We start from the raw sequence: 55614 nt of genomic DNA on the forward strand, positions 1-55614 counted from the left end.
TCCCGGCGATGGCCGCCGCCCCTGGCCCGATCGGTGCCAGGATGACTGATACGGTCCGGAAAACCGACTGGTATCAGGGAGTGGGACGACCATGGGTAAGAAGGTCACTGTCGTCGGGGCCGGCTTCTACGGCTCCACCACCGCACAGCGCCTGGCCGAGTACGACGTCTTCGACACCGTCGTGATCACCGACATCGTGGAGGGCAAGCCCGCGGGTCTCGCCCTGGACCTCAACCAGTCGCGCGCGGTGGAGGGCTTCGAGACCAAGGTCGTCGGCGTCACCACCGGCCCGAGCGGTGAGGGCTACGAGGCGATCGAGGGCTCCGACGTCGTCGTCATCACCGCCGGTCTGCCCCGCAAGCCGGGCATGAGCCGGATGGACCTGCTGGAGACCAACGCCAAGATCGTGCGTCAGGTGTCCGAGAACGTCGCCAAGTACGCCCCGAACGCCGTCGTCATCGTCGTCTCCAACCCGCTGGACGAGATGACCGCGCTGGCCCAGCTCGCCACCCAGTTCCCCAAGAACCGGGTGCTCGGCCAGGCCGGCATGCTCGACACCGCCCGGTTCACCAACTTCGTCGCGGAGGCCCTCGGCGTACCGGTGAAGTCGGTGAAGACCCTGACCCTCGGGTCGCACGGCGACACGATGGTTCCGGTCCCGTCGAAGAGCACCGTCAACGGCAAGCCGCTGCGCGAGGCCATGCCGGCCGAGCAGATCGAGGAGCTCGTCGTCAAGACCCGCAACGGTGGCGCCGAGGTCGTCGCGCTGCTGAAGACCGGCTCGGCGTACTACGCCCCGTCCGCCGCCGCCGCCCGCATGGCCAAGGCCGTCGCCGAGGACTCCGGCGAGGTCATGCCGGTCTGCGCCTGGGTGGACGGTGAGTACGGCATCTCCGGCGTGTACCTGGGCGTCGAGGCCGCGATCGGCGCCGAGGGCGTCAAGCGGGTCGTCGAGACCGACCTGGACGCCGACGAGCTGGCGAGCCTCAAGGAGGCCGCCGAGGCCGTCCGCGCCAAGCAGGCCGACGTCGCCAGCATGTGATCCACCAGCACCACCCGAAGGGGGGCACGCCGGCACATCGGCGTGCCCCCCTTCGGCATCCCCACCCCGGCCCCTGGGCCGAGGTGGGCGTGGGTGGGGTTAGAGGGGGGTGAAGGGGTTGTTGAGGTGGGGGGTGGCCAGGGTCGTCGGCAGACCCCCGGCCAGGTCGCGCAGCAGCGTCGTGCGGGACCGCCGGGCCGCCTCCGGGTCCACCTCGTGGGCGTACGCGAGGGTGGGCTCCACCAGCTGCACCGCGTGCACCAGCAGGTCACCGGTGAACAGCAGCCGCTCGTCGCCGGCGTCGACCAGCACCGACTGGTGGCCGGGTGTGTGCCCCGGGGTGCTCAGCAGGCGTACCCCGGGGGTGAGCGGTGTGTCGCCGTCGACCACCCGGAGCTGGCCGGCGGCGCGCAACGGCGCGACCAGGCCGGCCGGCAGCCCCGGGTTGATCGTCTCCATCGTGTCCAGCTCGGCCCGCTGCACCAGGTAGTCGGCGTTCGGAAACCACGGTCGGCCCGGCGCGCCGGTCACCGCCCAGCCGATGTGGTCGCTGTGCAGGTGGGTGAGGACGACGGTACGGACGTCGGCGGGCGCGATGCCGGCGGCGGCCAGTTCCTCCGGGAGCCGCCCCGGCACCGGCGCCCAGCTCGCGGCGGGGGAGTCGACCGGACCGATGCCGGCGTCGACCAGCGTGACCGGCCCGTCCCCGACGCGCAGCGCGAAGCTGCGGAAGGACAACCACCACCGCCCGTCCGCGGTGGTCGACGCCGGGTCGCACCGGTCCGCCGCACGCCAGTGCTCAGGCGTGGCGTCGGGGAACGCCTCCTCGCGCGGCTGGAAGAACGGCCCCTCCCCGTCGCTCAGCGCGGTGACCGTGATAGACCCGAGGATGCGGCTCAGTGGCATCCGGCGATGATGCCAGTGATCTCCCGCGCCGGCCGTCCGGCGACCCTCCCGGCCGAGGCCGGCTCGGAAGTGCCGGCCAGTTTCCAGTACGCTCGTACTGCTTGAGCACGTGTCCCCCGAGAGGAGCGCCGGCCGATGGCGAAGATCAAGGTAAACAACCCGGTCGTGGAGCTCGACGGCGACGAGATGACCCGGATCATCTGGAAGCAGATCCGGGAGCAGCTGATCCTGCCCTACCTCGACGTCGACCTCCACTACTACGACCTGTCGATCCAGCACCGCGACGAAACCGACGACCAGGTCACCGTCGACGCCGCCAACGCCATCAAGGAGCACGGCGTCGGCGTCAAGTGCGCCACCATCACCCCGGACGAGGCTCGGGTCGAGGAGTTCGGCCTGAAGAAGATGTGGCGGTCGCCGAACGGCACCATCCGCAACATTCTCGGCGGTGTCGTCTTCCGTGAGCCGATCATCATGTCCAACGTGCCGCGGCTGGTGCCGGGCTGGACCAAGCCGATCATCATCGGCCGGCACGCCCACGGCGACCAGTACAAGGCCACCGACTTCGTCGTGCCCGGTCCGGGCAAGGTGACGGTCACGTACACGCCCACCGACGGCGGCGCCCCGGTGGAGATGGAGGTCGCCAACTTCACCGGCGGCGGCATCGCCATGGGCATGTACAACTTCGACGAGTCGATCCGGGACTTCGCCCGGGCCTCGTTCCGGTACGGCCTGGACCGCAACTACCCGGTCTACCTGTCCACCAAGAACACGATCCTCAAGGCGTACGACGGTCGGTTCAAGGACATCTTCGCCGAGGTGTTCGAGAACGAGTTCAAGGCCGAGTTCGACGCCGCCGGCATCACCTACGAGCACCGGCTCATCGACGACATGGTCGCCGCCGCGCTCAAGTGGGAGGGTGGCTACGTCTGGGCCTGCAAGAACTACGACGGTGACGTGCAGTCCGACACCGTCGCGCAGGGCTTCGGCTCGCTCGGTCTGATGACCTCGGTCCTGCTCTCCCCGGACGGCCGCACCGTCGAGGCCGAGGCCGCCCACGGCACGGTCACCCGGCACTACCGGCAGTACCAGAAGGGCGAGAAGACCTCGACCAACCCGATCGCCTCGATCTACGCCTGGACCCGGGGCCTGGCCCACCGGGGCAAGCTGGACGGCACCCCGGCGGTCACCGAGTTCGCCAACACCCTGGAGCAGGTCATCGTCGACACCGTCGAGGGCGGCCAGATGACCAAGGACCTCGCGCTGCTCATCTCGCGGGACGCCCCGTGGCTGACCACCGACGAGTTCATGAACGCGCTCGACGAGAACCTGGCGCGCAGGCTCGCCGCCTGAGCCCACCCCGCACGCTCGGGAGCCCGCCGGTGTGGTGCCGGCGGGCTTCCGTGCGTCCGGGCCGCGGTGGAGGGCGTGTCGGAGGCGCGACACGCCGACTCCCGTCACTGGCCTCGGCGCGCCTCGTTGACCTGGGTGGACGAGATGCCAGTCGCGTCCAGGAAGGTTGACCGAAGTCGCCTCGCGACCCGCGTGCCGATCAGCCAGCCTTCCCGGCTGTCGTGCACAGCCAGCCGTCCCTTCCCTGCGGGGGGCCCTGTCCCGGGCCCCCCGCGCCCTGTTTCCAGGACGCCCCGCCCGAAGCGGACGCCGCGCCGGAGGCGGTGTTAAGAAGGGGCCCCTCCTCTACCGCAGGCGTTAAGCGGGGGCCTTTCCTTTCACACGGCGCGGAGGAGTTCGGCGGCGCGTTCGGGGGCGATGTCGTTGATGAAGACGCCCATCCCGGACTCGGAGCCGGCCAGGTACTTCAGCTTGTCCTTCGCCCGTCGGATGCTGAACAGCTGAAGGTGCAGGTGGCCCAGCTCGCGGTCGACGCGTATCGGGGCCTGGTGCCAGGCCGAGATGTACGGCATCGGCATGTCGAAGAGCCCGTCGAAGCGGCGCAGCACGTCCAGGTAGAGCGGCCCGAAGGCGGCCCGCTCGGCGTCGTCCAGGGCGGGGATGTCCGGCACCGGCCGGTGCGGCGCGACGTGCACCTCGAACGGCCACCGGGCGGCCGCGGGAACGTACGCCGTCCAGTGCTCGTTGGCGGCGACCACGCGGTCGCCGGCGGCGCGCTCGGCGGCGAGCACGTCGGCGTACAGGTTGCGCCCCCCGGTGCGCTCGGCGTGCCGGCGGGCGGCGACCAGCAGCGATCGGGTGCGCGGCGTGACGAAGGGGTACGCGTAGACCTGCCCGTGCGGGTGGTGCAGGGTCACGCCGATCTCCACGCCCCGGTTCTCGAAGCAGAAGACCTGTTCCACGCCCGGCAGCTCGGACAGTACGAGCGTCCGGTCGGCGAGCGCGTCCAGCACGGTACGCACGCGGCGCGGCGGCAGGCTGGCGAAGGACGCGTTGTGGTCGTCGGTGAAGCACACCACCTCGCAGCGGCCCTGGCCGGGGCGGACCGGCGTGAAGGGGGTGATCTCCGCCGGCTCGTCGGCGACCCGACCGCTGAGCGAGGGGAAGCGGTTCTCGAAGACGACCACGTCGTAGTCGGGCGCCGGGATCTCGCTGAGGCGGTCGGCGGTCGACGGGCACAGCGGGCACTGGTCGGCCGGGGGGAGGAAGGTCCGGGTCTGCCGGTGCACGGCGACCGCCACCCACTCGTCGGTCAGCGGGTCGTACCGCAGTTGGGACGCCGGCGGGGGCGGCGGCAGGTCGCGGCGGTCCGGCTGGTCGCGGACGGCGTCGTCGCGCTCGTCGAAGTAGACCAGTTCGCGGCCGTCGGCCAGCTCGATCGCGGTGCGCTTCACTCTGCCACCCCTTCGTTCGTCGGCGTGGCCCGTCCCGCGCCCGTTCCCGTCACGATCACCAGCTCATCCACCTGCTCGTCGAGTACCCGCCGGGCGGCGGCGGGCAACCGGTCGTCGGTGACCAGGACGTGGGCGGCGGCGAGCTCGACGATGGAGGAGATGCCGACGGTCCCCCACTTCGTGTGGTCCGCCAGCACGACCAGGCGGTCGGCGGCGGCCACCAGGGCCCGGTCGGTCTCCGCCTCCATCAGGTTCGGCGTGGTGAAGCCGGCCCGCTCGGTGATCCCGTGCACGCCGAGGAACAGCAGGTCCAGGTGCAGCGACCGGATCGCACCGACAGCGAGCGGGCCGACCAACGCGTCCGAGGGCGTACGCACGCCGCCGGTCAGGATCACCGTCTGGTCCGGCTGCCCGGACGCGTGCAGGATCTCGGCGACCGGCAGGGAGTTGGTCACCACGGTCAGGCCCGGCACGTCGACCAGCCGACGGGCCAGCTCGGCGGTGGTGGTGCCGGCGGAGAGGGCGATGGCGGCGCCCGGCCGGACCAGTTCGGCGGCGCGGTGGGCGATGGCCGCCTTCTCGGCGAGCTGGCGGACCGACTTCGCGCGGAAGCCCGGCTCGTCGGTCGAGCTCGGCCCGGTCACCGTCGCGCCACCGTGCACCTTCGCCAGCAGGCCCCGTTCGTGCAGCACGTCCAGGTCGCGGCGGATGGTCATGTCGGAGACGCCGAACTCGACGGCCAGCTCGGTCACCCGGACACCGCCGGTGGCGCGTACCCGGTCCAGGATGGCGGTCTGCCGCTGCTGGGCGAGCAACCGAGCACCTCCGTTCCGCCGCGCACTGCCACGCGGTCAAACGTGTTCCAACAAGAACGAACACTAGCGCGCGCGAGGCGACCACGGAAGGGAACGGGGCGGTCTGGCCCGTCGAAAGCGGAGCGGTGCGACTCAGACGGCCGGCAACCGGGGCTCGACCCAGCCGGTCTCGGTCAGCTGGCGCACCACCGCCTGCACGGCCTCGTCGATCGGCATGTCGGTCGTGTCGAGCACCAGGTCGGCGTCGGTCGGCTCCTCGTACGGGTCGTCGATGCCCGTCATCCCGGTCAGCAGGCCGGCGCGGGCCCGCGCGTACAGGCCCTTGCGGTCCCGCTGCTCGCAGACCTCCAGCGGGGTGGCGACGTGGACCAGCACGAAACCCGCCCCGGCGTTGAGCGCCATCTCCCGGGCGGTCGCCCGGGCCTGCGCGTACGGGGCGATGGGGCAGCAGATGCCCACCCCCCGGTGCCGGGCGATCTCGGCGGCCACCCAGCCGATCCGCCGGACGTTGAGGTCCCGGTCGGCCTTGCTGAAGCTGAGCCCGGCCGAGAGTTCCCGCCGCACCACGTCACCGTCGAGCAGGGTCACCGTGCGCTCGCCCTGCTCCCGCAGGACGTCGGCCAGCCCCCGGGCGACCGTCGACTTGCCCGAGCCCGACAGACCGGTCAGGAAGATCACCAATCCCCGGTACCGCCGGGGCGGCCGGGCCCGGACGAGCTCCTTCGCCACGGCCGGCGGCGTGTGCCACTCGGGCAGCGGGAAGCCCCGGTCCAGCAGGTCGTCGATCTCCCCCTGGGTCAGCGCCAGCCGCCGGTTACGCGGTGGGATGTCCTCCCGCCAGCGCCACTGCCCGTCCCGGTTGTCGTACGCCAGCTCGCGGGGCACGAGCACCCGCAGGCCCGCACCGGAGAGCGTGTCGCCGGTGGAGAGCAGGTGGGTCACGCCGTACGCCGCCGCCACGCGCGCTCGCAGCAGGGCGTCGCTGATCTCCTCCCGGCGGCGGGACAGCGGCACGCCCACCAGGGTGGCCGGAGGCATCCGGTCCCGCGCGGCGAAGACGCTGCGCACCAGCGCCTCCGGCGGCAACCCCCCACCAACGTCCTCGCCCACCGGGATCAGCACCAGCAGGTGCGCCCCGAGGGTCCGGGCGGCGTGCGCGATCTGCGCCAGCTGGGGTCGGTGCAACGGCCGGTCGGCGATCACCCCGAGGACGCGGCCGGGCGGCAGCAGCCCGCGTACCTCCTCGGGGGTGCGGCGCAGCCGCTGGAACGGACCGTGACCGCCGTCACCCAGCCGCCGGACCGGCCCTCCGACACCCGCCACCCCGTCGCGGACCGGCCACGCGTCGGTGACCTCCAGCGCCGCCACCGGCGCGCCCTCGGCATCGGCGAGCACCAGCGTGCGCCGGGCCGGATCGCGCGGATCCAGCCCCTGGGCCAGCGCCGCAGGCACCTGGAGGGTCACCGCCACCGGCCACGACGTGCCATCGGCCAGCTGGCCGCGCCGGCTGACCGAGACCAGGTCGGCGCGCGTCATGAAGCCGGCGAGCGGGGCGTACGCCCCGGTCAGCAGCAACTCCAGATCGGCCAGTTCACCCGGGCGCGGCGTGTACGCCGGCGCGTCCCGAAGCACCTCGTCGGGCAGCACCCACCCGTTGCTCATCTGACCCCCAAGACCGCTGACCGGCACACAGTTTTGCAGTCCATCGGGTGATCGGTCGAGTGCCACTCCACACGGGCGGTGCGAGGCCTGGTGACGGGGCCTTCCGAGATCAGCCGACGGGTGTCAGCGGGGCCGCGCCGAAGGACACCGCGAACCGTTTGCACCAGATCGACACGCTGGTCAGGTCGGCCAGGTCGACGTCGGCCGGGATGTCGTACGCCTGGTCGCCCCGGTTGCCCTTGAGCCGGCCCAGCTCCACCCACCGGCCGTCGTCGAAGACCCGCCAGCCGGCGGTGCCGGAGCGGACGGGTTGGTCGGTCAGCCAGACCCGGAGGTCCGGACCGTTGGAGGTGTCCAGGCCCACCAGTTCGAGCCGGTGCCGCCCGTCCGGCGTGCGGACGATCCGGGCGGTGCCGGAGGTGGCGTACTCGTGGGTGACGAAGGCGCCCTCGCCGACCAGCAACGGCCCCGGCGCCGTCCTGCCCCCGGACGGACCGCCGCCGGTCGGCTTCCGGACCGTTCCGCCGGTCGTCGGGCCGGCCGGCGGCGGCGCGACGGTGACGACGACGGACAGGTCCTCGTCCACCTCGCTGTCGGTGACGAGCTTCCACGGCTGGAACCACCAGAGCCCCAGGGCGGAGACGACGACGAGCACGGCGAGCGCGCCCCGGACCAGCGGCCCGCGCAGCAGTCGGGTGACCATGGGGCCAGTCTTCCGCCCGGACGGCCCGCGTGGGATTACCGGAGTCTTACCACCCCTAGTGGTGGGATCAGGGGCGCGCCTGATGCCCCGGTGTGCGTCGGCTCCCTACGCTGGCGGCGTGACACTCATCGCGACCGAGTCGCTGACCAAGACGTACGGGGGTGGGGTCACCGCGCTGGCCGACCTGACCGTCGCGGTCGAGCCCGGGATCATCGGTCTGGTCGGCGCGAACGGCGCCGGCAAGTCCACGCTGATCAAGATCCTGCTCGGCCTTCTTCCTCCGACCAGCGGCCGGGTCCGCGTCCTCGACCTCGACCCGACCACCGACTCCGACGCGGTGCGCGCCCGCGTCGGCTACATGCCCGAGCACGACGCCCTTCCGCCCGACCTCTCCGCCGCCGAGCTGGTCACCCACCTCGGCCGGATGAGCGGCCTGCCGCGCACCGTCGCCCGCGAGCGGGCCTCCGAGGCGCTGCGGCACGTCGGTCTCTACGAGGAGCGGTACCGCCCGGTCGGCGGCTACTCCACCGGCATGAAGCAGCGCGTCAAGCTCGCCCAGGCGCTCGTGCACGACCCGGACCTGCTGCTGCTCGACGAACCGACCAACGGCCTGGACCCGGCCGGCCGGGACGCCATGCTCGCCCTGGTGCACCGCATCGGCAACGAGTTCGGCATCTCCGTCATGGTCTGCTCCCATTTGCTCGGCGAGGTCGAGCGGATCTGCGACACGCTGGTCGCCATCGACGGCGGGCGGCTGCTGCGCGCCGACCGCATCTCCGCCATGACCTCGGCCACCGACGTCCTGGCCGTCGAGGTCAGCGAGGGCACCGACGAACTGGCCGCGCGGCTCGCCGCGCTGCGCCTCCCGGTCCGCCGGGACGGACGCCTGCTGCTCGTCGAGCTGACCGACGACACCACCTACGACACGATCCTCGGCGCGGTGGCCGAGCTGGACCTGCCGCTGCACCGGCTCGACCAGCGTCGGCACCGGGTCGCCGAGCTGTTCGCCACGAGGGAGCCCAGCCATGCCTGAGCCGACCGGCGTCATCCACGACATCGGCTACCAGCGCTACACCGGCCCCCGGCTGGGCCGCCGGGACGTCTTCGGCGCGCTCTACGTGCACGGCCTGCGGACCGTGTTCGGGCTCGGCCGTACCGCCAAGGCCAAGATCTTCCCCTGGCTGGTGGTCGGCATCGTCACCCTGGTCGCGGCCGGCGTCACCGCCGTACGCAGCCAGATCGGCCAGGTCGTCATGACGTACGCCCAGTTCGCCGACGCGATGAGCTGGCTGGTCATCTTCTTCGTCGCGGTGGCCGCGCCGGAGCTGGTCAGCCGCGACCTGCGCAGTGGCGTGCTGCCGCTGTACTTCTCCCGCCCGCTGCCACGCTCCGACTACCCGCTGGCCAAGCTGCTGGCCATGATGACGGCGCTCTGGCTGCTGCTCGGCGGTCCGCAGCTGGTGATGTTCCTCGGCGCCGCGTTCACCACCAAGGAGGGCATGCGCGGGGTCTGGAACGAGCTGCTCGACCTGCTGCCCGGCCTGCTGTACGCCGGCCTCTGGGCGGTGGTCTTCGCCTCGATCGGCCTGCTGGTGGCCTCGTTCACCGGCAAGCGTGCCTTCGCCGCCGGTGGCATCGTCGCCGTGTTCCTGATGACCGCGCCGGTCGTCGGCACGCTGTCGATCATGCCCTCCCAGGCGGTCAACGAACTGGCCTTCCTGGCCTCCCCGTCCACCCTGGTGAGCGGTGTCGGCACCTGGGCGCTCGGTGACCTGCTGGAGCCGGAGAGCCAGGGCGGAGGCCTGCCGATCGGCGACTTCGGCCCGGTCTACGCCCTCGCCGCCGTCGTGCTGGTCAGCGCGTGCGTCGCCCTGCTGCTCCTGCGATACCGGAAGGTGGCCGCCCGATGACCGCGACCAGCACCGACCCGACGGCGGCGGTCTCGGCCGCCACCACCAGCACGCTCGACCTCGCGGGCGTCTCCCGCTGGTACGGCAACGTGGTCGCCGTCAACGACGTCAGCATGCGGCTGGGCCCGGGCGTCACCGGGCTGCTCGGGCCCAACGGCGCCGGCAAGACGACGCTGCTGCACATGATGGCCGGTTTCCTCGCCCCGTCCCGGGGGGCGGTGACCCTGGACGGCCGGCCCACCTGGCGCAACCCCGACGTCTACCGCCGGCTCGGCCTGGTCAGCGAGCGGGAGGCCGTGCATACCTTCCTGACCGCGTACGAGTTCGTGCTGGCCAGCGCGAAGCTGCACCGGCTGCCGAACCCGGAGGACGCGGCCCGCCGGGCGATCGCACTGGTCGAGATGGAGGGCGCGCAGGAGCGCCGGATCGGCACGTACTCCAAGGGCATGCGGCAGCGCGCCCGGGTCGCCGCCGCGCTCGTGCACGACCCGCAGGTGCTGCTGCTCGACGAACCGTTCAACGGCATGGACCCGCGCCAGCGGCTGCACATGATGGACCTGCTGCACCGCCTCGGCGCGGCCGGCCGCACCATCCTGTTCAGCTCGCACATCCTGGAGGAGGTCGAACAGGTCTCCGGCACCGTCCAGGTGATGGTGGCCGGCCGGCTCGCCGCGTCCGGCGACTTCCGCACCATCCGCCGGCTGATGACCAACCGGCCGCACGTCTTCGCCGTCCGCTCGACCGACGACCGGGCCCTCGCGGTGGCCCTGATGGCCGAGACGTCGGTGAGCGGCGTCGAGCTGGGCCGCACCGGCCTGACCGTACGGGCCGGCGACTACGGCGCGTTCACGCGCGCCCTGCCGAAGCTCGCCCTGGCCCGGGGGATCCGGGTGCAGCAGCTGGTGCCCGAGGACGAGTCCCTGGAGAGCGTCTTCTCCTACCTGGTGGAGGCCTGACATGTCGACCGTTTCCTGGATCACCGCGCGGGGGCTGTTCGGGCGTCGTCGCTTCCTGCTGCTCCTCCCGCTGCCGGTGCTGCTGGTGCTGCTCGCCGTGCTCTCCCGGGCGCTGGGCGTCGACCCGGGGGAGTGGGGCCCGCCGGTGCTGGTCGGCCTGGGCCTGGCCGTGGTGTTGCCGGTGGTCGCCCTGATCGTCGGCACCGGCGTGCTCGGTGCCGAGATCGACGACGGCACCGTGGTGCACATCCTGACCAAGCCGCTGCCGCGCTGGCAGATCGTCCTGCCGAAGCTGGCGGTGGCGGCCGGCGTCACCGCGGCCACCGTGGCCGTGCCGCTGTACGTCGCGGGCGTGCTCGCCGACTCGGTACGCCTCGGGCTGGCCCTCGCCGCCGCCTCGACGATCGGCGCGCTGGCGTACTCGGCGCTGTTCCTGGCGCTCAGCCTGATCACCCGGCGGCCGGTGCTGCTCGGTCTGGTCTACGTGCTGATCTGGGAGGGGCTCCTGGGCAACTTCGTCAGTGGCACCAAGGTGCTGTCCATCCAGCAGTACGTGATCGCCCTGGCCGACCGGTTGGCCCCGACCGGGTTGCTCGCCACCACCGTCTCGGTCCCGGTGGCGTCCGTGATGACGGTCCTGATCGCGATCGGGTTCACCGTCCTGGCGATCGACCGCCTCCGGTCGTTCAGCGTGGCCGGCGAAACGAGCTGAGGTGTAAGGAAGGGCCCCCCGTTAACGCCTCCGGTAGAGGAAGGGCCCCCGGTTAACACCCGTCGCGAAGGCGCGGGCGTCGGCCGGGGGCCCTTCCCGTGTGGGTCTGTCGGCGGGGCGGTGGTTCCACAACGGACAGCCGGAAGATCCACCGTTCTGGTACCTTGCGGCGGCGGCAGCGACAGCGCAGGACCACGGGGGGACAACCATGCGCGGAACTCGGCTCGGCCTCTTCAGCTCGGTCATCGCGGCGACGGTCGTCCTGGCCGGCTGCACCGACGGTGGCGGTTCGACGGGTGACCCGGTGGCGTCCGGAGCGGCCAGCACGGCGGCCACGACACCGGCCGCCTCTCCCAGCGCCACCGCGACCGGCGCTGCGGGCCTGGACGCCGCCACCGCGTCCGCCTGCACCGCCGCCGACGGTGAGATCCGGACCGCCCTGAAGAAGGTCGCCGAGGCGGAGAAGATCGGGCCGCCGGCCGGGCACTTCGCCGTCAGCGCCGAGTACTCCGCCGGCGCCGCGACCCTCTACGCGCAGGCGTTCACCACGAGCCCCGCGGTCAACGACGCCGTGAAGCAGGTCGGCGACGCCATGTCGGACCTTGCCGACAGGTGGACGAAGGCACCCAGCAAGGCGCCGAGCCGGACGGCCCTGACCACCGCCGTGAAGCGCCTCGAGACCGCCTGCTCGCCCACCTGACCCGCGCCCCCGCCGTCGGCGAGGGATGAACAATTACGGGGAAAGAGTGGCCATCCGCGACGCGGAAGCCACTCTTTCCCAGCAACCGCGCGCCGGGCACGCACGTCGGGGGCGCGCGCCGGGCACGCACGTCGGGGGCGCGCGCCGGGCACGCACGTCGGCCTGTGGGCTCAGAAGGCGCAGGCGATCACCAGTTCCGGGGTGCGGTCGGGCAGGAGGTCGAGCTTCCCGATCCGGCCCGCCGCCCGCAGGTCGTCGCTGATCGTCGTGAGCTGGTCGAGCAGGGCGGCCGGACCGAGCGCCTCGGCCAGCGGCACCTCCGCCTTCATGGACAGCTTCCGCTCCGACTTGGCCCGCCGGACCTGGCTGAGCGCGTCACCGGCCAGCCGCAGCAACGCCGGATCACCCGGAGCCTGGATCGTCCGGCCCACCTCGTACGTGGTGGGCCACGTCGCGCGGTGCACCGACCCGTACCGCCACCAGGACCACACCTCCTCCGTCGCGTACGGCAGCACCGGCGCGAAGAGCCGCAACTGCACCGACAGCGCGGTGGCCAACGCCGCGCGGGCCGAGTCCGCACCCGGCCCGGTGCCGTAGGCGCGTTCCTTCACCAGCTCGATGTAGTCGTCGCAGAACCGCCAGAAGAACGACTCGGCGGCCTGCAGGGCAGCGGTGTGGTCGTACGCGTCCAAGGCGGCCGTGGCCGTCCCGACCACGCCGGACAGTTCGGCGAGCATCGCGGTGTCCAGCGGCTCGGTCGCCGGTGCGCGCAGCGCGTCCGCGGCACCCAGCCCGAGGGCGAACTTCGACGCGTTGAGCAGCTTCGTGGCGAGCCGGCGGCCCACCTTGATCTGCGCCGGGTCGAACGCGAGGTCCATGCCGGGCTTGCCGTTGGCCGCCCAGTACCGCACCGCGTCGGACCCGTGCTGCTCCAGCAGCGCCATCGGGGTGACCACGTTCCCCTTGGACTTGGACATCTTCTTCCGGTCCGGATCGAGGATCCAGCCGGAGAGCACGGCGTCCCGCCACGGCAGCACACCGTGCTCCAGGTGAGCGCGGACGACCGTGGAGAAGAGCCAGGTCCGGATGATCTCCTGGCCCTGGGGGCGCAGGTCCATCGGGAAGACGCGGGCGAACAGGTCGGGGTCGGTTTCCCAGCCGCCGACGATCTGCGGGGTCAACGACGAGGTGGCCCACGTGTCCAGCACGTCCGGGTCGCCGACGAAACCACCCGGCGCACCGCGCTGCGACTCGGCGTAGCCCGGCGGTGCGTCGGTGGACGGGTCGATCGGCAGCGTCGCCTCATCCGGTGTGAGAGGGTGGGCGTAGTCCGGCTCGCCAGCGTTGTCGAGCCGGTACCACACCGGCACCGGCACCCCGAAGAAGCGCTGCCGGCTGACCAGCCAGTCCCCGGTCAGCCCGCCCACCCAGTGGTCGTACCGGTGCTTCATGTGCTCCGGCACCCAGCGCAACCCGGCGCCCCGGGCCAGCAGGTCGTCCCGCAGCGCCGCGTCCCGACCCCCGTTGCGCAGGTACCACTGCCGGGTCGACACGATCTCCAGGGGACGGTCGCCGCGCTCGTAGAACTTCACCGGGTGCGTGATCGGCCGCGGCTCGCCGACCAGGTCGCCCGCGTCGGCGAGCAGGTCCACCATCGTCCGCCGGGCGCCGTTGACGGTCTGCCCGGCCAGCGCCGCGTACGGCTGCGCGGGCACGCCGGCCGGCGCGTCCGGCAGCAGCCGGCCGTCGCGGCCGATCACCACGCGGGTGTCCAGGGCCAGCTCCCGCCACCAGGTCACGTCGGTCAGGTCGCCGAACGTGCAGACCATCGCGATGCCCGTGCCCTTGGCCGGGTCCGCCAGCGGGTGCGCGCGCACCGGCACCTCGACGGCGAAGACGGGCGTACGCACAGCCGACCCCACGAGGTCCGCGTACCGCTCGTCCTCGGGGTGGCAGACCAGCGCCACGCAGGCGGGCAGCAGCTCCGGCCGGGTGGTGTCGATGAGCACCTCGCGCCCGGCCGGTCCGCTGAACCGCAGCCGGTGGTACGCGCCGGGCCGCTCCCGGTCCTCCAGCTCCGCCTGGGCGACGGCGGTGGCGAACCCGACGTCCCACAGGGTCGGCGCCTCCGCCTGGTACGCCTCGCCCCGACCGAGGTTGCGCAGGAACGCCCGCTGCGACGTCGCCCGGGCCACCCGGCCGATCGTCGTGTACGTCAGCGTCCAGTCCACGGACAGCCCGAGCCGCCGCCAGAGCGCCTCGAAGATCTGCTCGTCGGCGACGGTGAGCCGTTCGCACAGCTCGATGAAGGTGCGTCGGGAGACGGGCGTCGGGTCCTTCCGGGCCGCGTCGTCCACCGGGGTGGCCGGCGGTTGCCACGACGGGTCGTACGGCAGGGCGGGGTCGCAGCGCACCCCGTACACGTTCTGCACCCGGCGCTCGGTCGGCAGCCCGTTGTCGTCCCAGCCCATCGGGTAGAACACGGTCCGCCCGCGCATCCGCTGGAAGCGGGCCACCACGTCGGTGTGCGTGTACGAGAAGACGTGCCCCATGTGCAGCTCGCCGGATACGGTCGGCGGAGGCGTGTCGATCGCGTACACGTCCGGACGCTCCTTCGAGCGGTCGAACGCGTACGTGCCCTCCTCCTGCCAGTGGCGCGCCCAGGTCTCCTCGAGCCCGTCCAGCGTGGGACGCTCGGGGACGCCGGCGCGGGCCGTCCTCGCCGTATCAGTCATCCGTCGATCGTAGGCACCCGCTATCGACCCGACCACGGCTTATCGCTGTGTCACGATGACCGGATGGCGACGCTTCCCCTGAGCCCCGACGAGCTGCTCACCACGACCCGTACGGTTCGCCGGCGTCTCGACCTGACCCGGCCCGTGCCGATGGAGCTGGTCCGGGAGTGCCTGGAGATCGCACTCTAGGCGCCGTCCGGCTCCAACCGGCAGGGCTGGCAGTGGGTCGTGGTCACCGACGCGGCGAAGCGGGCCACGATCGGCCGCCTCTACCAGCGGGCGGTGCACGGCTACCTCGCCTCCGAGGGCTCGGCCGCCCGGCTCGTCGCCGGGGACCCGGATCGCGCCGAGGTGCAGCGCCGGGTGGGAGAGAGCGTCGCCTGGCTCGGTGACCGGATGGGTGAGGTGCCGGTGCTGCTCATCCCGTGCCTCCAGGTGCACGGCGGCGGCGAGCTGCCGGCGGGCAACCAGGCCGGGCTGTGGGGGTCGGTGCTGCCGGCCGCGTGGAGCTACATGCTCGCCGCGCGGGCGCGCGGGCTCGGCACCGCCTGGACCACCCTGCACCTCGCGTACGAGGCGGAGGTCGCGGAGCTGCTCGGCCTCTCCGCCGACGTGCGGCAGGCGGCGCTGATCCCGACCGCGTACTACACCGGGGAGGGCTTCCGGCCGGCGAAGCGCCAGCCCCTGGACGAGGTGCTGCACGTCGACGCCTGGTAGGACCGGCCGTCGCGCACGGGACAGCGGGTGATCGCCCGCTGTGACACCATCGCGTCCACGTTCGCGGGAGGCGGCTCATGGTGGTGGCTCCGGAAACCCGTTCCAGGTCGGCCGGGCGGGTCGCCGTGGGGGTGCTCGCCGCGCTCGCGACCGGCGTCACGTTCGCCGCCGACGCGGTGCCCCTGGCCGTCCGGTCCGGCCTCTGGGGCCTGGTCGGTGGCGCGTGGTCCGACCCCGTCGTGTTCGGGATGCCGGTGCTGCTGCTGGCGCTGGTCGCGACGATCCTGAACGGTCGGGTGTCCGGATGGTGGCTCGCGGCGGCCGGTCTCGCCGTGCAGACCGTGGTGGGCCTGCTTCCGGCCGTCTCCGGGGGTGCGACGGACCCGAGCCCGTCGTCGCGGGCCACGGTCCTCGTCACCATGGCCGGCGCGGGTCTCGCCCTGGGCGGTGCGGTGCTCGCCGTTGGCCAGGTCGTCCGCCCGGCCCGCCCGGTGGTCGGCGCGGCTCTGGTGACGGGTCTCCTGCTCCAGGCGTCCCTGCCGATCGCCCGTCCCGACCGCGTCGGCGGTGCCGAGGTCGACCTCGTGCTGTGGGTGACGCTCGCCGTCGTGACCGTGGCCGCGCTGCTGGCCGGCGGTGGCGGTTCCCCTGTCACCGGTCGGTCGGTGGCTTCGCGGTGGGGGATCCCGGTGGTCGTCGCGGCCGTGTCGGGCGTTGTGCAGATGGTTCGGGCGTGGCGGGACGGCAGCGTTGCTCCGCTGCGTGACGAACTGGCCGACGTCCCGGCGGACTGGTCCTGGTCGGCCGGGCTGGCGATCCTGGTCGCCGCGGTGGTGACCGGCTACGCCTGGCACATGTGGCGGGCCGCCGGAGTCCGGTGGGTGCTCTCCGCGTTCGTGGTCGGCCCGGCCGCCCTGTACGCGCTGGGCAGCGTCACCGGCGACGGTGAGCCGGTGACCGTCCTGCTGGTGCCCGCCGCCCTGCTGACCGTGGTGGTCGCCTTCGGGCTCGTCCGGTACGCCGACCGGCTGGTGCCCTGGGACGCGGTCGCCCTGCTGGTCGTCGCCGGCACGTTCCCGTTGGTGCCCCGCCTGTTCGACGCCGGCCGGTACGACGCCGCCCACCTCGCTCTCGTGCTGCTCTGCTTCGGTCTGGTGTGGGCGGTGGGGGTGGCCCGGGTCGCGGTGCGGCCGGACCGCGATGCGGCACCGGTGGCCGGCCTGCTGGCATTCGGGTTCGTGGCGCTCCTGCTCGGCGCGCAGCTGTTACTGCCGCTGCTGCTGGCCGGCAGGTGGTACGAGTCGGCTTCGCGGACCTGGGCGACGCCGGCCCTGGCCGGCGGGGCCGCCCTGGTGGTGGGGGGCCTCTTCCTGGTCGAGCACTGGCGGGGTTGGGCGGCGGGACCCACCGGCGCCGCCGACGAGCCGGCGGACCCGGCCGGGGTGTCGTCGCCCCCCAGCGGGCCGGTGACGATCGAGATCGAGAGGTAGGCCCTACACGAGGGAGTCGCGCCACTGGCGGTGCAGAGCGGCGTACCGGCCGCCCGCCTCGGCGAGCCGGTCCGGTGGGCCGTCCTCGACGACCCGGCCGGCGTCGAGCACCAGTACCCGGTCGGCGGTCTCCACGGTGGACAGGCGGTGCGCGATGACCAGGGCGGTCCGGTCGGCCAGGATGGTGCCGAGCGCGCGCTGCACGGTCCGCTCGGTGGGCACGTCCAGCGACGACGTCGCCTCGTCGAGGATCAGCACCGCCGGGTCGGCGAGGAACGCCCGCGCGAACGCGACCAGTTGCCGTTGTCCGGCGGAGAGCCGGCCGCCCCGACGGTGCACCTGGGTCGCGTACCCGTCGGGGAGCGCGGCGATGAAGTCGTGCGCGCCGATCGCACGTGCGGCGGCCTCCACGGCGGCGTCGTCGGCGCCGGGCCGGCCGAAGCGGATGTTCTCCGCGACCGTACCGCCGAAGAGGTGGGTCTCCTGGGTGACCAGCACGACCGCCCGGCGCAGGTCGGCGTCGGCCAGGTCCCGCAGGTCGACCCCGTCCAGGGTGACGGTTCCGGCGACCGGGTCGTGAAACCGCGCGAGCAGCTTGGCGACGGTGGACTTGCCGGCCCCGGTCGGCCCGATCAGCGCGACCGTCTGCCCGGCCGGGACGACGAGGTCAAGGTCGGTGAGGATGGGTGCGTCGGCGCGGTAGCCGAAGGTGACCGACCGGAAGGCCACCGCCCCCGGGTGGGGGTTCGCGGGCAGCGGCACGGGCCGGGCGGGTTCGGGTACGGAGGGCCGCTCGTCCAGTACCCCGGCGAGCTTCTCCAGCGCCGCCGTCGCCGACTGCAACGAGTTGTAGAACTGGCTGAGGTCCTGCATCGGCTCGAAGAACCGCCGCAGGTAGAGCAGGAACGCGGCGAGCACCCCCAGCTCGGTCGCCCCGCGCAGCACCCGCCAGCCGCCGTAGCAGAGCACGGCCGCCACGGTCACGTTGCCGATCACCTTGATGCCCGGCGAGTACGTCGCGATCAGCCGGAACGCGCGCAGGCTGGCCCGACGGTAGTCGTCGCTGACGGCAGCGAAGATCCGCTGGTTGCGCGGCTCCCGGCGGAACGCCTGCACCGCCCGGATGCCGCGCATCGACTCGACGAAGTGGACGATGACCAGCGCGACCGTCTCCCGGGTACGCCGGTAGGCGGCGGCGGAGGCGCGGGCGAACCAGCGGGAGAGCAGGAACAGGAACGGGAAGGCCAGCAGGGTCACCGCGGCCAGCGGCAGGTCGAGCCAGAGCAGGATGCCGGCCACCGACAGCACCGACAGCGCGGCCAGCACCAGGCTGTCCAGACCGCCCCCGACCAGCTCGCCGATCGTGTCCAGGTCGCTGGTCAGCCGGGACACCATCCGGCCCGAGGTGTACCGCTCGTGGAAGGCCACCGGCAGGCGCAGGAACTGCGCGTACACCCGCTCGCGGAGGTCGAGCAGGACGGCCTGGCCGATCCGCGCGGAGAGCGTGAGGAAGCCGCGGCGGGCCGCGTACTCGACGGCGGAGGCCGCCACGAACGCGGCGGCGATCGCCGCCAGCGGACCGTTGTCGCCGGCCCGCAGCGGGCCGATGGCCCGGTCGATGCCCAGCATCACCAGGTACGGCCCGGCCATCGCGGCCGCGTTCTGGCTGAGCAGCAGCCCGACGGCGACGGCGAGCCGGCGCCGGTGCGGGCGCAGCAGGTCCCGCAGCAGCACCCGGCTCCGGGCGCGGAGCCGGGCCACCGCCTCCGGGTCGGTGTCCTCGGCGCGGCTGCGGTCGGCGTCGGGGTCGACCGCGACGCCACGCCACCGGGTGACGTCGTTCCCGGCCGCCGTCACGAGCGCACCAGGCCCCGCCCGCCGGGCGCGGGATCGGCGGCCGGATCGGTGGTCGGTGCGGCGGAGAGCACCGCGCGGTACGCGGGCACGGCGGCCAGCAGTTCGGAGTGCGTGCCGACCGCCGTGATCCGCCCGTTCTCCAGCAGCGCCACCCGGTCGGCGAGGGCGATCGTGGAGGGCCGGTGCACGACCAGCAGTGCGGTGGTGTTCCCCAGCACCCGCTTCAGGGCGGCCTCGACCAGGGCCTCGGTGTGCACGTCCAGCGCGGACAGGGGGTCGTCCAGGACGAGCAGGGCGGGCCGGCCGAGCACCGCCCGGGCCAGCGCGAGCCGCTGCCGCTGCCCACCGGAGAGCGACAACCCCTGCTCGCCCACCCGGGTGGCCAGCCCCCACGGCAGCTCGTACGCGAAGTCGGCCTGCGCCAGCGCGAGCGCCGCCCGGACCTCCTCCTCGGCGGCGTCCGGGCGGCCCAGGGTGAGGTTCTCCCACACCGACATGGAGAACAGCGTCGGCTCCTCGAACGCGACCCCGACCAGCCGGCGCAGCGCGGCCAGCCGCAGGTCCCGCAGGTCGTGCCCGTCCAGCGTGATCCGGCCGGCGCTCACGTCGTGCAGTCGCGGCACCAGGGAGAGCAGCGTGCTCTTGCCGCAGCCGGTGGCGCCGACCAGGGCCAGCGTCTCGCCCGGCTCGACGGTCAGGTCGATCCCGTGCAGGACGGGCGCGGCCGTGCCCGGGTAGCGGAACGAGACGGCCTCGAACCGCAGCCGGCCGGTCACCTCGGCGGGCGCCGGGGTGAGCGCGTGCGGCGCGTCCACGATGGCCGGTGGCGTGGCCAGGACCTCCCGTACCCGGTCGGCGGCGGTGGCGGCCTCCTGCCCGTTCGCGATGATCCAGCCCAGCCCCTGCACCGGCCAGGTCAGCATCAACTGGAGGCTGACGAAGGCCACCAGCTCGCCGATGGTCAGCACGCCCCGCGCGGCGGCCGCCGCGCCGGTCACCAGCACCACGCCCAGCGTCAGGTTCGGCACCAGGTCCAGCAGGGCGGACGTACGGGCCAGCAGCCGGCCCTTGCCGACGCCGGTGTCGTGCAGCGTCCGGGCGCTGCCGGCGAACCGGGTGACCAGTTCGGGTCCCCGCCCGTACGCCTTCATGGTGCGCAGGCCCTGCGCGGTCTCCTCGACCAGGGTGGCGACGTCGCCCTGCTGGTCCTGCATCCGGCGGGAGGCGGTGTGGTACGCCCGCGCGAACCGCCTCGTGATCAGGAACAGCGGCATCGCGCTGGCGGCCACCAGCAGGCCCAGGGCGGTGTGCAGCCGGATCAGCAGCACCACCACGGCCACGTAGGTGACCAGGTTGAGCACCAGGAAGAAGAGGCCGAAGGAGAGGAAGCGGCGGATCACCGACAGGTCGCTGGTGATGCGGGAGAGCAGCTGACCGGACTGCCACCGGTCGTGGAAGCTGGCCGGCAGGCGTTGCAGGTGGGCGTACACGTCCTCGCGGATGGCCGCCTCGATCGCCATCGAGGACGACGACTGCACCCACCGCCGGATGAAGATCAGCAGGGCCTCGGCGAGACCGAGCAGCAGCGCGAGACCGGCCAGCCGTACCAGGCCGGCGGGCTCCTGCCGGGCCACCGGGCCGTCCACCACCCGCTGCGCCACCAGCGGTACGGAGAGGCCCGCACCGGTCGCGGCGAGCCCGGCGAGCATCAGCCAGCCGAACTCGGCCGCGTGCGGGCGCAGGTAGTGGCGCAGCTGCCAGAGGTTGTGCAGCGGATGCCGGCCGGCCGTGGGGGCCGGGTTGCCGTCGCTCGCCGCAGGCACTACCCGACGGTAGCGACAAGTGGGAGCGTTGCCGGTGTCAGTTTTCCGTCAGTCGACGTTCATGCCCGAGAAGCCACTTCTTCACGTCCAGCCCCCAGCGATAGCCGCCGAGCGTCCCGTCCGTGCGCAGTACGCGGTGGCAGGGGACGAAGAGGGCGGCGGCGTTGCGGGCGCAGGCCGCCGCGGCGGCGCGTACGGCGGCGGGCCGGCCGGCCAGCCCGGCGAACCCGGTGTACGTCACCGGCTCACCTGCCTTCACGTCCCGCAGCACCGTCCACGCGTGCGTCATGAACGCGCCGGACGTGTGCTGCTCCACCGGCACCTCGTCGATCGCGGTGAGGTCCCCGTCCAGGTAGGACAGCACGGCGGCGGTGACCGGCCCGAGGTCGGCGCGCTGTCGCAGGGGCGCCCGCAGCCGCGGGTGCACCAGGGGGAGCAGGGTCTCGGGGTCGGTCGTGAAGCCGGCGGCCCGTACCGCCCCGTCCGGTCCGGCGACGATGCTCAGCGGACCGGCGGGCGTGGCGAGGACGGTGCTGTCGTTCATGCTCATGCTGCTCTCCAGAGTCGGACGACCGCGTACGAGCGCCAGGGGCGCCAGCGGTCGGCGTACGTGTCGAGGGTCTTCGGGTCGTCGGGCAGGCCGAGGGCGGCGGCGCCGCGCCGTACGGCCAGGTCGGTGGCGAGCAGGACGTCCGGGTCGCCGAGCGCGCGCATCGCGACGTAGCCGGCGGTCCACGCCCCGATCCCGGGCAGTTCGGTGAGCCGGCGCCGGGTCTCCTCCCGGTCCCCGCCCGGCTCCAGGTCCAGAGTCCCGTCGACGACCGCACGCGCGAGCGCCCGGATGGTCTCCCGCCGTCCGCCCGGCATCCCGAACCCCGCATCCGGAACCCCGAGCACCTCGGCGGCGGAAGGAAACGCCCACAACCCGCCGGCAGGCCCCCCACGCCCGCCCGCCTCATCCCGTCGATCATGAAGTTGTTGTCGCGACACGCCGGCGGCGGAGGCGACAACTTCATGATCAACTGGGCCGGCGGTGGGGGTGGGAGGGGGAGGGGGGAGGTGGGTGAGGAGGCGGGTCAGGGTGGTTCGGGCGCTCGTCACCGAGACCTGCTGGCCGATGATCGCGCGGACGGCCATCTCCCAGCCGTCCACCGCGCGCGGCACGCGGACGCCGGGCTCGGCGGTGACCGCCCCCGCCAGCGCGGGGTCGGCGGCGAGCGTGTCGTCGACCGCGGCGGGGTCGGCGTCCAGGTCGAACAGGCGCCGGCAGCGGGCCACCGCCGGGGACAGGTCGCGCATGTCGGTCAGCCGCAGGGTCGCGGCCACGTACCCGTCCGCCGGGGTCAGGGTCGCCTCGCCGGTGCCGTGCGGCAGCCGCAACCCCCGGCGGTACGCGCCGTCGCGTACCTCCTCGACGCCGGGCAGCGCGCGGAGGGCGAGGAAGTCCAGCAACGCCGCCGCGTGCAACGGCGGCCGGTACGCGAGCCGCAGCGTGATCGTGCCCGCGCCCGCCGGGGCCGGTCGGGTTCCCCGAGCGGTACGCAACTCGGACGGCGCCACCCCGTACACCTCGCGGACGGTCTCGTTGAACTGCCGGACGCTGCCGAAGCCGGCCGCGAAGGCGATCTCCGCCATGCCCAGTCCGGTGGTCTCGACCAGGGTGCGGGCCGCCTGGGCGCGTTGGGCCCGGGCGAGCGCGAGGGGGCCGGCGCCGAGTTCGGCGCGGAGCATCCGGTGCAGGTGCCGCTCGGTGTAGCCGAGTCGGGCCGCCAGTCCCGGTACGCCGTCCCGGTCGACCACGCCGTCGGCGATCAGCCGCATGGCCCGGCCGACCACGTCGCCCCGGACGTCCCACTGCGGCGACCCCGGCGCGGCGTCCGGCCGGCAGCGGCGGCAGGCGCGCAGCCCGGCGCCCTGCGCGGCGGCGGCCGAGGGGAAGAACCGGACGTTCTGGCGTTTCGGCGTCATCGCCGGACAGGACGGCCGGCAGTAGATCCCGGTCGACGTCACGCCCGTGTAGAACCACCCGTCGAACCGCTGGTCACGGCTGTCGACGGCCCGGTAGCACCGCTCGAAGTCCAACTCCACGACACCGATGATGCCCCGCAGCTCAGCCGCCTGGCTCGCGGGAATCAGACACGGCCGTGCCGGTGCAAGGAAGGGCACCTTCTTAACGCCTGCGGTAGAGGAAGGGCCCCCGCTTAACGCCCACCCCTCCGAGCCGACCGATGCCGGCGCGGAAAGTGTCGGTTGTGGCCGGTACCGTCCGGCCACCAACTCAAGAAGGGGTGCGGCGATGGCGAGCGTTGCGGGTCGGGGAGCGGCGTCGACACGGGACGAGCTGCCCCCGCTGGATCCCGCCGTGGTGCGGGGCTTCTACGAGCGGATGCGGGCGGTCGCCCCGGCCGCCGTGGGCGCGCTGGAGCGGGACCGGGCCGGCGACCCCGGGCGGGCGTTCGGCGACACCGCCTGCGGCCGGCTGGTCCGCTCGCTGGCCCCCGACGGGCTGCGCGCGCTCGGCATGTGGGTGCACCACTGGTGCATGCGCTTCTACGACGACGACACCCGGGTCGCGCTGCGACTGGTCCGCGAGATCGCCGGCCGGTCCGACCTGGGCTGGACGGCCGACGAGGTGCGCTGGATGCTGCGCGAGTCACACGCGGCCGGCCCGGCCGCCGACGGGCGCTTCACCCTGCCGCTGGCCGCCGCGGGCGAGCTGGCCCCCGGCGCCCTGCGCGTCGAGCCGGTCGTCCCGCGCCAGGCGGGGCCGCGAGACTGACCCGCCCGACGGCCGGGCAGTTGGCCGGCGACGGTCGCCGTGACGGCCAGCGCGAAGCCGGTCACCTGCCAGCCGTCCATGGCCTGGCCGAGGACCGCCCACCCGAGTGCGGCGGCCGTCAGCGGACTGAGGGCGCCCAGCAGCGACACCTCGGTGACCGGCAGTCGCGCCGCACCCCGGAACCAGAGCGCGTACGCCAGGGCGGTGCCGGCGAGCGCCAGCCACGCGTACCCGAGCAGGGCCGGGGTGTCCGGGGCCGGTGGTGATCCTTCGGCGGTCAGGGCGAGGGGCAGGATCATCAGCCCCCCGGCGGTGAGCTGCCAGCCGGTCGTGGTGAGCGTGCCGACGTCCGGTGGGCGTCCCCAGCGGCGGGTCAGCACCAGGCCGGTCCCCATGGCGGCGGTGGCGGTGAGCCCGGCGGCGACGCCGGTCGGGTCGAGCGCCGCCTCCGGACGGAGCACGACCAGACCCACGCCGACCGGGGCGGCGACGGCGGCGAGCAGCGCGCGACGTCGCGGGCGTTCGGCGAGTACCAGGGCGGTCAGTCCGGCGACGACCAGTGGCTGGACCGCGCCGAGGACGGCGGCGGTCCCTCCCGGAAGGCGGTACGCGGCGTGGAACAGCAGGGGGAAGAACGCGCCGATGTTCAGTGCGCCGAGCACCGCCGAGCGCCACCACCAGGAGCCGTGCGGACGGCGGCGGGTCAGTGCGAGCAGCAGCAGGCCGGCCGGCAGGGCCCGGATCGCGCCGGACCACAGGGGTCGGTCGGGTGGCAGCAGCTGGCTGGTCACCACGTACGTCGTGCCCCAGGCGGTCGGTGCCGCGGCGGTGAGCAGGACGTCGGCGGGACGGAGCGTCATCGCTTCTCCTCAAATGTCTCGACGCAAAGTATCTTAGAACTAAGCTACTTGGAGGCGAGTAAAACGGGGAGTGGGACGTGCGGCACAATCCCGATGTGATGGAGCGGGACGACGTCGACGAGATCGTCGACCAGTGGCGGCGGGAACGGCCGTCGATGCGGCCGGAGCCGATGGCGGTGTTCGGGCGGATCTACCGGCTGGCCCGGCTGGTCGGCGATGCCCAGGAGCGGACGTACGCCCGCTGGTCCATCAGCCGTGGCGAGTTCGACGTGCTCGCCGCGCTGCGCCGTGCGGGTGCTCCCTACACCCTTCCACCGAAGGCGCTCACCGCGTCGCTGATGCTCACCTCCGGCGGCATGACCGGCCGGTTGGACCGGCTGGAGCGGTCCGGACTGATCCGTCGGTCACCCGACCCGGCGGATCGGCGGGGCCTGCAGGTCACCCTCACCGACGTCGGCCGGGAGCTGGTCGAGGAGGCGGCGGAGGCGGGCTTGGCGGTGCAGCGCACCCTGCTCGACGCCCTGTCTCCCGAGGACCAGGAACGTCTCGCGGAGCTGCTGCGTACCCTCCTCGGCACCGTCACCGCCCAGGAAGGGTGACCGGGTCCACGGCCCGACCGGATCCGCTGGCCGTGACTGCGGCAGGATGGGCGGCGCCACCGACGGAAGGACGACCGTGCCCGCAAGCGATCCGACCATCATCGCCACCAGCATGGGCATCTACGCCCCGCGCCGCGACGGCGAACCTCGGCGGATCAACCCGGTCTTCGACCTCGCCGCGGAGTTGGCGCACGCCGGCGAGCAACCGCGCATCTGCTTCCTCAACCAGGCCGAGGGGGACCAGCCCACGACCCTGGCCCGCGTGTACGAGGCGTTCGCCGGCAGCCGCTTCCGGATGACGCACCTGGCGCTCTTCCCGATGCCGAACGTCGACGACGTGCGTGCCCACCTGCTGGCCCAGGACGTCGTCTGGGTGGGTGGCGGCAGCGTGGCGAACCTCTGCGCGGTGTGGCGGGTGCACGGCCTCGGCGAGATCCTGCGGGAGTGCTGGGAGACCGGTGTGGTGCTGGGCGGGGTGTCCGCCGGCTCGATCTGCTGGCACACCGGCGGGGCCACCGACAGCTTCGGCACGACGCTGCGCGGATTCACCGACGGCCTGGGCTGGCTGCCGTACGGCAACGGGGTGCACTACGACAGCGAGGAGCAACGCCGGCCGCTGATGCACCGGCTCGTCGGCGACGGCACGCTCCCGACCGCGCACTGCACCGACGACGGCACCGGCCTGCTCTACCGGGGGCAGCGGCTGGTCGAGGCGGTCGCGGACCGTCCGGGTGTCTCGGCGTACGAGGTCAGCCGCGGCACGGACGGCGGCGTGACGGAGACGCCGATCACGCCCCGCCTGCTGAGCTGACCCGCCCCCCGCGTACGGCGTCGAAGACCTGGGCCAGCTCGGCGGCGTCCTCGCCGGCGTGATGGGTGTGCGGCAGGTCGGTCAGGCCCAGCTCACGCTTGATTGTGCTCTGGTGGCTGGTCGACCATTCGCCGCCGGTACGTCCCATCCAGTAGCTGCGCAGGTCGATGCCGGAACCGGTGGCGCCGAAGGGGCTGTGCCCGACGAACCGGGTGAAGTACCAGTGCACGAACATCCCGTCCCACACGGCCGGGGCGGCGAGGAACACCGGCCGGCCGACGCTCCGCAGCCCGTCGACCCAGCGCTTCGCGGCGGTCATCGCCTCCTCGGCGGTGGGCGCCTCGCGCAGCAGCCGGTCCCGGTCCAGACCGGAGACGGCGAGCGCCGCCGGCACGAACTCGTCGGAGATCGGCCTCAGCTCGGTGTAGAAGGTCAACTCCGGCCGGCCAGCCACCGCCATGCCGAGCGAGAGCATGCTGTACGGCCCGGGGATCGGCCCGTCCGCCTCCACGTCCACGGCCACGTACAGCTCGGGCAGTTTCTCCGTCACCCCGCGCACGCTAGCAACGGTCACCGCCTTTCGTGGGGCTGCGTGCCCGGCGGCCGGGACCAACCGCGTAAGCTGGCTCGTCGTGAGTCTCACCATCGGCATCGTCGGCCTGCCCAACGTCGGCAAGAGCACCCTGTTCAACGCGCTGACCAAGAACGACGTGCTCGCGGCGAACTACCCGTTCGCCACCATCGAGCCCAACGTCGGCGTGGTCGGGCTGCCGGACGAGCGGCTGGGCAAGCTCGCCGAGATCTTCAGCTCCCAGAAGGTGCTGCCCGCGCCGGTGTCGTTCGTCGACATCGCCGGCCTGGTGCGCGGCGCCTCCAAGGGGCAGGGTCGGGGCAACGCCTTCCTGGCGAACATCCGCGACGCCTCGGCGATCTGCCAGGTGGTCCGTGCCTTCTCCGACCCCAACGTGGTGCACGTCGACGGCAAGGTCTCCCCGGCCGACGACATCGAGACGATCAACACCGAGCTGATCCTCGCCGACCTCCAAACGCTGGAGAAGGCGATCCCGCGGCTGGAGAAGGAGGCCAAGCTCCGCAAGGACCGGGCTGCCGCGGTGACCGCCGCCAAGAAGGCGGTCGACCTGCTCGACACCGGCGTGACGCTGTACTCGGGCGCCGCCGGGGCCGGCATCGAGCTGGAGCACCTGCGCGAGCTGCACCTGCTCACCACCAAGCCGTTCCTGTACGTCTTCAACGTCGACGAGGCGGAGCTGGGCAACGCCGCGTTCCTCGACGAGCTGCGCGCCCTGGTCGCCCCCGCCGAGGCCGTCTTCATGGACGCCAAGATCGAGTCGGAGCTGGTGGACCTGCCCGAGGAGGAGGCCCGCGAGCTGCTGGAGTCGATCGGCCAGAACGAGCCGGGCCTCAACCAGCTGGTCCGGGTGGGCTTCCGGACACTCGGGCTCCAGACGTACCTCACCGCTGGCCCCAAGGAAGCGCGGGCCTGGACCGTCCCGGTGGGCGCGACCGCGCCGGAGGCCGCGGGCGTGATCCACTCCGACTTCCAGCGCGGCTTCATCAAGGCCGAGGTCGTCTCCTACGACGACCTGGTCGCGGCCGGTTCGATGGCCGCGGCGAAGGCGGCGGGCAAGGTCCGCATCGAGGGCAAGGAGTACGTGATGCAGGACGGCGACGTGGTGGAGTTCCGCTTCAACGTCTGAAACCGGCCTGTTATCGCAGGTCAGACGGCTGGATTGTCGCTCTGGGGCACCCCAGGGGCACAGCCCCGTGCGTCATCACCGCGCGGCGGGTGCGTTCCTCCGAGTCCGGCATGAGGTGCCCGTAGATCGACAGGACCAGGGTCGGGTTCTCGTGCCCCAGCCGTTCGGGGCCGGCCAAGCGGGTGGTAAAGATGGTGCCGTCAGCAGCCGGCGGGAACTGTTCCAAGTGCTCACGGATGGCAGTCGCCACCACCTGGGGCAACGGAACCGTTCGGCGGGACCGGCGGATCTTCGGCTCAGTGCGGTTGGATTGTGGCGCAAACTGCCTTCGATCCGCACCGTCCGAGCGTCCTGGTCGACGTCCTGGACGCGTAGCGCGAGCAACTCGCCCAGGCGTAGCCCGAGGCCGGCTTGCACGATCACCACGGCGCGATTGCGGGTGGGCATCGCGGCGGCCAGGGCGCGCACCTGGTCGACGGTCAGCGGCACGATGCGTTCCCGGTCGGCTGACGGCAGGCTGACCCGCACCACCGGAGAGCGACCGACGTGCCGATCCAGCACCGCAGCCGCGTAGACCGACCGCAGCAGCCCGACGAGGTTGCGCAGGGTCAGACGGCACGACACCCGCCAGGCGTCGAGAGCCGATAGGGGTACCGGCGATGTGCGTCTCGATCGAGCCGGACACCCGTCGGGCGGTCGTGGGACGGGTGCGCCCGGCCGGCGGCCCAGCGTCGGGCGTACGCGACGACGGTCGTCTTGTCGGACGGGTCGACGTACTGGCACCGCAGGATGTCGCCTCGACCTGGGCGAGGAACCGGTCAGCGTCGGCCTGGACGAGACTCCAGCGGCGCGGCAGCGGCTTCTGTAGCAGGTGTCGCGCACCATCCCGAGCGGCATCGACAAGGGCAGCCATGCCGCCCAGGGTGCGGAGAGAGCCGCTGCCGCGCTGTCCCGCGTCAGCCAGGCGATAAGAACTGGCCGGCCGGCCGTCGGCGATGTTCAGCTCCACTTGGTGCGCTACGGATCAGGGGCAGATGATGCGTGACAGGTCCGGCTAGGCGACCACCGCTCGCCCTCCGACTGCTGAGGGAGTCGTGTGGCGGAACCAGGAATGGCTGCCATGCGTCGGATGGGCGTCGGCGCCGGCACCGAGTCGCGGTGGCGTAGCGATCAAGGGGAGCAACATGAGACGGCATCTCCCGGCGACGGCGGTGGTATTGGTCATGTTGACGTCAACGGTCGGATGCGGGGCTTCACCTGCGCCATCCGGAGCACCGGCGGCAACGGTAAGTCCACTCAACCCGGTGAATGACGAAAGTGCCGCTCCCGACGTGGTTGACGTGGTCTGCTCAGCGGCCGGCACCAGCGCCTCCGCTGTCCGTGTCGAAGCAGAGACGGATGGCGTACACCTGCGTGTCCGCAACACGTCCGGGGCCTCCGGCGTCTACCTCCATTACCGCTACGGCGACAAGTGGCGCTACGGCGGCGGTGATCCCGTCGACGACGACGCATCCGTCCGAGTGCTCAGCCTGCCGCCGGTGCCAGTACGACTGAACTGTTCCTCTTTCGAAGGCAGGAACGAGGACCCTGCGATCCAGATCGAGGTGCAGGATCCCGCGAGGGCGTGGCGGGCCGGAGCCTTGGCGGGGTTCGGCTGCTTGCCGCCGGAGCGCACTTTGATCGACTGGCAGATCGGGCCAGGCAGAGGGCGGACCGCCAACGATGCCTTGGCGGCGTTGGTGGCCCAGATGGACGAACCTACGACCTGGCTCGCAGTACAGGACGGCTACGTTGCCGAAACAAGGCAGACCTACGTGATGGAGCGAGGCGGCAGAGCGTGGGCGACGGCGTCGGTGATTCATGAGGCGGATGGTGGCTATACGGCGAGCCTGGGGGACCTGTGCCGTGCTACGTGACGTGGCCAAGACTGTCGCCCCGGGGACGGTGAAGCCTGAGCGGTTGACACCAACATTCCCTGAGTGACGATGTCAGGCCCGTGTCACCCATCAATCGGAACCACGATGTAACGCGTCAACCGGAGTAGGACAGCTGGCCGCCGGCGAAGTGGTTCATTTCTGTACGTCTTCAAGGCGGCCCGCATCGGACCGCACGCGCCGCCGCCTGGGTGCGCGCCGGCCGCTGCCGCTGTCGCTCTGCGGCCGTCACGCCTGACGCCCGGCGGCTGGCGCGGAGAGCGGGGAAGCCCGGAGGGCCGCCGCAGAACGACAGACCGTTCATCTGATGTGGTGGGCCGGCAGCCGGCGGGGCCGCGCGGCCACGAGCCCGCGCGGCGTAGGAGAGGGCACGCCGGCCGCGTCGGCGGCTGCCGGGCGGGTGGCGGGGTTGCGGTTACTGCGCCTTTGGCGGGGGCGCTCCGGCTCCAGGATGGCCGGAACTCCGTCAGCGGGTCACGGTCCGTGAGCGTTGAGGTAGACCATCCCGCCCGCCATCGACCAGGGGCAAGCCGAGCGGGCCACCGCCCAACCCGCCAGCGTCCGAACCAGCCGTCAAGGTCCGCTTGACGTGGCGGGCCGGGCGGTAGCCCGCTCCCCAGCAGGGCGGGTCGACCGCGAACGGGATGGGCTCCGTCGGCGTGGCCTGCCTCCTTCGAGGCGGGCGTAACGTCTCGGCTGGCTCGGGCTAAGTACTGGGTATGACTGCCAACAAGAGAGGGGTAACGGGTGGGTGACGCCGACGAGTTCAGCGGAGACCTAAGCCGGATCGCCACTGATCCCGTTGCTTTCCGGGCCTACTACCGGGCGCATGTCGAGGCCGTGCAGAACTATCTGGCGCGGAGGGTTCGCGACCCCGAACGGGTGGCCGATCTGACTGCCGATGTGTTCCTCGCCGTCATAACTGCGGCTCCTCGTTACCGTGCGGCGAAGGGAAGCCCATTGGGGTGGACCTACGGGGTCGCCCGGAACGTACTCAGCGCCGACCTGCGGCGTGTTGAACGCGAGCGGCGGGCGGTCACCCGAATCGCGGGCCGCAGGCTGCTCGCCGACGACGACATCGCCCGTCTGGAGGACCGGATCGATGCTCAGGCCGCCGTGCGGCAGCTAGTGCCCGCGATCGATGAGCTGACCGAGGGTGAACGGGCCGTCCTGGAGTTCGTCGCCATTGAGGGACTGACTATTCGGGAGGCGGCGACAGCGCTGGGCGTCTCCACCGTGGCAGTGCGGGTACGACTACACCGCGCACGCCGACGTCTGAGTCGAATCAGCGGCGACTCCACCGAAATGGTCATTCACCCCACCGTCCTGGAGGTATTGCAGTGAATCAGCCGACGACATTCGAGGACCGGCTGTTGGCCGTACTCGAGGCTGAGGTCGCCGAGGCCGCGGCGAAGTCGCCCGGTGACCGGCGGCGCCACCGAAGCCGGTCGGTGCGGATCGGCGCGCTCGCGGGCGTTGGAGCCCTCGCCGTGGCCGGGGCCGTTGCCGCACCGGCCTTCTTCGAAGATCAGGGGGGCTCCGCCGGGAGCAGGTTGCCCGCGACGAAGAACGCTGCTTGGGCGGTCGCAACCCGCGCCGACGGTTCAGTGGAGGTGAAGCTGCGGGAGCTCAAGGATCCCGAGGGGCTGGAACGGCGGCTGGCGAAAGCGGGGGTCCGCGCATATGTCACCTTCGTGCCCCCAGGGAAATTCTGTGGCTACCGCAATGCTGACCACCTCGCTGTGGACAAAAGGGCGATTGTGGACACGGACCCGGCGGCATCAACGCGCGAGTTCGTGATCCGTATCCATCGCGACCGTCTGGCCCCCGACGAGCGATTGGCGCTGAAGGGAATGCTGCGACCAGTTGTGAAGGGGCCGAGCGGCCGGCCCGACAACAGCGTCGCCACGGAGATAAGGGCGTTCAGCGCCGCCGTTATCCCACTCGACGAAGAACGCTGCGATATCGTGTCGAGGGACGCTCGTGATCCGGGCGCCGGGATAACGCCCGCCCCAGGCCGATAATCCCCACACCTGCTCGACCCCAATAAGCGACGGACGCGCCCGCCTCCCGGTAACCGGAGGCAACCGATGGCCGAGGCCCTACGGCTAGCTCTGCCGCGCAAGAGGGAGGGTTGAGATGGCCAGCTGCGCGTGTGAGCAGGTGTCGAACGGCGTCGTAGCTGGTAGCGGGACAGCGGCTCCACGTTCCGCTTCAACGTCTGAAACCGGCCCGTCTCCGCAGGTCGACGGTTCTCCCGCCCCAGCCGTTCGGCGACCACGACCACCGACTCGCCCTGCATCAGGAGAACCGACCGGCATGTCTGGTACCACCACATGCATGACGGGTGGTCTAGATGCGTGGTCGCTGCGCTCACAAGAGGGCGTGTCCGCTGACGCCCTCCGGGACGAAGCCCCGTCGAGCCAGTTGTCCTCGGTGCGGTCCAGTCGTTGTGGCGGGTGGTAGCAAGCAGCCAGCCTCCAGGGCGTAGCCAGGTGGCGACTTGATCGATGAGACGGGGCTGGTCGGCTAACGGGATGTGGATGAGCGCGTAGAGGCACACCACGGCGTCGAACGAATTCGGTGGCAGCTCGAGCCGAGTGGCGTCAGCGCGAAGGAAAGTGCCGGTCGGCACCAGGCGGCGGGTTCGCTCGATCTGCACGTCGCTGATGTCAACTCCGGTGACCTGGTGCCCCGCAATCACGCCGACCTGGGTCAGGGAGACGCACGTCGGGACCGGCCGAGCGGACGGTCTGGCGGCGCGCGGCTGGTGGGGCGTGGCCGACGACTGGTTGGATCTCCGCATGGACGACCATTCGCCGCGCTCCGCGGACGAGCTGCTGGACATCGTGGACGAGCAGGACCGCGTGGTGGGGCAGGCGCGGCGCGGTGAGGTGTACGGGCGGAGGCTGCGGCACCGCTGTGTGTTCGTGCTGGCGCGCGACGCCGCCGGACGTGTCTTCGTGCACCGCCGGACGGCTGGCAAGCTCGTCTTCCCGTCGCTGTACGACATGTTCGTCGGTGGCGTGGTCGGTGCGGGCGAAACGTACGACGAGGCCGCGCTGCGCGAAGCCGAGGAGGAGCTGGGGGTGTCCGGGCTGCCGACACCGGTGCCCCTGTTCCGGTTCCTCTACGAGACACCGGAGCACACCTGGTGGTCGGCGGTGTACGAGGTGCGGTCCCCGTCGACGGTGGATCCCCAGGCCGAAGAGGTCGCCTGGCACGCCTTCCTGACCGAGGACGAGCTGGAACGGCGACTCACCGACTGGGCCTGGGTGCCGGACGGCGTGGAGGCGTACCGCCGGCTCCGGGCCCGGCGTGCGACGGAGTGACGACGCGGAGACCGGTGCTTGACCTCAAGTGCACTTCAGCTACCAGGATCGTGTCCATGACGCGACGAGACACGATCCTGGTCACCGGGGCGACGGGAAACGTCGGCCGCCACGTGGTGTCCCTGCTCCGGCAGGCCGGCACGCCGGTACGTGCCCTCACCCGTGACCCGCCCGCCGCCGACCTGCCCGGCGACGTCGAGGTCACACGGGGGGACCTCGGCGCGCCGGAGTCCCTTGCCGCTGCGGTGGCCGACGTGGAGGCGGTGTTCCTGCTCTGGCCGTCGTACTCGGTCGACGGCGCGGCGGCTGCGGTCGAGACGCTGACCCGGCACGCCCGACGGGTCGTCTACCTCTCCGCGTTGCAGGCGGAGGACCAGCCGGACAGCGGGTGGGGCACGGTGGAGCGGCTCGTGACGGCGTCGGGTGTGGACTGGACGTTCCTGCGGTGCGGTGGGTTCGCCACGAACACGCTCCTCTGGGCCGACCGGGTCCGCGCCGAGGGGGTGGTGCGGGCACCGTACGGCAAGGCCGCACGCTCGCTCATCCACGAGGCGGACATCGCCGAAGTGGCGGTGCGGGCGCTGACCGGCGCGGGGCACGGCGGCCGGGCGTACGCGCTGACCGGGCCGGAGGCCGTCACCCAGGCCGAGCAGGCGCACCTCATCGGGGAGGCGATCGGGTCACCGGTCCGCTTCGAGGAGCAGTCCGAGGCCGAGGCGCGCGAGGAACTGCGTGCCGTCTTCGGCGACCCGGCCCTGGTGGACGCGTCGCTCGCCTACTGGCGTGGCCTGGTCACCGAGCCGGAGCCGGTGACGACCACGGTGGTCGAGGTGACCGGGCGGCCCGCCCGTACCTTCGCGCAGTGGGCCCGCGACCACGCGGCGGACTTCGGCGGGCGGGCCCCCGTCGGATCGCCGCGCGTCACCGGATAGTGGGCCGCGGGCGGGTGTTCATCGGCGCAGGGCGTCCTCGATGCCCGTCTCGCGGCGGCCCAGGTGGACGGGGTCGCGGCCCCACAGCACGTCCCACGCGGCCTTGACGCTGGCGCCGTACTCCCGGCTGGAGCTGATCCGCCACGTCCGCTCGTACCGCCGGGCCGTGTCGTCGCCGACCCCGTTGACGTCCACGCCGAGCTGCCGGCAGACGGTGACGGCGCGCGGCAGGTGGAACGTCTGCGTCACCACCGTCGCCCGGTCCACGCCGAAGATCCGCTTGGCCCGGGCGCACGAGTCGTACGTGTCGAAGCCGGCGTGGTCCCGCACCACCTTGTCGGCGGGCACGCCCCGGTCGACCAGCCAGCGACGCATCGCGCCCGGCTCGTCGTAGTCCGCCTCCATGTTGTCGCCGGACACCAGGATGGCGCGCACCTTGCCGGCGGTGAACAGCCGGTACGCGACCTCCAGCCGGCCCACGAGGAACGGCGACGGGGTCCCATCCGGGTACACCCGGGTACCCAGCACGAGGGCGACCGGCGCCTCCGGCACGGCCGCCTCGGTGAAGATGTGCCCCTCGGCGCCGTCGCGGACCCACGCTGCGCTCGCCACGGTGGCGCCGGTCAGGATCGCCACGCCGAGCACGGCGGCCAGCAGTACGCGACGCCATCGCCGCCCCCGAGGACCGGCCACGGTACGGGCTACGGCCGGGATGGACAGTCGTTTCGGCATGTGATCAAGTATGCCGCGCACGTCGAGGCCCCGATTCTCGATCACACCGGACTGTCCGGAACGCCCCCCGCCGTTCGTCATGGTGGTGAACAGGCCCGAGAGGAGCACACGATGAAGTACATGATGTTCGTCTGCAGCGACACCGAGCCGGACACCGACCGGTCCGACTGGCCCGACATCGACGCGTGGGTGGCCGAGAACGACGCCCGTGGCCGGCGTCTGACGGGCGACGCGCTGGCCGAGACGTCCGCCGCCACCACCGTCCGCGTCCGCAACGGTGAGCTGTTGGTCTCCGACGGTCCCTTCACCGAGACCAAGGAGGTGATCGTGGGGTTCGACCTGCTGGAGTGCGCGGACCTGGACGAGGCGATCGAGGTCGCGCGTACCCACCCGATGGCCCGGCAGGGGCGAATCGAGCTGCGGCCCTTCGCGGACCTGGATGTCTGACGAGGGCGCGGTGGCGACGGCCGCGGAGGCCGTCGCCACCGCCGCCACCGGGTCGTACGCCCGGATCGTCGCCGCACTCATCCGGGTCACCGGTGACTGGACCCTGGCCGAGGACTGCGCCCAGGAGGCGTTGACGCTCGCGTGGCAGCGGTGGCCGGTGGAGGGCGTGCCCGCCAACCCGGGCGGTTGGCTGATGACGGTGGCCCGCAACCGGGCGCTCGACGTGCTGCGTCGGGCCACGGTGGAGCGGCGCAAGCTGCGTGAGCTGGCGGTGCTCGCGCTGACCGGCCCGGACGACGACGCACCGCCGCCGGGGGAGGGGGAATTCGTGGACGACCGGCTGCGGCTCGTCTTCACCTGCTGCCACCCGGCCCTCGCGCTGGAGGCGCGGGTCGCGCTGACCCTGCGTACGGTGTGCGGGGTCGCCACGGCGGACATCGCGCGGGCCTTCCTCGTCACGGAGTCGACGATGACCCGGCGACTCACCCGGGCGAAGACGCGGATCGCGACCGCCGGCATCCCCTACCGGGTGCCGAGCGGGCCGATGCTCGCCGAGCGGCTTCCCGGGGTGCTCGCCGTGCTGTACCTGCTCTACACCCGGGGTTACGACGCGGACGGCGAGCCGGCGTTCGCCGCCGAGGCGATCCGGCTGGCCCGGCTGCTCGACCGGCTGTTGCCGGGGCGGTCCGAGGTCGCCGGGCTGCTGGCTCTGTTCCTCCTCCAGCACTCGCGACGGGACGCCCGGCGCGACGCGGAGGGCAACCTTCTCACCCTCGACCGGCAGGACCGCGCCCGCTGGGACCGGACGTCGATCGCCGAGGGTCTGGCCGCCCTGTCCCGGGCGACCGGGGACGGCCCGTACGCCCTCCAGGCCCGGATCGTCGCGTACCACGCCACCGCCGCGTCCGCCGCCGCCACCGACTGGGTCGCGATCGCCGAGGTGTACGACCGGTTGGCCCGGTCGCAGCCCACACCGGTCATCGAGCTGAACCGGGCGGTCGCGCACGGCTACGCGTACGGGCCGGCGGAGGGGCTGGCCCTGCTCTCGGCGGCGCGGGCCGGCGGAAGGCTGGACGCGTACCCGCTGGTGATCGCCGTCGAGGCCGATCTGCTGGCCCGGCAAGGCGACCACCACCGGGCCGCCGGCCTGTTCCGCCAGGCCGCCAAGGCCCACTCCGGCGCCGAGCGCCGCGCGTTGCTCGCCCGAGCAGAAACAGAGAAAGAGTGGCAATCCAAGCAGGAATAGCCACTCTTTCCCGGGAACTGCTGCCCAGTCAGGGCTTTCGGTAGACGGAGACGTGTGTGGTGCTGTTCGCCCCGAAGGGCGCTCGGTGCCAGTCGGCGTACCGCTCGGCGAGCCGTAGACCGGCCCGCTCCGCCATCTCGTCGATCTGGTCGGGCCACAGGTAGCGCATCGCGAAGGGATGCAGGTGGACGCCCTCGCGGTCGAACCGGATGGTCTGCCGGACGAACGTCTGCGCCGCCCGGTCGTACCGGTGCAGCCGGATGGTGGCCGAGTCCTCGGTCACCGACCGCATCTGGACCTGCTCGTCCCGGTCGAAGTCGGCCAGGTCCGGCACGAACGTCTCGATGACGAACGCACCGCCGGGCGCGAGCACCCGCGCGACGTTGCGGAAGCAGGCCGCCTGCCGCTCGGCGTCGACCACGTTGAACAGCGTGTTGAACACCAGGTACGCGAGCCGGTACGGGCCGGTCACCGGCACGTCCGCCATGTCACCGATGGCGACCGTGATCCGGTCGCCACCGGGCTTGGCGCGCATCTTCGCCACCATCTCCGGTGACGCCTCGACGCCTTCCACGTCGAGACCCCGGGCGGCGAGGGGCAGCGCGACGCGGCCGGTGCCGATCGCCAGCTCCAGGACGGGCCCGCCGTCGGCCAGATCGGCGAGGAAGTCGACCGCCGAGGACGGGTCCGGATTGTCGACGTTGTCGTAGGTCTCGGCGTACAGCCGGCCGAAGAGCCCGGGGTCATCGAAGATCGACATCGTCGACCTCCCCGGTGGTGCGATCAGTGGCGCCTGCCGGCGCCGGGTTTGCGGGAGTACGGTCGGACACGGTGCCTCGATTCCGTTGGCTGGAGGATTCCTACCTGGACGGATCTCGACGCGTTCGGCATCGTCGTCTCCCTTCGCTCGTCCTGGCATCCACCCAACCGGGCCCGCACCGCGCCGGCAACCGCATTTCGGGTCAGCTGATGTAGTGCAGGATCACGTTGTGCACGTGGTGGCTCTTCTGGTCGCCGCGGAACTCCACCTCGTACGTGTGCGTGCCGACGTGGATGGCGATGGCGCCGGTGGAGAAGAACGAGCCGCCCCACGACTTGTTGCTGACCACACTGACGCTGGTGATCTTCGAGTACGGGATGCTGGTGATCGCGTACCGCTTGCCGACGAACGAGCGGTCCTGGATGATCACACGCCGGTCGGTCAGGCCGATGAAACCGGTGCCGGTACCGACGGCGTCGTAGACGGCGATGATCTGTTCACCGTCGAGCAGGCCGCTCTGGATCTGCTGGAACTGCTCCTTGCGGTCGTACGTCGCGTTCGCCATGCGTTCCAGGCTAGGTGCCGGACACCAGCCGCCCCGGTGGGCGGCGGTTGGCCTCGCTCGCGGCACGGACGAACTCGCGGACCCGTTCCGTGGTGTTGTCCTCCCGCCAGACCAGCCCTCGCTCGATCGGCGGCGCGTCACGGATCGGCACGTACGCCACGTCGGGGCGCGGGTAGTAGTGCCGGGTGTGCTCGCCCACCGGCAGCACGCCCCGCCCCATCGCCACCAGCGTCAGCATCTCGGAGAAGGTGCTGCCGGCCGGCCCCGCCGGCACCGGCCGCCCGCCCGGGGTGCACGGCGGTGTCCGGTCGCGCTTGAACGCCGCCGACGTCACCGCCGGGTACTGCACCACCGGGTGGTCGCCCAGCACCTCCAGGGACACGGTCTCCTCCCGGGCGAGCGGATGACCGGCGGCCACCGCGAGGACCCGCGCCTCGGTCAGCAGCGCCGGGCCGCACGCCATCCCGTCGAAGGGGTACGCGGCCAGCAGCACGTCGACCGAGCCGTCCACCAGGCTCGGCCGGGAGTCGTAGAGCTGCACCTCGCGGACCTCGACGGCGCATTCCGGATGGCGTTTCGCGAAGAGGGTGACCGCCTTGAGCAGGGCCGGCGCGGTCCACTCGCCGAGGAAGGCCACCCGCAGGCTCCCCGTCACCCCGCGTCCGGCCTCGACGGCCCGGCGTACCGCCTCGTCCATCGCGGCGGCGAGCGGCGCGAGGTCGTCGGCGAGCTGCCGGCCGATCGGGGTGAGCCGTACGACCCGACTGGTGCGGGTGAACAGCGGTGCCCCGACCCGCCGCTCCAGCCGTCGGATCACGTGGCTGACCCGGCCGGTGGTCACTCCGAGGCGGATGCCCGTACGGCCGAAGTGCAGCTCCTCGGCGAGCGTCAGGAAGGCCTCGATCTCGTACCGCTCCAGCATGATCGCTCCATCGTTGACTCCCGGGCAACGATCGTATGCCGATCACGGCTTGGTCGGCCTCGCCGCAGAGCGGATCGTGAGGATGACACCAGCACCCACCGGAAGGCATCCTGATGACCACGGACCCCCTGCGCGTCACCGGCTTCGACCACCTCGTGCTCAACGTCTCCGACGTCGAACGCTCCCTCGACTTCTACTGCGGGCCGCTGGGCCTGACCCCGGTACGCGTCGACGAGTGGCGGGCCGGCCAGGTGCCGTTCCCCTCGGTCCGCGTCGACGCCGGCACCATCATCGACCTCGTCCGGCGGGACCGGGGTGAGTCCAACGTCGATCACATCTGTCTGGTCGTCGCGCCGCTGGACTGGGCGGTGGTGGTCGACTCGGGGATCTTCACCGTCGTCGAGGGGCCGGTCGGACGGTTCGGCGCCCGGGGCGGCGCCACGTCGCTCTACGTGCGCGATCCCGACGGCAACGTGGTGGAGCTTCGCTGGTACCCGCAGGACGTCCCCGCCTGAGTCGGCCACCGGGACCGGACCCCGGCGGACACACGACGGAGCCCCGCCGGGGTTCGGCGGGGCTCCAGGGTCGCTACGTGACTACCGGCCGGTGCGCGGGTCGTTGTCGGGGGTGCGGCTGCCCGACTTGGCCAGGCCCCGGCTGATCAGGTAACCGATGGTCAGCAGGGTGATGTACCACCACGCCTTGTCGGCGGCGAAGTAGTCGCCGCCGTTGTCGGCGGCGCCGTCACCGACGGCGTTGGAGGCGATCAGGACACCGATGACCGACAGCAGGTAGACGGCCAGCTCGGTGGTCTTCCAGGACGGCTTGGTCTCGTCGCCGTGCCGGTGCGGGCGGCGCACGTCGTGGTGCCCGTGGTCGGTGTCGGTCACGCGGTTCGAGGTGGTCGGCGTCGTCATGTCTGCTCCCAGAAAGCTGCGGTATGGGGGTTACATCCTGGTGCGGGCGGTTGTCCGTCTCTCGCACCGAATCAGTACCCTCGCGCCTTTCCGGGAAACTCAAGATTCTCAGTTTCTTTTCAGGCTGCCCGCGCTCCCGACGCCGGATCGGTCAGGAGATGACTGCCCGGTACGCGTCCTCGATGCGGGCGGCCAGCAGGACCTCGCCCTCGGACAGGGGAGTGCTCACGTGTCCGACGCGGATCCGGGTGTGGTCGGCCCGGCGGCTGATCTCCGGCCGGACACGCAGGGCGTCGGCGACCACCTTGACCCGCTCGGTCAGGGCCGCGTGCTGTGCGTCGTCGATCACCAGAGTCCGACTGATCTGTTCTCCCTCACGGACCCACCCGTTGAGTAGGGTGAGAGCGTCGTTCAGGTAGTCACGCTTGGCCCGGCCACTGAAGAGCACGCGCATCACCGCACCTCCCAGGCGTCGTTGCCGGCTTGTGGCCAAATCGTCGCCGTCCCGTGTCTTGTCGGTGTCCTACAGTCTGTCGGCGGCCAGGCGGTGTGTCCACGCCCACACTTCCGGGTTCTCCTGACCTGACGGTCGGTCACGGTACCCAAACCGCCTATTGATCTGGCACGCTGGACGGCCGTGCGGACCGAACGGGCTAACAGCGGTAGGCAGGCGGAACGACGGGACCTGAAGGTCATCGTCGGGGCGGCGATCATCAGGGACGGGCGGGTCCTCGCCTGTGCCCGTTCCGCGCCGCCCGAGGTGGCGGGCATGTGGGAGTTCCCCGGCGGGAAGGTCGAGCCGGGAGAGAGCGAGACGGCCGCGCTGGCCCGGGAGTGCGCCGAGGAACTCGCCGTACGCGTGGAGGTCGGCGAGCGGGTCGGGCGCAACGTCCGGATGGCCCACGGCCGATCCGTACTCAAGGTGTACGCGGCCCGTCTGCTCCACGACGACCAGCCGCAGGCCCTGGAGCACTCGGCACTGCGCTGGCTCTCCGCCGCCGAACTCGACTCGGTCACCTGGCTCCCCGCCGACGCGCCGATCGTCGCCGCCCTCCGCCCTCTCCTCGACGCCGCGTCCCACTCCTAGCCGCGCCGGGATCACGCCCGAACGGGAACGGTGGGGCCGCGAAACGCCCGCGAGGCCACCCCGTCGGAGCGTGCTTCCCGCGGCGCCGGACCGGGTGGTACGGAAACGGGGGCCGGCGGCGTGTAGCCGCGGCCCCCGTCGTGGGTCTGTGCCCGTCAGTGCTTGTCCTGCTCCGGGTGGGCGAAGTTCAGGTGCTCCGGAGGCAGCGGGAAGGTCACGTCGTCGCCGAACGGCGAGGGTGCCGCCGCGCGATCGAAGGTGAGTTCCGTCAGGGGCAGCCGGCCGCGGTCGTCGACCGCCGGAGCCGTCGGGTGCGGCACCTCGCGGTGCCAGTTGACACCCGCCTGCGCCTGCGACTCCGCCCGTGGATCGTGGGAACCGCCCGCGTGCGAGTGCACGCCGGCGGACCCGCCGCCCGAGTGCGCGGCGCCGCTGGAATGCCCGCTGGTCACGCTGGTCTGAGGCACCTGACCCCTCCGGAAGATCTTGCTACCAAGCCACACCAGGGGATCATACTTGCGGTCGACGACCCGCTCCTTCATGGGGATGATCCCGTTGTCGGTGATCTTGATGTGCTCGGGGCAGACCTCCGTGCAGCACTTGGTGATGTTGCAGAACCCGAGACCCTGCTCGGCCTGCGCGTACTCCTTGCGGTCGTCCCGCGCGTCCAGCGGGTGCATGTCCAGCTCGGCCGCCCGGATGAAGTAGCGCGGCCCGGCGAACGCCGTCTTGTTCTCCTCGTGGTCGCGGACCACGTGGCAGACGGTCTGGCAGAGGAAGCACTCGATGCACTTGCGGAACTCCTGCGACCGCTCCACGTCCATCTGCTGCATGCGGTAGTCGCCCGGTGCGACGCCCGGCGGCGGCGCGAAGGCCGGCGTCTCCCGCGCCTTCTCGTAGTTGAACGACACGTCGGTGACCAGGTCCCGGATGATCGGGAAGGTCCGCAGGGGCGTCACCGTGATCGTCTCGTCCTCGGTGAACGTCGACATCCGGGTCATGCAGCTGAGCTTCGGCTTGCCGTTGATCTCCATCGAGCAGGAGCCGCACTTGCCGGCCTTGCAGTTCCACCGGCAGGCGAGATCCGGCGCGTCGGTGGCCTGGAGGCGGTGGATCACGTCGAGGACCACCTCGCCCTCGTTCACCTCGACCGTGTAGTCCTGCAGGTCGCCGCCGCTCTCGTCCCCCCGCCAGATGCGGAACTGGCGCTTCGTACCCATCAGAGGTTCTCCTTCTCGGCGGCGGCGTCAGCGGCGGCGGCGTCGGTGGCGATGAGGGCGTCGAACTCCGCCAGTTCCTCGTCGGTCAGGTACTTGCCCAGCTCCGTGCGGTCGAAGAGGCCGATCAGCTCCGGGCGCATCTTCGGCAGCGGCTTGCGCTCCAGGCGTACGGTGTCGCCCTCCAGCGAGCAGACCAGGTTGACCTGCCGCCAGGCCGGGTCCATCGCCGGGTGGTCCTCCCGGGTGTGCCCGCCGCGGGACTCCCGCCGCTCCAGCGCCGCCTTCGCGGTGCACTCCGAGACCACCAGCATGTTGCGCAGGTCCAGGGCGAGGTGCCAGCCCGGGTTGTACCGCCGGCCACCGGCCGCGCTCACCTTGGCCACCCGCTCGCGCAGCTCCGCCAGCCTGCCCAGGGCGTCCTCCAGCTCACCCTCCCGTCGGATGATGCCGACCAGATCGCCCATCACCGCCTGGAGGTCCTGCTGCAGCGTGTACGGGTTCTCGCCGGTGTCCCGCTGCAACGGCGCCAGCGCCGTCTCCACCGCGGCCTCGACCGCGGCCACCGGCACCTTCGGGCGCCCGCCCAGACCATCGGCGTACGACGCGGCGTGGCCGCCCGCCCGCTTGCCGAAGACCAGCAGGTCGGACAGAGAGTTGCCGCCGAGCCGGTTGGAGCCGTGCATGCCGCCGGAGACCTCACCCGCGGCGAACAGCCCACGAACGTGACCGAAGGCGGCGCCCGAGTCCGGGTCGACCTCCACGCCACCCATCACGTAGTGGCAGGTCGGACCGACCTCCATCGGCTCCTTGGTGATGTCGACGTCGGCCAGCTCCTTGAACTGGTGGTACATCGACGGGAGGCGCCGGCGGATCTCCTCGGCCGGCAGGCGGCTGGCGATGTCCAGGTAGACGCCGCCGGCGGGGGTGCCCCGACCGGCCTTGACCTCGCTGTTGATCGCGCGGGCCACCTCGTCACGCGGCAGCAGCTCCGGAGGACGCCGGTTGTTGTCGGGGTCCTTGTACCAGCGGTCGGCCTCGGCCTCGTTGTCCGCGTACTGCTTGCGGAAGACGTCGGGGACGTAGTCGAACATGAACCGCTTGCCCTCGGAGTTCTTGAGGACACCGCCGTCACCCCGCACCGACTCGGTGACCAGGATGCCCTTCACCGAGGGCGGCCAGACCATGCCGGTCGGGTGGAACTGGAGGAACTCCATGTTGATCAGAGTCCCGCCGGCGCGCAGCGCCAGGGCGTGCCCGTCACCCGTGTACTCCCAGGAGTTCGAGGTGACCTTGTAGGACCGACCCACCCCGCCGGTGGCCAGCACCACGGCCGGCGCCTCGAAGAGGACGAACTCGCCGGACTCCCGGTAGTAGCCGAACGCGCCCGCGATCCGGTCGCCGTCGAGCAGCAGCTCGGTGATCGTCGTCTCGGCGAACACCTTGATCCGGGCGTCGTACGAGCCGAGCTCCCGCTTGTCCTCCTGCTGCAGGGAGACGATCTTCTGCTGGAGGGTGCGGATCAGCTCCAGGCCGGTACGGTCGCCGACGTGCGCCAGGCGGGGGTACTCGTGCCCACCGAAGTTGCGCTGCGAGATCTTGCCGTCCTTCGTACGGTCGAACAGCGCGCCGTACGTCTCCAGCTCCCAGATGCGCTGCGGCGACTCCTTCGCGTGCAGCTCCGCCATCCGGAAGTTGTTGAGGAACTTGCCGCCGCGCATGGTGTCGCGGAAGTGCACCTGCCAGTTGTCCCGGCTGTTGACGTTGCCCATCGCGGCGGCGGCGCCGCCCTCGGCCATCACCGTGTGCGCCTTGCCGAAGAGCGACTTCGAGATGATCGCGGTCTTCTTGCCGGCGAGCCGGGCCTCGATCGCCGCCCGCAGTCCGGCGCCGCCGGCCCCGATGACGACGACGTCGTAGTGGTGTCGTTCGATTCGCGTGGTAGTGGTCATGTCAGGGGCCTTCTAGTTGATGAAGCGCAGGTCGTCGAACCAGTTGGCGGAGACGGCCATGATGTAGAAGTCGGTGAGGATCACCGTGAACAGCGACGTCATGGCGAACGTGCCGTGCCGGACGTTCAGCTTCGACACGAAGGTCCAGAAGCGGTACCGCAGCGGGTTCTTCGAGAAGTGCTTGAGACGGCCGCCCACGACGTGCCGACACGCATGGCAGGACAGCGTGTAGCCGGCGAGCGCCACGATGTTGACCAGGATGATCAGGGTGCCCAGGCCGAAGCCGAAACCGCCGTCCGGCCCCCGGAACGCCAGGACGGCGTCGTAGATGTTCACCAGCAGGATCACCGCGGCGAGGTAGAAGAAGTAGCGGTGCCAGTTCATGACGAACAGGGGGAACCGGGTCTCACCGCTGTACGACTTGTGCGGCTCCGTCACCGCGCAGGCCGGCGGGGACGCCCACAGCGACCGGTAGCCGGCCTTGCGGTAGTAGTAGCAGGTCACCCGGAAGCCGGCCACGATCGGGAAGGCGATGATCCCGAGCGGGATGAAGAACGGGAAGTCGCCGAGCGGGGTGCCGAAGTGCGCCGAGCCGGGCACGCACTCGTTGGAGATGCAGGGCGAGTAGAGCGGCGTCAGGTAGTGGTAGTCCTCGACGTAGTACCACTTCGCCATGAAGATGCGGATCGTCGAGTAGACGATGAAGAAGAGCAGGATCGCGGCGATGATGAGGGGCTGAACCCACCAGCGGTCCGTACGCAACGTCCTCGCCGTGATGGCGGCGCGCGGACGCGCTCCCCCCGGCTTCGTTGCCGTTGATGTCATTCGAGTCGTCTCCCTGACGGGGCCCTCACGGGCGGCGGATCAAGTTCCGGTAGGCAACCGGACCGGCGAACCCGCACCCGCTTGCCAACGTCATGCGCACACCAACGACCGCGCCGGTGATACGGCGCAGCTAGGTGACACACGTTACGCCGATCTTTGCGAGCCGTCCGCGCAAGGGAGTGTCCCGTGTGTCCGGGGCGGGGAAAACCCCTCAGGGGATGATCGATGTCCGGATGTTAAGAAGTTCACTGGACGTCGATGACCCTTGCGCAGACGGACGGGTCAGCCGGAGGCGCCGCCGGTGAAGTTCCACGACGCGAGCCGCAGCGACGGCGCCTCCCACCAGACACCGTCGAACCGGTCCGGCTGTCGCACCGCGTGCCGCCCCAGGCCCAGCACCGCGCCCGGGCCGAGGGCCCGCGGATATGACTCGGTGAAGCGCAGGTCGCGCACCGCGCGGGTGACCACCCCGTCCTCGACCAGCCAGACCCCGTTGCGCGTCAGGCCGGTGACCACCAGGGTCTTCGGGTCGAGGACCCGCGTGTACCAGAGGTCGCTGACCAGGAGGCCGCGGCGCACCCCGGCCAGCAGCTCGGCGGTGTCCCCGTCGGCCACCGCTCCCGCGAGGCCGTCCGCCCCGGACGGCGTGCCGGCCGCACCGGGCGCGTCCGTCGCGGCCCGGGCGTCGGCGTCGGAGGCGGTGGACAGGCGCAGGTTGCGGGGCATCGGCCCCCAGGTGGCGGCACCCGGCGTGGCGTGGCCGGTGGAGGTCGCACCGACCTCGGCGGCGGTACGCCGGTCGTGCGTCACGCCCCGGGTGGTCCCCGCGTCCACCAGGGTCAGCGCCTCGCGTGGGGTGCCCTCGACGTCGAAGGGCAGCCCGGAGGCGCCGAGCGGGTCGTCCACCAGGGTCACCGACGGGTCGAACTGCGCCGCGCCCGGCTCCGCGAAGGACTGGCGCTCGACGTACCGCTTGCCGTTGAAGCCGTACCAGGAGAGGTTCTGGAGAAGGTCCGCCACGGCGGCCGACTCCAGCACCACCTCGTACCGGCCCGGTGGCAGTTCGACCGGGTCGGCGGCGGCGCGAGCCTTCGCGGACGCCCGCGCTCCGAGGGCCGCGCCGTCGAGGTCGGCGAGCCGGTCCGCGCACAACCGGGCCACCCCGTCCGCGCTGCCGGTGCGGGCGATCCCGTCCATCGCCGCCTCGGCCGTACGGCCCGACGCGGAATGGCCGGTCGAGTTGGCGAACGCCGCCGACCGGTACGCGGTGCGGCAGTAGCCGGCGGTCTCCAGCCCGCCGGCCGCCGCGACGAAGGCGCGGACCCGTTCGGCGCGCTCGTCCGGGTCCGCGTACGCGGTGGCCTCGTCGAAGGCCGTGGTGGACGGTGTCGGCGCGGACGGGGCCAGCCCCGGCCACGCCGGGTCCGGCGGGCAGAGCCGCGCGGCGGCGAGAGTGCGCTCGACCAGCGCCCGCAAGCCGTCGGGGGTGACCACGCTGCCGCCACCGGCCGCCGTGCGACCGTCGACGTGCAGCCGCAGCCGCACCGACACGCCGGACTCGGCGACGTTCTGGTGGATGAAAGAGTTGGCGAATCGGGTCAGGGCCAGGTCGCTGCGCAGCACCGTCGCCTCGGCCTCCGTGCTCGGCCCACCGAGGCGACGGACCAGCTCCACCACCTGGCTCGCGAGGTCAAGCTCCGTCATGCACGCACCCCCACCCGGACGTTGCGGAAACGGGCCGGAGCCGCCGGATGCCCGGTGTGCCCGACCTGGCCGGGCTGGCCCTTGCCGCAGTTCGGTGTGCCCCAGGCGACCGTCTCGCCGGAGAGCATGTCCATCGAACGCCAGAAGAGCGGGCCGATGCCGGTGTACGTCGGGTTGCGCAGCATCCGGCCCCGCTTCCCGTTCTTGACCTCCCAGCCCACCTCGCAGCCGAACTGGAAGTTGAGCCGCTTGTCGTCGATGGACCAGGACCGGTTGAGATCCATCAGCACCCCGTCGTCGGTGGCCGCGATGATCTCCTCCAGCGTGTGCGGGCCCGGTTCCAGGCCGACGTTGGTCATCCGCACCATCGGCAGCCGGGCCCACCCGTCGGCGCGGACACTGCCGCCGTGGTCGAGACCGGCCACCGAGGCCGAGTCGCGGCCGGCGAGGACACCCACCCAGCGCCCCTCGCGGACCGCGTCACGCTTCATCGCCGGGGAGCCCTCGTCGTCGAACCCGAAGCTGCCCAGCGCGCCCGGGATGGTCGGGTCGATGGTGATCGTCATCAGGTCGGAGCCGTAGCGCAGCGAGCCGAGCTGGGCCAGGTCCAACCAGGAGGTACCCGCGAACGCGGCCTCCCAGCCGAGGATCCGGTCCAGCTCGATGGCGTGGCCGACCGACTCATGGATCTGGAGTGCGAGCTGCTCGCCGCCGAGGATCAGGTCCGTCTCGCCGGCCGGGCAGAGCGGCGCGGTCAGCAGCGCCCGGGACTCGTCGGCGATCTCCGCGGCGTGCGCGGCCAGGTCGAGCGACTCCACCAGCTCCCAGCCGGTGGTGCCGTACTGGCCCCGGTAGCTCGGGTAGGACCGGCGCTGGGTCTCGCCGTCGCCGATGGAGGTCGCCGAGATGCCGCCCCCGCACTCCCGGATGCGCTGGTCGATCCGGTGGCCCTCGCTGGAGACGAACCACTTGGCGGTGTCCCAGATCTGGTAGAGCCCCTCGGCGAGGTCGGCCCCGTGGTCGACGCTCGTCCTGGTGGCCTCGACGAGCAGGTCACCCTTGGCCGACAGCGCGACGCCGAGCGGGTCCACCGTGCAGGGAGAGGCCCAGCTCGCCACCGCCGCCGTGCCGGGGACCAGGTCGATCGGCGGGCCGGGGACACGCCCGCTCGCGGCGGCGATCCGTGCGGCCCGTCGGCCGACGTCGCGGGCGGCGGCGTCCGAGAGGTCGGGTACGGCGTGGAAGCCCCAACTCGACCCGACCAGTGCCCGGACGCCCAGCCCGATGCTCTCGTCCTGGGTCAGCTCCTCGATGTCGCCGTTACGCGCGGACATCGACTCGTAGCGGCGGTGCATGACGCGGGCGTCGGCGTACCGTGCTCCGGCGTCGAGGGCGGCCTGCACAGCGGCCGACGCCGCGTCGAACTCGCTCATGCGCCCGACCCTAGGCGAGCACACCGACATCCGTCAGGCGAGAAGCTCGTCCGGTCGAATCGACGTCCGTACCGGCTCCGTCAGCTCCAACGTCTCACCGCGTTTCGCCGAGGCATGCTCGACGTAGTGGCGCCCCTGGCGTCGGTGCAGGTGCAGCGCGCCGGTCACCTGATCGACCAGGAGAAACCAGTCGATACCCGCAGCGGCGTAGTAGTGCATCTTCAGCACCTTGTCGGTGGCGGCGTTGCCGGGAGAGACGATCTCGCAGACCAGGCGGACGGATTCCGCCTCGACGTACACCTCGTCGAGATCGACCGGGGTCGTGACGACCAGGTCCGGAACAGGAACCCGACCCGGCCGGAGCCGGACGTTCACGGCTTCCAGCAGCTCCAGGCCGACCGGACCGGTGGCGGCCTCGAAGATGTTGCCCAATCTGCGGGAGATGCGCTGGTGGCGCGGGGTGGGGGCTGGGGTCATGTGCAGGCTCCCGTCGAAGAGTTCGACGCGTTGGGATGTCTCGCCGAGGGCGAGGTACTCCTCCTCGGTCCACGGACCCTCGTGGTCGAACACCGCCGCGGTCATGGTCACCTCCACCTCGCCGAGCGGAAATCCTCTCCTGCCTGTCGCCACCATCGTCGCACCCACGGTCCGGCCCTGTCGGCGGTGTTCGGGGGGTGCCTGAGGCGTTGTCGAGTCGTTACGCTGTGGCCCGCTGACAGGCCGCCAGATGTAGCTTATTTTCACCCTCTGGTTTCTGTTGTAGGTTCCCTACATCTCACGGAGGGAGGCGGTCGTGGACAGCCCCGAGTCGACGCCGTCCGGCAATCCGGACCGCCCCGCCGTGCCGGAGCCGCGCTCCGGCGACGGCCCTTACCTGCGGGTCAACGACCTGCGGGTGCGCTTCGACACCGAGGACGGCGTGGTCCGCGCGGTCGACGGAGTGTCGTTCACCGTCGAGCGGGGACGGACCCTCGGCATCGTCGGGGAGTCCGGGTCGGGCAAGAGCGTGACGTCGTTGGCCATCCTCGGCCTGCACGATCCGAAGCGCACCACCGTCACCGGCGAGATCTCCGTCGGAGGCCGCCAGCTGGTCGGCCTGCCGGAGGAGGAGGTACGCCGGCTGCGCGGGCGGGACGTGGCGATGATCTTCCAGGATCCGTTGTCGGCGTTGCATCCGTACTACACGGTGGGGCGGCAGATCGCGGAGGCGTATCGGGTGCACCATCCGAGGGCTGGTCGACGGGAGGCGCGTCGGCGTGCGGTGGACATGCTGGGTCGAGTGGGGATCCCGCAGCCCGCGCGGCGCTTCGAGCAGTATCCGCACGAGTTCTCCGGCGGAATGCGGCAGCGCGCCATGATCGCGATGGCCCTGGTCAACGATCCGGATCTGGTGATCGCCGACGAGCCGACCACGGCGTTGGACGTGACGGTGCAGGCGCAGATCCTGGACCTGCTGGCCGACCTCCAGGCGGAGTTCCACTCGGCGATCATCCTGATCACGCACGACCTGGGTGTGGTGTCCCAGGTGGCCGACGACATGCTGGTGATGTACGGCGGGCGGGCGGTCGAGTCCGGCAGTGTGGAGCAGGTGTTGCGTCGGCCGCAGCACCCGTACACGTGGGGGTTGCTCTCCAGCGTGCCGTCGTTGCACGGCGACGCCGACGCGGACCTGGTGCCGATCGCGGGTAACCCTCCGTCGTTGATCGACCTGCCTCCGGGGTGTGCCTTCCATCCGCGGTGCCGGTACGCCGGCCGCAACGGTGACCGGTCCCGCACGCAGGTGCCGGAGCTGCGTGCGGCGGGAGCGCCCGGCCACCTGGTGGCGTGTCACCTGTCGGCCGACGAGCGGACCCGCCTGTACGCCGAGGACGTCGCCCGGGTGGGGGTCGCACGATGAGCACCGTCGAGCCGTTGGACGCTGTCGTGCCGGGGCGGTCCACCGATGAGCCGTTGTTGCGGGTGCGGGGGTTGGCCAAGCATTTTCCGGTGCGTGAGGGGTTGCGTCGCTCGGGGTTGGTGCGGGCGGTCGACGGGGTGGACTTCGAGGTGCGGGCGGGTGAGACGCTGGGCCTGGTGGGGGAGTCCGGTTGTGGGAAGAGCACCATGGGTCGGATGCTGGTGCGGTTGCTGGAGCCCACCGCCGGCAGTATCGAGTTCGCGGGGCGGGACATCACCCGGGCGGGACGGCGTCAGTTGCGGCCGTTGCGGCAGGACCTGCAGATCATCTTCCAGGACCCGTACGCGTCGTTGAACCCGCGGCACACCGTGGGGCGGATCGTGGCGATGCCGTTGCAGGTCAACGGGATCACCCCACCGGGTGGGGTGAAGGCGCGGGTGCAGGAGCTGCTGGAACTGGTCGGGTTGAACCCCGAGCACTACAACCGGTACCCGCACGAGTTCTCCGGCGGTCAGCGGCAACGCATCGGTATCGCCCGGGCTCTGGCGCTGCGACCGAAGCTGATCGTGGCCGACGAACCGGTCTCGGCGTTGGACGTCTCCATCCAGGCCCAGGTGGTCAACCTGCTACGCGACCTGCAACGCGACCTCGACCTGGCGTTCGTGTTCATCGCCCACGACCTGGCCGTGGTCCGGCACTTCTGCCACCGCGTCGCGGTCATGTATCTGGGGCGGATCGTCGAGATCGGCGACCGCGACGACATCTACCACCGCCCCCAGCACCCCTACACCCGGGCACTGCTGTCGGCGATCCCCGACGTGACCCGCCTCGGCCCCGCCGGACGCATCCGCCTGACCGGCGACGTTCCCACCCCCCTGGACCCACCCTCGGGCTGCCGCTTCCGCACCCGCTGCTGGAAAGCCCGCGACATCTGCGCCACCGACGAACCCACCCTCACCTCCCGCGACGGCGGACACCAGGCCACCGCCTGCCACTTCCCCGAAACCGGGCCCCTCACCGCCGGTACCGACGCGACCGGCACGGACGCCGTCGAGGAGGTGGCGAGATGAGCCTGTCGCCGGTGGAGGGCGAGGCCCGGGCGGAGATCACATCCGAACCCGCGGTCAGTCCCGAGGAGCGGAAGACGTTCGTCGGTCGGTCACCAGGGCAACTGGCCTGGGCCCGGCTGCGGCGCGACCGGACCGCGATGGTCAGCGGAGTCGTGCTCGTCGTCCTCGTGACCGTGGCTCTCGCCGCGCCGCTGATCTCCAGGCTGTACGGGGTGGGCCCGAACGAGCAGTTCCAGCAGTTGCTCGACGGGAACGGGATGCCGCTCGGCTACGCGGGCGGCATCACCGGGGACCACTGGTTCGGGCTGGAGCCCCGACTGGGCCGGGACATCTTCATCCGCATGATCTACGGCATGCGGACGTCCCTGTTCATCGCGTTCGCCGCCGCCCTGGTCACGACGACGATCGGCGTGATCACCGGCATTCTCGCCGGCTACCTCGGCGGGGCCGTCGACGCCGTGCTCAGCTGGATCACCGACGTGGCGCTCGCCCTGCCCTTCCTGATCTTCGCGCTGGCCGTGGTGCCGACCGTCGCGCTGCGCTTCTACGGCGCCCGGGAGGAGGTTCCGGCGTGGTTCCAGGTCACGGTGCTGATCGCGATCTTCGCGGTCTTCAGCTGGACCGGCACCGCCCGGCTGGTCCGGGGCCAGGTGATCTCGCTGCGCGAACGGGAGTTCGTGGAGGCGGCCCGGGCCAGCGGCGCCGGGCTGGGACACATCATGTTCCGCCAGTTGCTGCCGAACCTGTGGGCGCCCATCCTGGTCGCGTTCTCCCTGGCGGTGCCGCAGTACATCACCGGTGAGGCCGCGCTGTCCTTCCTGGGGATCGGCATCCTCGAACCCACCGCCGACTTCGGTCGGATGATCTTCCAGAGCATCCCGTACCTCCAGACCGATCCGGCGTACGTCCTCTTCCCCGGCGTGACGATCTTCCTTTTGGTGCTCGCCTTCAACCTGTTCGGTGACGCGCTGCGCGACGCGCTCGACCCGAAGTCCTCCCGGTAGGGGTGTGCGATGACACGATTCCTGGTCCGGCGACTGCTCACCGCCGTGCTCACCCTCTTCGCGGTGAGCGTGCTCAGTTTCCTCATGTTCTTCGGTCTTCCGCGCGACCCGGTCAGCGGCATGTGCCCGAAGAACTGCAACCCCGAGCGGCTGGAGCGGGTCCGCGAGGAACTCGGCCTGCGTGACCCGCTGGTCACCCAGTACGCCAACTACATGAAGGGCATCGTGACCGGCCGCGACCTGGGCAGCTCCCAGGGCGGCCGGTGCGAGGCCCCGTGCCTGGGCTACTCCTACGTCAACAGCGAGGCCGTCACCGACACCCTGACGCGGGTGCTGCCGGTGACGTTGAGCATCGTGATCCCGGCGGCGATCCTCTGGCTGCTGCTCGGGGTCGGCCTGGGCATGGTCTCCGCGTTGCGGCGCGGCACGTGGGTGGACAAGTTCGCCATCGGCTTCGCCCTCACCGGGGCGTCGATGCAGCTCTACTTCGTCGGTGCGGTGCTGCTGCTGATCTTCACGTACAACCTGGGGCTCACGCCGGTGCCGGGCTACACGTCGATATTCGACGATCCCCTCAAATGGGCGAGCGGGCTGGTGCTGGCCTGGGTGTCGCTCGCCTTCCTCTTCGCCGCCATCTACGCCCGGCTGTCCCGGGCGCAGATGCTGGAGACGCTGTCGGAGGACTTCGTCCGGACGGCGCGGGCGAAGGGCATGCCCAAACGGACGGTGTACGGGCGGCACGCGCTGCGCGCCGCCATCACGCCGGTCGTCACCATCGCCGGCCTCGACGTCGGAGGCGCGCTGGGCGGCACGGTGATCACGGAGACCACCTTCGGGATCCAGGGCCTGGGCCGTACGGCGATCGACGCCGTCCGTGCCGGTGACCTGCCGACCATCATGGCGACCGTGCTGGTGTCGGCGGTCTTCATCGTGGTCGCGAACATCGTGGTCGACCTGCTGTACGCCGCCATCGACCCCCGCGTCCGGTTGCGATAGGGCATCGGGTCCGGTCGGGGCATGGAGGATTCCTCCAGCCTCTGCTACATAGATCGCAGGTTTTCTACTTCTGACGAGAAGGAGGGCGCGAGATGCGCCTGAAGAGGGCAACCGCCGCTGGCGGAGCGCTCGCACTGCTCGTGGTCATGGGCGCGTGCAGCGAGAACAAGGGCACCGGTGGCACGACCGATGCCGACCGCGTGCAGAGCGGGTCGATCGCCACCGACCCGAAGGAGTCGATGGGCCCGGCGGCGGAGGTCCCCGGCGCAGCCAAGGGCGGGACCTTCCGGGTGATCCGGGAGACCAAGATCTCGCACATGGACCCGCAGCGGGTCTACTCGTTCGCCGGTCTCATGAACGCCCCGCTCTACAGCCGCTTCCTGACCACGTTCAAGGACGACGGCTCCGGCAAGGTCACCCTGGTCGGCGACCTGGCCGAGACGCCCGGCACGGACGTGAACTCGGACTGCAAGGTCTGGGAGTTCAAGATCAAGGATGGGGTGAAGTTCGAGGACGGCAGCCCGATCACCTCCAAGGAGATCGCGTACGGCATCGCCCGGTCCTTCGACCCGGACCTCACCGGCGGCCCCACGTACCTCCAGGAGTGGCTGGCCGACACCCCGCAGTACGACACCAAGTGGAACTTCAAGGCGAACAAGACGTCGCTGCCGCCCGGCCTGACCACGCCGGACGCCAAGACGCTCCGGTTCGAGTTCGCCAAGCCGCACTGCGACCTGCCGTTCGCCGTCTCCCTGCCGTACACGGCTCCGCTCAAGGCGGACAAGGACACCGGCGTCAACCTGGACAACCAGCCGTTCTCGTCCGGCCCCTACAAGATCACCAAGAACACCGCGGGTGTCGAGGTGGTCATGGAGCGCAACGAGCACTGGGACGCGAACACCGACCCGGTGCGGCACGCGTACCCGGACCGGATCGTCTGGAACTTCGGCCCGGACGCGGAGGCGGGCGCCAACCGGGTCATCGCCGACAACGGTGACGACCAGGCGGCGCTGGCCTGGAACGGCGTTCCCTCCGCCCTGGTCGCCAAGGTCACCGGTGACGCCGCCCTCAAGCCGCGCTCGGTGCAGGGCCCGACGCCCAGCCTCTGGCGGCTCACCATCAACACCTCCCGGGTCACCGACCTGTCGGTGCGGCAGGCGCTGAACTACGCGATCGACCGGGACGGCTTCGTCAAGGCGTACGGCGGTGAGGCGTCCGCGCGGGCCGTCACCACCCTGATGCCGCCGTCGACGATCGGCTACGAGAAGTACGACGCCTACCCGGCCGGCCCGTCGGGCGACGTCAACAAGGCCAAGGAGCTGCTCGCCGGCAAGACGCCGGAGCTGGTGCTCGGCATCAGCGACGACTCGCCGGAACTGGCCACCCAGCTCAAGGGCAACCTGGAGAAGGCCGGCTTCAAGATCACGATCAAGACGATCCCGACCGACGCCAAGCTCGACGAGGTCGGCAAGAAGAACAACCCGTACGACCTGTACACCGACCAGTGGGCCGCCGACTGGCCCAGCGGCGCGGCCATCCTGCCGGTGCTCTTCGACGGCCGGACGATCAAGGCCGAGAGCAACAGCAACACCTCGTACGTCAACAACGACGAGATCAACAAGGAGTTCGACCGGGTGCTCACGCTGCCGGTGGCCGAGCAGGGCAAGGAGTGGGCCAAGCTCGACCAGCGGATCATGAAGGAGCTCGCCCCGGCGGTGCCGCTCTTCGTGGAGAACGGCTACTACCTGCACGGGTCCAAGGTGGGCGGGATCTTCATCTCCAGCATCTTCGGGTACCCGTCCTTCGTGAACGTGCACGTCAAGCAGTAGCCGGCACCCCGGCAAGCAGGCCCCCGGTCGACAACGTCGTCGACCGGGGGCCCTTCTGCGGGTGCCGCGTGAGCGGGCCGGTGCTCGTGCCGCTCGGGTGTTAACAGGGGGCCCTTCCTCTACCGGAGACGTTAAGTGGGGGCCCTTCCTCACGTCAGGTGCTGGCGGAGGAAGTCGAGTTCCAGCTTCAGCAGGCTCTCGGCGACACCGCCGGCGGCCATGTGCGTCGCCCCGGTCAGCGGGAGCACCGCGTGCGGGCGGCCGGTGGCCAGCAGCGCCGCCGACAGCCGCAGCGTGTGCGCGGCCACCACGTTGTCGTCGACCAGCCCGTGCACCAGCAGCAACGGCCGGGCCTGGCCGGGACCCGTCACCGGCTCGGCCGCCATCTCCACCAGCGAGTGGTGCGCGTACACGTCCATCCCGTCCTCGGGCATCCCCAGGTAGCGCTCGGTGTACGCGGTGTCGTACAGGGCCCAGTCCGTCACCGGCGCGCCGACGATCCCGCACCGGAACAGCTCCGGGTGCCGCAGCACCGCCAGCCCGGCCAGCCAGCCGCCGAACGACCAACCCCGTACCGCCACCCGGTCCAGGTCCAGGTCGGGCTGCTTGTCGGCGAGCGCGGTCAGCGCCTCCACCTGGTCGGTCAGCACCACGTCGGCCACGCGCCGGTGGATCGCCTTCTCGAACGAGGGCGCCACGCCGGGCGTACCGCGGTTGTCGACGACCACCACCGCGAAGCCCGCGTCGGCCCACCACTGCCGCTCCAGCCAGGCCGCGCGCGCGGCGATCACCTCCTGGTGCCCCGGGCCGCCGTACACGTCGAGCAGCACCGGCAGCCGCCGGCCGGTGACGTGGTTCTCCGGGTAGAGCACCGCCGCCGGCAGCCTCCGGTCGGTCACCCGCTCCAGCAGCGGCAGCGGGGCGTACGGCGGGGTGGCGGCGAGGGAGCGCAGCACGGCCACCTCCCGCTCGCCCCGCGTCACCGTCCACCGGGTGCCAGCGTGGTCCAGCGAGGCCGTGCCCACCACCAGCACGTCCCCGCCGACCGCGCCGACGTGCCAGCCGGCGTCGGTGGTGATCCGGCGGGCGTCCACACCCCCGCCGATGCTCGTGCGGACGCGGAACAGGTGCTGCTCGCTCGGCTCCCCGTCGCTCGCCTCCACCAGCAGGTCCGCCGGGCCCGGGCCGCTCGGCAGCCGCCCGACCACCCG

General features: G+C 71.8%; 51 protein-coding genes and 3 pseudogenes (1 of these 54 running past the window's edge). 28 read left to right on the plus strand and 26 right to left on the minus strand.

Annotation, left to right across the window (positions count from 1 at the left end; translation table 11 throughout):
• Positions 1–91: 91 nt before the first annotated feature.
• A complete protein-coding gene (gene mdh, locus ACTMSW_RS22295) occupies positions 92–1042 on the plus strand; it encodes a malate dehydrogenase (RefSeq protein ID WP_441182618.1) in 951 nt (316 codons plus the stop codon).
• A 99-nt stretch (positions 1043–1141) separates the two neighbouring features.
• On the opposite strand, the gene ACTMSW_RS22300 is transcribed toward mdh, so the two are convergent.
• Positions 1142–1948 carry an MBL fold metallo-hydrolase gene (locus ACTMSW_RS22300; RefSeq protein WP_441182619.1) on the minus strand — a complete coding sequence of 269 codons (807 nt, stop codon included), beginning with the start codon at positions 1946–1948 and terminating at the stop codon, positions 1142–1144.
• A 135-nt stretch (positions 1949–2083) separates the two neighbouring features.
• Between ACTMSW_RS22300 and ACTMSW_RS22305 the strand changes: the two genes are divergently transcribed.
• The gene (locus ACTMSW_RS22305) at positions 2084–3301 is read left to right on the plus strand and encodes an NADP-dependent isocitrate dehydrogenase (protein WP_441182620.1); all 1218 of its coding nucleotides are present in this window, start codon (positions 2084–2086) and stop codon (positions 3299–3301) included.
• Between the two features lie 377 nt (positions 3302–3678).
• Here the strand turns inward: ACTMSW_RS22305 and galT are convergent, their stop codons facing one another.
• From galT to ACTMSW_RS22325, 4 genes are all read right to left on the minus strand, one after another.
• Complete coding sequence (gene galT / locus ACTMSW_RS22310; RefSeq protein WP_441182621.1) at positions 3679–4755, minus strand: galactose-1-phosphate uridylyltransferase; 1077 nt, start codon at positions 4753–4755, stop codon at positions 3679–3681.
• Positions 4752–5570 (minus strand): DeoR/GlpR family DNA-binding transcription regulator, encoded by an 819-nt coding sequence (locus ACTMSW_RS22315; protein WP_441182622.1) that lies wholly within the window; start codon positions 5568–5570, stop codon positions 4752–4754. The genes galT and ACTMSW_RS22315 overlap by 4 nt, the downstream gene beginning before the upstream one ends.
• A gap of 132 nt (positions 5571–5702) precedes the next feature.
• On the minus strand, positions 5703–7232 hold the full coding sequence (gene cysC / locus ACTMSW_RS22320; RefSeq protein WP_441182623.1) for an adenylyl-sulfate kinase: 1530 nt from the start codon (positions 7230–7232) through the stop codon (positions 5703–5705).
• Positions 7233–7341: 109 nt separating this feature from the next.
• Positions 7342–7935 (minus strand): DM13 domain-containing protein, encoded by a 594-nt coding sequence (locus ACTMSW_RS22325; RefSeq protein WP_441182624.1) that lies wholly within the window; start codon positions 7933–7935, stop codon positions 7342–7344.
• Positions 7936–8017: 82 nt separating this feature from the next.
• Between ACTMSW_RS22325 and ACTMSW_RS22330 the strand changes: the two genes are divergently transcribed.
• From ACTMSW_RS22330 to ACTMSW_RS22350, 5 genes are all read left to right on the plus strand, one after another.
• Positions 8018–8968, plus strand: a complete 951-nt coding sequence (locus ACTMSW_RS22330; protein WP_441182625.1) for an ABC transporter ATP-binding protein — start codon at positions 8018–8020, stop codon at positions 8966–8968.
• Entirely contained in the window at positions 8961–9845 is an 885-nt protein-coding gene (locus ACTMSW_RS22335; RefSeq protein WP_441182626.1) for an ABC transporter permease, read from the plus strand. The genes ACTMSW_RS22330 and ACTMSW_RS22335 overlap by 8 nt, the downstream gene beginning before the upstream one ends.
• The gene (locus tag ACTMSW_RS22340) at positions 9842–10801 is read left to right on the plus strand and encodes an ABC transporter ATP-binding protein (protein ID WP_441182627.1); all 960 of its coding nucleotides are present in this window, start codon (positions 9842–9844) and stop codon (positions 10799–10801) included. The genes ACTMSW_RS22335 and ACTMSW_RS22340 overlap by 4 nt, the downstream gene beginning before the upstream one ends.
• A 1-nt stretch (position 10802) precedes the next feature.
• A complete protein-coding gene (locus ACTMSW_RS22345; protein WP_441182628.1) occupies positions 10803–11513 on the plus strand; it encodes an ABC transporter permease in 711 nt (236 codons plus the stop codon).
• A gap of 208 nt (positions 11514–11721) precedes the next feature.
• The gene (locus ACTMSW_RS22350) at positions 11722–12213 is read left to right on the plus strand and encodes a hypothetical protein (RefSeq protein WP_441182629.1); all 492 of its coding nucleotides are present in this window, start codon (positions 11722–11724) and stop codon (positions 12211–12213) included.
• Between the two features lie 170 nt (positions 12214–12383).
• Here the strand turns inward: ACTMSW_RS22350 and valS are convergent, their stop codons facing one another.
• A complete protein-coding gene (gene valS / locus ACTMSW_RS22355) occupies positions 12384–14948 on the minus strand; it encodes a valine--tRNA ligase (RefSeq protein ID WP_441182630.1) in 2565 nt (854 codons plus the stop codon).
• Between the two features lie 63 nt (positions 14949–15011).
• On the opposite strand from valS, the gene ACTMSW_RS22360 reads away from it, so the two are divergent.
• The 3 genes and pseudogenes from ACTMSW_RS22360 to ACTMSW_RS22370 all read left to right on the plus strand — a co-directional run bounded on the left by ACTMSW_RS22360 (position 15012) and on the right by ACTMSW_RS22370 (position 17155).
• Positions 15012–15137 carry a hypothetical protein gene (locus ACTMSW_RS22360; protein ID WP_441182631.1) on the plus strand — a complete coding sequence of 42 codons (126 nt, stop codon included), beginning with the start codon at positions 15012–15014 and terminating at the stop codon, positions 15135–15137.
• A 12-nt stretch (positions 15138–15149) separates the two neighbouring features.
• Positions 15150–15665: pseudogene (locus ACTMSW_RS22365) on the plus strand (nitroreductase family protein); the annotation flags it as partial.
• A 77-nt stretch (positions 15666–15742) separates the two neighbouring features.
• Entirely contained in the window at positions 15743–17155 is a 1413-nt protein-coding gene (locus ACTMSW_RS22370; RefSeq protein ID WP_441182632.1) for a hypothetical protein, read from the plus strand.
• Between the two features lie 3 nt (positions 17156–17158).
• Here ACTMSW_RS22370 and ACTMSW_RS22375 read toward each other — a convergent pair whose 3' ends face one another.
• Genes ACTMSW_RS22375 through ACTMSW_RS22390 form a run of 4 tightly spaced genes read right to left on the minus strand, consistent with a single transcriptional unit; the run spans position 17159 to position 22923 of the window.
• Positions 17159–19012, minus strand: coding sequence for an ABC transporter ATP-binding protein (locus tag ACTMSW_RS22375; RefSeq protein WP_441182633.1), 1854 nt, complete (start codon positions 19010–19012; stop codon positions 17159–17161).
• Positions 19009–20835, minus strand: a complete 1827-nt coding sequence (locus ACTMSW_RS22380) for an ABC transporter ATP-binding protein (protein WP_441182634.1) — start codon at positions 20833–20835, stop codon at positions 19009–19011. Before ACTMSW_RS22380 ends, ACTMSW_RS22375 begins: the two co-directional genes overlap by 4 nt.
• A gap of 37 nt (positions 20836–20872) precedes the next feature.
• The gene (locus ACTMSW_RS22385) at positions 20873–21385 is read right to left on the minus strand and encodes a methylated-DNA--[protein]-cysteine S-methyltransferase (RefSeq protein ID WP_441182635.1); all 513 of its coding nucleotides are present in this window, start codon (positions 21383–21385) and stop codon (positions 20873–20875) included.
• Complete coding sequence (locus tag ACTMSW_RS22390) at positions 21382–22923, minus strand: DNA-3-methyladenine glycosylase 2 family protein (protein WP_441182636.1); 1542 nt, start codon at positions 22921–22923, stop codon at positions 21382–21384. Before ACTMSW_RS22390 ends, ACTMSW_RS22385 begins: the two co-directional genes overlap by 4 nt.
• 208 nt (positions 22924–23131) lie before the next feature.
• Here ACTMSW_RS22390 and ACTMSW_RS22395 point away from each other — a divergent pair, with 208 nt between their 5' ends.
• Entirely contained in the window at positions 23132–23614 is a 483-nt protein-coding gene (locus ACTMSW_RS22395) for a hypothetical protein (RefSeq protein ID WP_441182637.1), read from the plus strand.
• A gap of 92 nt (positions 23615–23706) precedes the next feature.
• Here the strand turns inward: ACTMSW_RS22395 and ACTMSW_RS22400 are convergent.
• A pseudogene (locus ACTMSW_RS22400) lies at positions 23707–24474 on the minus strand (EamA family transporter); the annotation flags it as partial.
• 77 nt (positions 24475–24551) lie between these two features.
• Here ACTMSW_RS22400 and ACTMSW_RS22405 point away from each other — a divergent pair.
• Together ACTMSW_RS22405 and ACTMSW_RS22410 are read left to right on the plus strand one after the other, a co-directional pair.
• Positions 24552–25073, plus strand: coding sequence for a MarR family winged helix-turn-helix transcriptional regulator (locus ACTMSW_RS22405; protein ID WP_441182638.1), 522 nt, complete (start codon positions 24552–24554; stop codon positions 25071–25073).
• 46 nt (positions 25074–25119) lie between these two features.
• Positions 25120–25884 (plus strand): Type 1 glutamine amidotransferase-like domain-containing protein, encoded by a 765-nt coding sequence (locus ACTMSW_RS22410; RefSeq protein WP_441182639.1) that lies wholly within the window; start codon positions 25120–25122, stop codon positions 25882–25884.
• Here the strand turns inward: ACTMSW_RS22410 and ACTMSW_RS22415 are convergent.
• The gene (locus ACTMSW_RS22415) at positions 25862–26434 is read right to left on the minus strand and encodes an exonuclease (protein ID WP_441182640.1); all 573 of its coding nucleotides are present in this window, start codon (positions 26432–26434) and stop codon (positions 25862–25864) included. The two genes, ACTMSW_RS22410 and ACTMSW_RS22415, sit on opposite strands and share 23 nt — an antisense overlap.
• Positions 26435–26516: 82 nt before the next feature.
• On the opposite strand from ACTMSW_RS22415, the gene ychF reads away from it, so the two are divergent.
• The 4 genes from ychF to ACTMSW_RS22435 all read left to right on the plus strand — a co-directional run bounded on the left by ychF (position 26517) and on the right by ACTMSW_RS22435 (position 31560).
• Positions 26517–27602: a redox-regulated ATPase YchF gene (gene ychF, locus ACTMSW_RS22420; RefSeq protein ID WP_441182641.1), complete on the plus strand. Its 1086-nt coding sequence runs from the start codon at positions 26517–26519 to the stop codon at positions 27600–27602.
• Positions 27603–28906: 1304 nt separating this feature from the next.
• On the plus strand, positions 28907–29518 hold the full coding sequence (locus ACTMSW_RS22425; RefSeq protein ID WP_441182642.1) for a hypothetical protein: 612 nt from the start codon (positions 28907–28909) through the stop codon (positions 29516–29518).
• 765 nt (positions 29519–30283) lie between these two features.
• Positions 30284–30880 carry an RNA polymerase sigma factor gene (locus ACTMSW_RS22430; RefSeq protein ID WP_441182643.1) on the plus strand — a complete coding sequence of 199 codons (597 nt, stop codon included), beginning with the start codon at positions 30284–30286 and terminating at the stop codon, positions 30878–30880.
• A complete protein-coding gene (locus tag ACTMSW_RS22435) occupies positions 30877–31560 on the plus strand; it encodes a hypothetical protein (RefSeq protein ID WP_441182783.1) in 684 nt (227 codons plus the stop codon). The genes ACTMSW_RS22430 and ACTMSW_RS22435 overlap by 4 nt, the downstream gene beginning before the upstream one ends.
• A gap of 419 nt (positions 31561–31979) precedes the next feature.
• Here the strand turns inward: ACTMSW_RS22435 and ACTMSW_RS22440 are convergent.
• Positions 31980–32384, minus strand: a pseudogene (locus ACTMSW_RS22440) (class I SAM-dependent methyltransferase); the annotation flags it as partial.
• Between ACTMSW_RS22440 and ACTMSW_RS22445 the strand changes: the two are divergent.
• Both ACTMSW_RS22445 and ACTMSW_RS22450 read left to right on the plus strand, forming a co-directional pair.
• Positions 32341–32868 carry an NUDIX domain-containing protein gene (locus ACTMSW_RS22445; protein ID WP_441182644.1) on the plus strand — a complete coding sequence of 176 codons (528 nt, stop codon included), beginning with the start codon at positions 32341–32343 and terminating at the stop codon, positions 32866–32868. The pseudogene ACTMSW_RS22440 and the gene ACTMSW_RS22445 sit on opposite strands and share 44 nt — an antisense overlap.
• A gap of 56 nt (positions 32869–32924) precedes the next feature.
• On the plus strand, positions 32925–33800 hold the full coding sequence (locus ACTMSW_RS22450) for an SDR family oxidoreductase (protein ID WP_441182645.1): 876 nt from the start codon (positions 32925–32927) through the stop codon (positions 33798–33800).
• Between the two features lie 18 nt (positions 33801–33818).
• Here ACTMSW_RS22450 and ACTMSW_RS22455 read toward each other — a convergent pair whose 3' ends face one another.
• Positions 33819–34532 carry a SanA/YdcF family protein gene (locus tag ACTMSW_RS22455; protein ID WP_441182646.1) on the minus strand — a complete coding sequence of 238 codons (714 nt, stop codon included), beginning with the start codon at positions 34530–34532 and terminating at the stop codon, positions 33819–33821.
• A 111-nt stretch (positions 34533–34643) separates the two neighbouring features.
• Between ACTMSW_RS22455 and ACTMSW_RS22460 the strand changes: the two genes are divergently transcribed.
• The gene (locus ACTMSW_RS22460) at positions 34644–34979 is read left to right on the plus strand and encodes a YciI family protein (RefSeq protein WP_441182647.1); all 336 of its coding nucleotides are present in this window, start codon (positions 34644–34646) and stop codon (positions 34977–34979) included.
• The gene (locus ACTMSW_RS22465) at positions 34972–36225 is read left to right on the plus strand and encodes an RNA polymerase sigma factor (RefSeq protein WP_441182648.1); all 1254 of its coding nucleotides are present in this window, start codon (positions 34972–34974) and stop codon (positions 36223–36225) included. Before ACTMSW_RS22460 ends, ACTMSW_RS22465 begins: the two co-directional genes overlap by 8 nt.
• Positions 36226–36253: 28 nt before the next feature.
• Here the strand turns inward: ACTMSW_RS22465 and ACTMSW_RS22470 are convergent, their stop codons facing one another.
• From ACTMSW_RS22470 to ACTMSW_RS22480, 3 genes are all read right to left on the minus strand, one after another.
• On the minus strand, positions 36254–36985 hold the full coding sequence (locus tag ACTMSW_RS22470; RefSeq protein WP_441182649.1) for a class I SAM-dependent methyltransferase: 732 nt from the start codon (positions 36983–36985) through the stop codon (positions 36254–36256).
• A gap of 202 nt (positions 36986–37187) precedes the next feature.
• A complete protein-coding gene (locus ACTMSW_RS22475) occupies positions 37188–37550 on the minus strand; it encodes a PH domain-containing protein (protein WP_137776404.1) in 363 nt (120 codons plus the stop codon).
• A gap of 10 nt (positions 37551–37560) precedes the next feature.
• Positions 37561–38472, minus strand: a complete 912-nt coding sequence (locus tag ACTMSW_RS22480; protein ID WP_441182650.1) for a LysR family transcriptional regulator — start codon at positions 38470–38472, stop codon at positions 37561–37563.
• A 113-nt stretch (positions 38473–38585) separates the two neighbouring features.
• Between ACTMSW_RS22480 and ACTMSW_RS22485 the strand changes: the two genes are divergently transcribed.
• Positions 38586–38987 carry a VOC family protein gene (locus tag ACTMSW_RS22485; RefSeq protein ID WP_441182651.1) on the plus strand — a complete coding sequence of 134 codons (402 nt, stop codon included), beginning with the start codon at positions 38586–38588 and terminating at the stop codon, positions 38985–38987.
• A gap of 81 nt (positions 38988–39068) precedes the next feature.
• Here ACTMSW_RS22485 and ACTMSW_RS22490 read toward each other — a convergent pair whose 3' ends face one another.
• Positions 39069–39389 carry a hypothetical protein gene (locus ACTMSW_RS22490; RefSeq protein WP_441182652.1) on the minus strand — a complete coding sequence of 107 codons (321 nt, stop codon included), beginning with the start codon at positions 39387–39389 and terminating at the stop codon, positions 39069–39071.
• A 151-nt stretch (positions 39390–39540) separates the two neighbouring features.
• The gene (locus tag ACTMSW_RS22495) at positions 39541–39843 is read right to left on the minus strand and encodes a 4a-hydroxytetrahydrobiopterin dehydratase (protein WP_441182653.1); all 303 of its coding nucleotides are present in this window, start codon (positions 39841–39843) and stop codon (positions 39541–39543) included.
• Between the two features lie 183 nt (positions 39844–40026).
• On the opposite strand from ACTMSW_RS22495, the gene ACTMSW_RS22500 reads away from it, so the two are divergent.
• Complete coding sequence (locus ACTMSW_RS22500; RefSeq protein WP_441182654.1) at positions 40027–40476, plus strand: (deoxy)nucleoside triphosphate pyrophosphohydrolase; 450 nt, start codon at positions 40027–40029, stop codon at positions 40474–40476.
• Between the two features lie 155 nt (positions 40477–40631).
• On the opposite strand, the gene ACTMSW_RS22505 is transcribed toward ACTMSW_RS22500, so the two are convergent.
• From ACTMSW_RS22505 to ACTMSW_RS22530, 6 genes are all read right to left on the minus strand, one after another.
• Positions 40632–41696 (minus strand): succinate dehydrogenase/fumarate reductase iron-sulfur subunit, encoded by a 1065-nt coding sequence (locus tag ACTMSW_RS22505; protein ID WP_441182655.1) that lies wholly within the window; start codon positions 41694–41696, stop codon positions 40632–40634.
• On the minus strand, positions 41696–43645 hold the full coding sequence (locus ACTMSW_RS22510) for a fumarate reductase/succinate dehydrogenase flavoprotein subunit (RefSeq protein WP_441182656.1): 1950 nt from the start codon (positions 43643–43645) through the stop codon (positions 41696–41698). The genes ACTMSW_RS22505 and ACTMSW_RS22510 overlap by 1 nt, the downstream gene beginning before the upstream one ends.
• 12 nt (positions 43646–43657) lie before the next feature.
• Positions 43658–44470: a hypothetical protein gene (locus tag ACTMSW_RS22515; RefSeq protein ID WP_441182657.1), complete on the minus strand. Its 813-nt coding sequence runs from the start codon at positions 44468–44470 to the stop codon at positions 43658–43660.
• 282 nt (positions 44471–44752) lie between these two features.
• Entirely contained in the window at positions 44753–46174 is a 1422-nt protein-coding gene (locus ACTMSW_RS22520; RefSeq protein ID WP_441182658.1) for a TldD/PmbA family protein, read from the minus strand.
• A complete protein-coding gene (locus tag ACTMSW_RS22525; protein ID WP_441182659.1) occupies positions 46171–47607 on the minus strand; it encodes a TldD/PmbA family protein in 1437 nt (478 codons plus the stop codon). Before ACTMSW_RS22525 ends, ACTMSW_RS22520 begins: the two co-directional genes overlap by 4 nt.
• Positions 47608–47640: 33 nt before the next feature.
• Positions 47641–48189, minus strand: coding sequence for a Uma2 family endonuclease (locus ACTMSW_RS22530; RefSeq protein ID WP_441182660.1), 549 nt, complete (start codon positions 48187–48189; stop codon positions 47641–47643).
• A 259-nt stretch (positions 48190–48448) separates the two neighbouring features.
• On the opposite strand from ACTMSW_RS22530, the gene ACTMSW_RS22535 reads away from it, so the two are divergent.
• The 5 genes from ACTMSW_RS22535 (at position 48449) to ACTMSW_RS22555 (ending at position 54403) form a co-directional block, all read left to right on the plus strand.
• Entirely contained in the window at positions 48449–49504 is a 1056-nt protein-coding gene (locus tag ACTMSW_RS22535; protein ID WP_441182770.1) for an ABC transporter ATP-binding protein, read from the plus strand.
• Positions 49501–50574 (plus strand): ABC transporter ATP-binding protein, encoded by a 1074-nt coding sequence (locus ACTMSW_RS22540; RefSeq protein ID WP_441182661.1) that lies wholly within the window; start codon positions 49501–49503, stop codon positions 50572–50574. Before ACTMSW_RS22535 ends, ACTMSW_RS22540 begins: the two co-directional genes overlap by 4 nt.
• Positions 50571–51578: an ABC transporter permease gene (locus ACTMSW_RS22545; protein WP_441182662.1), complete on the plus strand. Its 1008-nt coding sequence runs from the start codon at positions 50571–50573 to the stop codon at positions 51576–51578. The genes ACTMSW_RS22540 and ACTMSW_RS22545 overlap by 4 nt, the downstream gene beginning before the upstream one ends.
• Before the next feature lie 9 nt (positions 51579–51587).
• On the plus strand, positions 51588–52574 hold the full coding sequence (locus ACTMSW_RS22550) for an ABC transporter permease (RefSeq protein ID WP_441182663.1): 987 nt from the start codon (positions 51588–51590) through the stop codon (positions 52572–52574).
• Positions 52575–52666: 92 nt separating this feature from the next.
• On the plus strand, positions 52667–54403 hold the full coding sequence (locus ACTMSW_RS22555; protein ID WP_441182664.1) for an ABC transporter substrate-binding protein: 1737 nt from the start codon (positions 52667–52669) through the stop codon (positions 54401–54403).
• A 149-nt stretch (positions 54404–54552) separates the two neighbouring features.
• Here ACTMSW_RS22555 and ACTMSW_RS22560 read toward each other — a convergent pair whose 3' ends face one another.
• Positions 54553–55614, minus strand: the end of a protein-coding gene (locus ACTMSW_RS22560; RefSeq protein WP_441182665.1) for a prolyl oligopeptidase family serine peptidase. 1083 nt of this gene lie beyond the right edge of the window; only the last 1062 of its 2145 coding nucleotides appear in the window; the start codon falls outside the window, past its right edge; its stop codon occupies positions 54553–54555.

The organism is Micromonospora sp. BQ11, from assembly GCF_052068135.1.
Classification (GTDB): domain Bacteria; phylum Actinomycetota; class Actinomycetes; order Mycobacteriales; family Micromonosporaceae; genus Micromonospora.

What these genes read in the sequence shown, in the direction of transcription:
- mdh (WP_441182618.1), top strand. Translation starts at nt 92, where the DNA reads ATGGGTAAGAAGGTCACTGTCGTCGGGGCCGGCTTCTACGGCTCCACC.
- ACTMSW_RS22300 (WP_441182619.1), bottom strand. Translation starts at nt 1,948, where the DNA reads ATGCCACTGAGCCGCATCCTCGGGTCTATCACGGTCACCGCGCTGAGC.
- ACTMSW_RS22305 (WP_441182620.1), top strand. Translation starts at nt 2,084, where the DNA reads ATGGCGAAGATCAAGGTAAACAACCCGGTCGTGGAGCTCGACGGCGAC.
- cysC (WP_441182623.1), bottom strand. Translation starts at nt 7,232, where the DNA reads ATGAGCAACGGGTGGGTGCTGCCCGACGAGGTGCTTCGGGACGCGCCG.
- ACTMSW_RS22325 (WP_441182624.1), bottom strand. Translation starts at nt 7,935, where the DNA reads ATGGTCACCCGACTGCTGCGCGGGCCGCTGGTCCGGGGCGCGCTCGCC.
- ACTMSW_RS22330 (WP_441182625.1), top strand. Translation starts at nt 8,018, where the DNA reads ATGCCCCGGTGTGCGTCGGCTCCCTACGCTGGCGGCGTGACACTCATC.
- ACTMSW_RS22335 (WP_441182626.1), top strand. Translation starts at nt 8,961, where the DNA reads ATGCCTGAGCCGACCGGCGTCATCCACGACATCGGCTACCAGCGCTAC.
- ACTMSW_RS22340 (WP_441182627.1), top strand. Translation starts at nt 9,842, where the DNA reads ATGACCGCGACCAGCACCGACCCGACGGCGGCGGTCTCGGCCGCCACC.
- ACTMSW_RS22345 (WP_441182628.1), top strand. Translation starts at nt 10,803, where the DNA reads ATGTCGACCGTTTCCTGGATCACCGCGCGGGGGCTGTTCGGGCGTCGT.
- ACTMSW_RS22350 (WP_441182629.1), top strand. Translation starts at nt 11,722, where the DNA reads ATGCGCGGAACTCGGCTCGGCCTCTTCAGCTCGGTCATCGCGGCGACG.
- valS (WP_441182630.1), bottom strand. Translation starts at nt 14,948, where the DNA reads ATGACTGATACGGCGAGGACGGCCCGCGCCGGCGTCCCCGAGCGTCCC.
- ACTMSW_RS22360 (WP_441182631.1), top strand. Translation starts at nt 15,012, where the DNA reads ATGGCGACGCTTCCCCTGAGCCCCGACGAGCTGCTCACCACGACCCGT.
- ACTMSW_RS22370 (WP_441182632.1), top strand. Translation starts at nt 15,743, where the DNA reads ATGGTGGTGGCTCCGGAAACCCGTTCCAGGTCGGCCGGGCGGGTCGCC.
- ACTMSW_RS22385 (WP_441182635.1), bottom strand. Translation starts at nt 21,385, where the DNA reads ATGAGCATGAACGACAGCACCGTCCTCGCCACGCCCGCCGGTCCGCTG.
- ACTMSW_RS22395 (WP_441182637.1), top strand. Translation starts at nt 23,132, where the DNA reads ATGGCGAGCGTTGCGGGTCGGGGAGCGGCGTCGACACGGGACGAGCTG.
- ACTMSW_RS22410 (WP_441182639.1), top strand. Translation starts at nt 25,120, where the DNA reads ATGGGCGGCGCCACCGACGGAAGGACGACCGTGCCCGCAAGCGATCCG.
- ACTMSW_RS22445 (WP_441182644.1), top strand. Translation starts at nt 32,341, where the DNA reads ATGGACGACCATTCGCCGCGCTCCGCGGACGAGCTGCTGGACATCGTG.
- ACTMSW_RS22450 (WP_441182645.1), top strand. Translation starts at nt 32,925, where the DNA reads ATGACGCGACGAGACACGATCCTGGTCACCGGGGCGACGGGAAACGTC.
- ACTMSW_RS22455 (WP_441182646.1), bottom strand. Translation starts at nt 34,532, where the DNA reads ATGCCGAAACGACTGTCCATCCCGGCCGTAGCCCGTACCGTGGCCGGT.
- ACTMSW_RS22460 (WP_441182647.1), top strand. Translation starts at nt 34,644, where the DNA reads ATGAAGTACATGATGTTCGTCTGCAGCGACACCGAGCCGGACACCGAC.
- ACTMSW_RS22465 (WP_441182648.1), top strand. Translation starts at nt 34,972, where the DNA reads ATGTCTGACGAGGGCGCGGTGGCGACGGCCGCGGAGGCCGTCGCCACC.
- ACTMSW_RS22470 (WP_441182649.1), bottom strand. Translation starts at nt 36,985, where the DNA reads ATGTCGATCTTCGATGACCCCGGGCTCTTCGGCCGGCTGTACGCCGAG.
- ACTMSW_RS22475 (WP_137776404.1), bottom strand. Translation starts at nt 37,550, where the DNA reads ATGGCGAACGCGACGTACGACCGCAAGGAGCAGTTCCAGCAGATCCAG.
- ACTMSW_RS22480 (WP_441182650.1), bottom strand. Translation starts at nt 38,472, where the DNA reads ATGCTGGAGCGGTACGAGATCGAGGCCTTCCTGACGCTCGCCGAGGAG.
- ACTMSW_RS22485 (WP_441182651.1), top strand. Translation starts at nt 38,586, where the DNA reads ATGACCACGGACCCCCTGCGCGTCACCGGCTTCGACCACCTCGTGCTC.
- ACTMSW_RS22490 (WP_441182652.1), bottom strand. Translation starts at nt 39,389, where the DNA reads ATGACGACGCCGACCACCTCGAACCGCGTGACCGACACCGACCACGGG.
- ACTMSW_RS22495 (WP_441182653.1), bottom strand. Translation starts at nt 39,843, where the DNA reads ATGCGCGTGCTCTTCAGTGGCCGGGCCAAGCGTGACTACCTGAACGAC.
- ACTMSW_RS22505 (WP_441182655.1), bottom strand. Translation starts at nt 41,696, where the DNA reads ATGGGTACGAAGCGCCAGTTCCGCATCTGGCGGGGGGACGAGAGCGGC.
- ACTMSW_RS22510 (WP_441182656.1), bottom strand. Translation starts at nt 43,645, where the DNA reads ATGACCACTACCACGCGAATCGAACGACACCACTACGACGTCGTCGTC.
- ACTMSW_RS22515 (WP_441182657.1), bottom strand. Translation starts at nt 44,470, where the DNA reads ATGACATCAACGGCAACGAAGCCGGGGGGAGCGCGTCCGCGCGCCGCC.
- ACTMSW_RS22520 (WP_441182658.1), bottom strand. Translation starts at nt 46,174, where the DNA reads ATGACGGAGCTTGACCTCGCGAGCCAGGTGGTGGAGCTGGTCCGTCGC.
- ACTMSW_RS22525 (WP_441182659.1), bottom strand. Translation starts at nt 47,607, where the DNA reads ATGAGCGAGTTCGACGCGGCGTCGGCCGCTGTGCAGGCCGCCCTCGAC.
- ACTMSW_RS22530 (WP_441182660.1), bottom strand. Translation starts at nt 48,189, where the DNA reads ATGACCGCGGCGGTGTTCGACCACGAGGGTCCGTGGACCGAGGAGGAG.
- ACTMSW_RS22540 (WP_441182661.1), top strand. Translation starts at nt 49,501, where the DNA reads ATGAGCACCGTCGAGCCGTTGGACGCTGTCGTGCCGGGGCGGTCCACC.
- ACTMSW_RS22545 (WP_441182662.1), top strand. Translation starts at nt 50,571, where the DNA reads ATGAGCCTGTCGCCGGTGGAGGGCGAGGCCCGGGCGGAGATCACATCC.
- ACTMSW_RS22550 (WP_441182663.1), top strand. Translation starts at nt 51,588, where the DNA reads ATGACACGATTCCTGGTCCGGCGACTGCTCACCGCCGTGCTCACCCTC.
- ACTMSW_RS22555 (WP_441182664.1), top strand. Translation starts at nt 52,667, where the DNA reads ATGCGCCTGAAGAGGGCAACCGCCGCTGGCGGAGCGCTCGCACTGCTC.